This window comes from Pseudomonas sivasensis (genome assembly GCF_013778505.1).
Lineage (GTDB): Bacteria > Pseudomonadota > Gammaproteobacteria > Pseudomonadales > Pseudomonadaceae > Aquipseudomonas > Aquipseudomonas sivasensis.
The window spans coordinates 283,173-340,376 of sequence record NZ_JAAOWU010000001.1 but is presented as its reverse complement, the minus strand read 5'-3'; the positions used below and the strand labels follow the sequence as shown (position 1 = coordinate 340,376).

At 61.1% G+C, this 57,204-nt stretch carries 52 protein-coding genes (2 of these 52 running past the window's edge); 32 read left to right on the top strand and 20 right to left on the bottom strand.

Annotation, left to right across the window (positions count from 1 at the left end):
- Window positions 1-1,203 carry the 5' portion of a serine/threonine transporter gene (locus G9Q84_RS01520; protein WP_181642781.1) on the bottom strand. 87 nt of this gene lie to the left of the window's left edge, so only the first 1,203 of its 1,290 coding nucleotides appear in the window; it begins with the start codon at window positions 1,201-1,203; the stop codon falls past the left edge of the window.
- Window positions 1,204-1,263: 60 nt separating this feature from the next.
- Entirely contained in the window at window positions 1,264-2,640 is a 1,377-nt protein-coding gene (locus tag G9Q84_RS01515) for an L-serine ammonia-lyase (RefSeq protein WP_181642780.1), read from the bottom strand.
- A 137-nt stretch (window positions 2,641-2,777) separates the two neighbouring features.
- Between G9Q84_RS01515 and G9Q84_RS01510 the strand changes: the two genes are divergently transcribed.
- Together G9Q84_RS01510 and G9Q84_RS01505 are read left to right on the top strand one after the other, a co-directional pair.
- Window positions 2,778-3,725, top strand: coding sequence for a LysR substrate-binding domain-containing protein (locus tag G9Q84_RS01510; RefSeq protein WP_032886412.1), 948 nt, complete (start codon window positions 2,778-2,780; stop codon window positions 3,723-3,725).
- 213 nt (window positions 3,726-3,938) lie between these two features.
- Window positions 3,939-4,349 carry an HPF/RaiA family ribosome-associated protein gene (locus G9Q84_RS01505; RefSeq protein ID WP_027604683.1) on the top strand — a complete coding sequence of 137 codons (411 nt, stop codon included), beginning with the start codon at window positions 3,939-3,941 and terminating at the stop codon, window positions 4,347-4,349.
- A 50-nt stretch (window positions 4,350-4,399) separates the two neighbouring features.
- On the opposite strand, the gene G9Q84_RS01500 is transcribed toward G9Q84_RS01505, so the two are convergent.
- Window positions 4,400-5,911: an MFS transporter gene (locus G9Q84_RS01500; protein WP_181642779.1), complete on the bottom strand. Its 1,512-nt coding sequence runs from the start codon at window positions 5,909-5,911 to the stop codon at window positions 4,400-4,402.
- Window positions 5,912-6,015: 104 nt separating this feature from the next.
- Between G9Q84_RS01500 and G9Q84_RS01495 the strand changes: the two genes are divergently transcribed.
- Window positions 6,016-6,888 carry a LysR family transcriptional regulator gene (locus G9Q84_RS01495; RefSeq protein WP_122755636.1) on the top strand — a complete coding sequence of 291 codons (873 nt, stop codon included), beginning with the start codon at window positions 6,016-6,018 and terminating at the stop codon, window positions 6,886-6,888.
- Window positions 6,889-7,064: 176 nt separating this feature from the next.
- Here G9Q84_RS01495 and fecA read toward each other — a convergent pair whose 3' ends face one another.
- The 3 genes from fecA to G9Q84_RS01480 form a co-directional block, all read right to left on the bottom strand.
- Entirely contained in the window at window positions 7,065-9,404 is a 2,340-nt protein-coding gene (gene fecA, locus G9Q84_RS01490; RefSeq protein WP_122752516.1) for a TonB-dependent Fe(3+) dicitrate receptor FecA, read from the bottom strand.
- 91 nt (window positions 9,405-9,495) lie between these two features.
- The gene (locus tag G9Q84_RS01485) at window positions 9,496-10,437 is read right to left on the bottom strand and encodes a FecR domain-containing protein (RefSeq protein WP_032886417.1); all 942 of its coding nucleotides are present in this window, start codon (window positions 10,435-10,437) and stop codon (window positions 9,496-9,498) included.
- Window positions 10,434-10,922 (bottom strand): sigma-70 family RNA polymerase sigma factor, encoded by a 489-nt coding sequence (locus G9Q84_RS01480; RefSeq protein WP_181642778.1) that lies wholly within the window; start codon window positions 10,920-10,922, stop codon window positions 10,434-10,436. Before G9Q84_RS01480 ends, G9Q84_RS01485 begins: the two co-directional genes overlap by 4 nt.
- A gap of 170 nt (window positions 10,923-11,092) precedes the next feature.
- On the opposite strand from G9Q84_RS01480, the gene G9Q84_RS01475 reads away from it, so the two are divergent.
- From G9Q84_RS01475 to G9Q84_RS01455, 5 genes are read left to right on the top strand one after another with little or no spacing between them, the layout of a single operon-like run.
- Window positions 11,093-11,395, top strand: a complete 303-nt coding sequence (locus G9Q84_RS01475; protein ID WP_032886421.1) for a DUF3649 domain-containing protein — start codon at window positions 11,093-11,095, stop codon at window positions 11,393-11,395.
- Window positions 11,392-12,966 (top strand): PepSY-associated TM helix domain-containing protein, encoded by a 1,575-nt coding sequence (locus G9Q84_RS01470; RefSeq protein ID WP_181642777.1) that lies wholly within the window; start codon window positions 11,392-11,394, stop codon window positions 12,964-12,966. Before G9Q84_RS01475 ends, G9Q84_RS01470 begins: the two co-directional genes overlap by 4 nt.
- A complete protein-coding gene (locus G9Q84_RS01465) occupies window positions 12,967-13,293 on the top strand; it encodes a DUF3325 domain-containing protein (protein ID WP_099601184.1) in 327 nt (108 codons plus the stop codon).
- Between the two features lie 9 nt (window positions 13,294-13,302).
- Window positions 13,303-13,881, top strand: a complete 579-nt coding sequence (locus G9Q84_RS01460) for an RNA polymerase sigma factor (RefSeq protein WP_032886425.1) — start codon at window positions 13,303-13,305, stop codon at window positions 13,879-13,881.
- On the top strand, window positions 13,878-14,855 hold the full coding sequence (locus G9Q84_RS01455) for a FecR family protein (protein WP_122752518.1): 978 nt from the start codon (window positions 13,878-13,880) through the stop codon (window positions 14,853-14,855). The genes G9Q84_RS01460 and G9Q84_RS01455 overlap by 4 nt, the downstream gene beginning before the upstream one ends.
- On the opposite strand, the gene G9Q84_RS01450 is transcribed toward G9Q84_RS01455, so the two are convergent.
- Window positions 14,856-15,206: a glutaredoxin family protein gene (locus tag G9Q84_RS01450; protein ID WP_181642776.1), complete on the bottom strand. Its 351-nt coding sequence runs from the start codon at window positions 15,204-15,206 to the stop codon at window positions 14,856-14,858. It abuts the gene before it with no gap.
- Window positions 15,206-16,210, bottom strand: coding sequence for a nucleoid-associated protein YejK (yejK, locus tag G9Q84_RS01445; protein ID WP_032886429.1), 1,005 nt, complete (start codon window positions 16,208-16,210; stop codon window positions 15,206-15,208). Before yejK ends, G9Q84_RS01450 begins: the two co-directional genes overlap by 1 nt.
- A gap of 397 nt (window positions 16,211-16,607) precedes the next feature.
- Here yejK and G9Q84_RS01440 point away from each other — a divergent pair, with 397 nt between their 5' ends.
- Complete coding sequence (locus G9Q84_RS01440; RefSeq protein ID WP_003188840.1) at window positions 16,608-16,889, top strand: HU family DNA-binding protein; 282 nt, start codon at window positions 16,608-16,610, stop codon at window positions 16,887-16,889.
- Window positions 16,890-16,954: 65 nt separating this feature from the next.
- On the opposite strand, the gene rlmF is transcribed toward G9Q84_RS01440, so the two are convergent.
- The 5 genes from rlmF to G9Q84_RS01415 form a co-directional block, all read right to left on the bottom strand.
- Window positions 16,955-17,974 carry a 23S rRNA (adenine(1618)-N(6))-methyltransferase RlmF gene (gene rlmF, locus G9Q84_RS01435; RefSeq protein WP_122680318.1) on the bottom strand — a complete coding sequence of 340 codons (1,020 nt, stop codon included), beginning with the start codon at window positions 17,972-17,974 and terminating at the stop codon, window positions 16,955-16,957.
- Window positions 17,975-18,190: 216 nt separating this feature from the next.
- On the bottom strand, window positions 18,191-21,037 hold the full coding sequence (locus G9Q84_RS01430; protein WP_032886432.1) for a valine--tRNA ligase: 2,847 nt from the start codon (window positions 21,035-21,037) through the stop codon (window positions 18,191-18,193).
- A 211-nt stretch (window positions 21,038-21,248) separates the two neighbouring features.
- A complete protein-coding gene (locus G9Q84_RS01425; protein ID WP_032886434.1) occupies window positions 21,249-21,638 on the bottom strand; it encodes a hypothetical protein in 390 nt (129 codons plus the stop codon).
- A gap of 7 nt (window positions 21,639-21,645) precedes the next feature.
- Entirely contained in the window at window positions 21,646-22,074 is a 429-nt protein-coding gene (locus tag G9Q84_RS01420; protein WP_095183913.1) for a DNA polymerase III subunit chi, read from the bottom strand.
- Between the two features lie 51 nt (window positions 22,075-22,125).
- A complete protein-coding gene (locus tag G9Q84_RS01415) occupies window positions 22,126-23,616 on the bottom strand; it encodes a leucyl aminopeptidase (RefSeq protein ID WP_099601187.1) in 1,491 nt (496 codons plus the stop codon).
- Window positions 23,617-23,900: 284 nt separating this feature from the next.
- Here G9Q84_RS01415 and lptF point away from each other — a divergent pair, with 284 nt between their 5' ends.
- From lptF to tadA, 10 genes are all read left to right on the top strand, one after another.
- Window positions 23,901-25,019 (top strand): LPS export ABC transporter permease LptF, encoded by a 1,119-nt coding sequence (gene lptF / locus G9Q84_RS01410; protein ID WP_032886439.1) that lies wholly within the window; start codon window positions 23,901-23,903, stop codon window positions 25,017-25,019.
- The gene (lptG, locus tag G9Q84_RS01405) at window positions 25,012-26,091 is read left to right on the top strand and encodes an LPS export ABC transporter permease LptG (RefSeq protein WP_181642775.1); all 1,080 of its coding nucleotides are present in this window, start codon (window positions 25,012-25,014) and stop codon (window positions 26,089-26,091) included. The genes lptF and lptG overlap by 8 nt, the downstream gene beginning before the upstream one ends.
- Before the next feature lie 151 nt (window positions 26,092-26,242).
- Window positions 26,243-28,042, top strand: a complete 1,800-nt coding sequence (lepA, locus tag G9Q84_RS01400) for a translation elongation factor 4 (protein WP_003210439.1) — start codon at window positions 26,243-26,245, stop codon at window positions 28,040-28,042.
- A 5-nt stretch (window positions 28,043-28,047) separates the two neighbouring features.
- Window positions 28,048-28,902, top strand: a complete 855-nt coding sequence (gene lepB / locus G9Q84_RS01395) for a signal peptidase I (RefSeq protein WP_181642774.1) — start codon at window positions 28,048-28,050, stop codon at window positions 28,900-28,902.
- A 161-nt stretch (window positions 28,903-29,063) separates the two neighbouring features.
- Complete coding sequence (gene rnc / locus G9Q84_RS01390; RefSeq protein ID WP_032886446.1) at window positions 29,064-29,753, top strand: ribonuclease III; 690 nt, start codon at window positions 29,064-29,066, stop codon at window positions 29,751-29,753.
- Window positions 29,746-30,648: a GTPase Era gene (gene era / locus G9Q84_RS01385; RefSeq protein ID WP_032886448.1), complete on the top strand. Its 903-nt coding sequence runs from the start codon at window positions 29,746-29,748 to the stop codon at window positions 30,646-30,648. Before rnc ends, era begins: the two co-directional genes overlap by 8 nt.
- A gap of 156 nt (window positions 30,649-30,804) precedes the next feature.
- Entirely contained in the window at window positions 30,805-31,488 is a 684-nt protein-coding gene (gene recO / locus G9Q84_RS01380) for a DNA repair protein RecO (protein WP_095183914.1), read from the top strand.
- A 51-nt stretch (window positions 31,489-31,539) separates the two neighbouring features.
- Entirely contained in the window at window positions 31,540-32,283 is a 744-nt protein-coding gene (gene pdxJ / locus G9Q84_RS01375; RefSeq protein ID WP_122755642.1) for a pyridoxine 5'-phosphate synthase, read from the top strand.
- Window positions 32,284-32,476: 193 nt separating this feature from the next.
- Entirely contained in the window at window positions 32,477-33,859 is a 1,383-nt protein-coding gene (locus G9Q84_RS01370) for a multicopper oxidase family protein (RefSeq protein WP_181642773.1), read from the top strand.
- Complete coding sequence (gene tadA / locus G9Q84_RS01365) at window positions 33,859-34,356, top strand: tRNA adenosine(34) deaminase TadA (protein ID WP_181642772.1); 498 nt, start codon at window positions 33,859-33,861, stop codon at window positions 34,354-34,356. Before G9Q84_RS01370 ends, tadA begins: the two co-directional genes overlap by 1 nt.
- A 94-nt stretch (window positions 34,357-34,450) precedes the next feature.
- On the opposite strand, the gene cmoB is transcribed toward tadA, so the two are convergent.
- The 7 genes from cmoB to G9Q84_RS01330 all read right to left on the bottom strand — a co-directional run bounded on the left by cmoB (window position 34,451) and on the right by G9Q84_RS01330 (window position 41,562).
- Window positions 34,451-35,407 carry a tRNA 5-methoxyuridine(34)/uridine 5-oxyacetic acid(34) synthase CmoB gene (gene cmoB, locus G9Q84_RS01360; protein ID WP_032886458.1) on the bottom strand — a complete coding sequence of 319 codons (957 nt, stop codon included), beginning with the start codon at window positions 35,405-35,407 and terminating at the stop codon, window positions 34,451-34,453.
- Window positions 35,404-36,147 (bottom strand): carboxy-S-adenosyl-L-methionine synthase CmoA, encoded by a 744-nt coding sequence (gene cmoA, locus G9Q84_RS01355; RefSeq protein WP_032886460.1) that lies wholly within the window; start codon window positions 36,145-36,147, stop codon window positions 35,404-35,406. The genes cmoB and cmoA overlap by 4 nt, the downstream gene beginning before the upstream one ends.
- 36 nt (window positions 36,148-36,183) lie before the next feature.
- Window positions 36,184-36,840 (bottom strand): lysoplasmalogenase, encoded by a 657-nt coding sequence (locus tag G9Q84_RS01350; protein ID WP_181642771.1) that lies wholly within the window; start codon window positions 36,838-36,840, stop codon window positions 36,184-36,186.
- Between the two features lies 1 nt (window position 36,841).
- Window positions 36,842-37,231, bottom strand: coding sequence for a protease inhibitor I42 family protein (locus G9Q84_RS01345; RefSeq protein ID WP_032886463.1), 390 nt, complete (start codon window positions 37,229-37,231; stop codon window positions 36,842-36,844).
- An 87-nt stretch (window positions 37,232-37,318) separates the two neighbouring features.
- Window positions 37,319-37,774, bottom strand: coding sequence for a hypothetical protein (locus G9Q84_RS01340; protein ID WP_032886464.1), 456 nt, complete (start codon window positions 37,772-37,774; stop codon window positions 37,319-37,321).
- Between the two features lie 206 nt (window positions 37,775-37,980).
- Window positions 37,981-40,401 carry an endopeptidase La gene (gene lon / locus G9Q84_RS01335; protein ID WP_032886465.1) on the bottom strand — a complete coding sequence of 807 codons (2,421 nt, stop codon included), beginning with the start codon at window positions 40,399-40,401 and terminating at the stop codon, window positions 37,981-37,983.
- 171 nt (window positions 40,402-40,572) lie between these two features.
- On the bottom strand, window positions 40,573-41,562 hold the full coding sequence (locus tag G9Q84_RS01330; RefSeq protein WP_095183918.1) for a GntR family transcriptional regulator: 990 nt from the start codon (window positions 41,560-41,562) through the stop codon (window positions 40,573-40,575).
- 336 nt (window positions 41,563-41,898) lie between these two features.
- Here G9Q84_RS01330 and G9Q84_RS01325 point away from each other — a divergent pair, with 336 nt between their 5' ends.
- From G9Q84_RS01325 to G9Q84_RS01265, 13 genes are all read left to right on the top strand, one after another.
- The gene (locus tag G9Q84_RS01325) at window positions 41,899-43,221 is read left to right on the top strand and encodes an amidase (protein ID WP_181642770.1); all 1,323 of its coding nucleotides are present in this window, start codon (window positions 41,899-41,901) and stop codon (window positions 43,219-43,221) included.
- A gap of 11 nt (window positions 43,222-43,232) precedes the next feature.
- Window positions 43,233-44,111, top strand: coding sequence for a polysaccharide deacetylase family protein (locus G9Q84_RS01320; protein WP_003210406.1), 879 nt, complete (start codon window positions 43,233-43,235; stop codon window positions 44,109-44,111).
- 39 nt (window positions 44,112-44,150) lie between these two features.
- Entirely contained in the window at window positions 44,151-45,491 is a 1,341-nt protein-coding gene (locus tag G9Q84_RS01315) for an MFS transporter (protein WP_032886468.1), read from the top strand.
- A gap of 10 nt (window positions 45,492-45,501) precedes the next feature.
- Complete coding sequence (locus G9Q84_RS01310; RefSeq protein WP_095183921.1) at window positions 45,502-46,263, top strand: SDR family NAD(P)-dependent oxidoreductase; 762 nt, start codon at window positions 45,502-45,504, stop codon at window positions 46,261-46,263.
- A 153-nt stretch (window positions 46,264-46,416) separates the two neighbouring features.
- Window positions 46,417-47,166: an SDR family NAD(P)-dependent oxidoreductase gene (locus tag G9Q84_RS01305; protein ID WP_032886471.1), complete on the top strand. Its 750-nt coding sequence runs from the start codon at window positions 46,417-46,419 to the stop codon at window positions 47,164-47,166.
- A 13-nt stretch (window positions 47,167-47,179) separates the two neighbouring features.
- Entirely contained in the window at window positions 47,180-47,479 is a 300-nt protein-coding gene (locus G9Q84_RS01300; protein ID WP_032886473.1) for a hypothetical protein, read from the top strand.
- Window positions 47,476-48,450, top strand: a complete 975-nt coding sequence (locus G9Q84_RS01295; protein WP_032886474.1) for a CobW family GTP-binding protein — start codon at window positions 47,476-47,478, stop codon at window positions 48,448-48,450. Before G9Q84_RS01300 ends, G9Q84_RS01295 begins: the two co-directional genes overlap by 4 nt.
- Complete coding sequence (locus G9Q84_RS01290) at window positions 48,447-49,622, top strand: ABC transporter substrate-binding protein (RefSeq protein ID WP_032886475.1); 1,176 nt, start codon at window positions 48,447-48,449, stop codon at window positions 49,620-49,622. Before G9Q84_RS01295 ends, G9Q84_RS01290 begins: the two co-directional genes overlap by 4 nt.
- 963 nt (window positions 49,623-50,585) lie before the next feature.
- The gene (locus G9Q84_RS01285; RefSeq protein WP_181642769.1) at window positions 50,586-52,922 is read left to right on the top strand and encodes a putative bifunctional diguanylate cyclase/phosphodiesterase; all 2,337 of its coding nucleotides are present in this window, start codon (window positions 50,586-50,588) and stop codon (window positions 52,920-52,922) included.
- 194 nt (window positions 52,923-53,116) lie between these two features.
- Complete coding sequence (locus G9Q84_RS01280; protein WP_122755653.1) at window positions 53,117-53,791, top strand: methylamine utilization protein; 675 nt, start codon at window positions 53,117-53,119, stop codon at window positions 53,789-53,791.
- The gene (locus tag G9Q84_RS01275; protein WP_032891872.1) at window positions 53,775-56,123 is read left to right on the top strand and encodes a bifunctional diguanylate cyclase/phosphodiesterase; all 2,349 of its coding nucleotides are present in this window, start codon (window positions 53,775-53,777) and stop codon (window positions 56,121-56,123) included. The genes G9Q84_RS01280 and G9Q84_RS01275 overlap by 17 nt, the downstream gene beginning before the upstream one ends.
- Window positions 56,124-56,132: 9 nt before the next feature.
- A complete protein-coding gene (locus G9Q84_RS01270) occupies window positions 56,133-56,990 on the top strand; it encodes a DUF3034 family protein (RefSeq protein WP_181642768.1) in 858 nt (285 codons plus the stop codon).
- Window positions 56,990-57,204 carry the 5' portion of a group I truncated hemoglobin gene (locus tag G9Q84_RS01265; RefSeq protein ID WP_032891871.1) on the top strand. The gene runs 205 nt beyond the window's last position, so the window shows 215 of its 420 coding nt (coding positions 1-215); it begins with the start codon at window positions 56,990-56,992; its stop codon lies off the right edge, out of view. Before G9Q84_RS01270 ends, G9Q84_RS01265 begins: the two co-directional genes overlap by 1 nt.

The window sequence follows — 57,204 nt, the reverse complement described above, 5'->3', positions numbered from 1 at the left end:
GCGCAAGGCTGGCACGCGCTGGATCGCGTACATCGGCATCAGGAACAACAGGCACGCGATAATCGGCCCGCCCAGGGTTTCGATCATGCCCAGGATGCTTGGGTTGAAGGTCGCCACGGCCCAGCAGGTCAGCACCATGAACAGGGCGGTGCTACGTTCCAGCCACTTGGACGACAGGGAGCGGTTACGCCCGCGCAGAGATTTGACGATCAAGCCCTGGAAGCCTTCGCTGGCGCCGATGTAGTGGCCAAGGAAGGATTTGGTAATGGCCACCAGCGCGATCAACGGCGCGGCGTAAGCGATCACAGGGGTTTGGAAGTGGTTGGCCAGGTACGACAGGATCGAAATGTTCTGCGCCTTGGCTGCCGCCAGGTCCGCCGGGGACAGAGCCAGCACGCAGCTGAAGCAGAAGAACATCACCGTCAGCACCATCATGCCGTGGGCTGTGGCGAGGATGCCGCTGCTTTTGCGCTCGGCCAGCGGGCCGTACACGCGTTTCTGGTCGACGGCGAACGCGGAGATGATAGGTGAATGGTTGAACGAGAACACCATCACGGGGATCGCCAGCCACAGGGTCTTGAAGAACATGGGCAGCGGCATGCCCTCACTGGCAGAAGCGAAAAACGCGCCGTTCCAGTTGGGAATCAGACTGAGCGCAAGCAACAGCAAGGCGGCGACGAACGGGTACACCAGCACGCTCATGGCCTTGACGATCACGCCCTGGCCGCAGCGCACAATCGCCATCAAACCCAGGATCAGCACCAGCGACAGGATCGCCCGGGGCGGCGGTGTCATGTGCAGTTGGTGTTCCATAAAGCTGCCCAGGGTGTTGGTCAACGCGACGCTGTACACCAGCAAAATCGGGAAGATTGCAAAGAAGTACAGCAAAGTGATCAGCTTGCCTGCACCGACGCCGAAATGTTCTTCGACCACTTCGGTGATGTCGCCGGATGTGCCTGACAGTACAAAGCGCGTCAGCCCACGGTGGGCGAAGAAGGTCATCGGGAAGGCCAGCAACGCCAGCACGATCAGTGGCCAGAAGCCGCCGACGCCGGCGTTGATCGGCAGGAACAAAGTGCCTGCGCCGATGGCGGTGCCATAGAGGCCGAGCATCCAAGTGGTGTCGTGCTTGGTCCAGCCGGTTGTTACGGTGTTTTCTACCTCAACAGGATTTTCGGCAGCAGGTGTACGTACATCGGTCATCGTTATTGCCTCGTTATTATTTTTGCGCGGGCTCACGTTGGGGCAGTCAGGGAATGCTCCTCAGCACTCCACCCAGCTCACGGCCAGGCCGCCCCGTGAAGTTTCTTTGTATTTGTCATGCATGTCGGCGCCGGTATCGCGCATGGTGCGGATCACCCGGTCCAGGGAGATGAAGTGTTTGCCGTCGCCGCGCAGGGCCATTTGCGTGGCGTTGATGGCCTTGACCGCCGCGATGGCGTTGCGCTCGATGCACGGCACTTGCACCAGGCCGCCGACCGGGTCGCAGGTCAGGCCGAGGTTATGTTCCAGGCCGATTTCGGCGGCGTTTTCCAGTTGTTCGGGGGTGGCGCCGAGGATGTCGGCAAGGCCGGCGGCGGCCATGGCGCAGGCCGAGCCGACTTCGCCCTGGCAGCCGACTTCGGCACCGGAGATCGACGCATTTTTCTTACACAGGATGCCGACGGCGGCGGCGGCCAGGAAGAAATTGACCACGTCGTCGTCGGACGCGTCGGCGTTGAACTTCATGTAGTAATGCAGCACCGCCGGGATGATCCCCGCCGCGCCGTTGGTGGGTGCGGTGACCATGCGTCCGCCGGCGGCGTTTTCTTCGTTGACGGCAAGGGCGAACAGGTTGACCCATTCCATGGCCGACAAGGTCGAGGTGATGACATTGGGTTTGCCGATTTCCAACAAACTGCGGTGCAATTTCGCCGCGCGCCGTGGCACATCTAGACCGCCGGGCAAGATGCCTTCATCGCGCAGGCCTTGCTCCACGCATTCGCGCATCACCGACCAGATATGCAGCAGGCCGCTGCGGATCTGTTCGTCACTGCGCCACGCGCGCTCGTTGGCCATCATTAACTCTGAAACGCGCAGCCCGTGCTTGTTGCACAAGGCCAGCAGTTCGACGGCGCTGGAAAAGTCGTAGGGCAATTCAACATCGCTGGTCGGCGCAATGCCTGACGCTGCTTCGGCAGCTTCGATGATGAAACCACCGCCCACCGAGTAATACGTCTGCTCGCTAAGCAGTCCGCTGTCGCCATAGGCGTGTAGGGACATGGCGTTGGGGTGGTAGGGCAGGCTTTCTTCCAGCAGCAGGAGATCGGTGTGCCAGTTGAAAGCAATGTCCTGGGTGCCTGCCAGCAGTAAGCGGCCGGTCTCGCGCAGTTGCTGGATACGGCTGTTGATCGAGGTGGGGTCAATACGGTCCGGCCATTCACCCATCAGGCCCATTACGCAGGCGCGGTCGGTGGCATGGCCGACGCCGGTGGCGGACAGCGAGCCGTACAAACGCACTTCAATCCGTCGGGTTTCGGTAAGCAATCGCTGGTCGATCAGGGCTTGGGCGAAGGTCGCCGCTGCCCGCATGGGGCCGACGGTGTGGGAGCTGGACGGGCCGATGCCCACCTTGAATAGATCAAAAACACTGATAGCCATGCTAAACCCTTACAAGCAATGGAGTAGGAATCGCTGCCATGTTTTGTAGGACGAGCGCAATTGGCGCGATACTGAGCCTCTGGATCGGCACTGACCAACGAATTATCCTAAGACACCCTTTAGCAGGACTAAACCCTATGGCTCGCCCTCTCCATGGCCAGACTTATGTCTGGTTGCACGTGTTTTCCTGCGCTGCGCGGCATCTGTCGTTCACCCGCTGCGCCGAAGAACTGCACATCACACCGGGGGCGGTGAGCCAACAAATCCGCCAGTTGGAGGAGCGTCTTGGGTTTCGGCTGTTCCATCGACGGGCGCGGGGTGTGGAGTTGAGTGCGGAGGGGCAGCGGTTGGCGGCTACGGTGGGGGAGGCTTACGGCAGCATTGATGCCGAATTGCAGCGGCTCGATGCGGGGATGATCAGCGGCACCTTGCGCCTACGCTCGATCCCGTCGTTTCTCGGCAAGTGGCTCACCCCACGTTTGCCACGCTTGCAGCAACGCTTTCCGGACATCCAACTGCGCATGGTTGCCGAGGACAGCAGCATTGCGCTGCATGAGGGGGACTTTGACCTGGCTATCGACTTGAACGACGGCAGCTACCCTGGGCTGTTATCCACAGCCTTGCTGGATGAGCAGATATTTCCGGTGTGTGCGCCAAGCCTATTGCGCGGTCGTCCGCCCTTGCATGGCCCGGCCGACCTTGTGCATTTCCCGCTGCTGCACGACATCACCGCCTGGCGTGGGAGTTATGAGTATGCCGAGTGGGAGTTTTACCTGAATGCAATTGGCTACCACGACGCCGATGTTCGCCGCGGCCACACCTTCAACCGCAACCACTTGACCATAGAAGCCGCCATCGCCGGTATGGGCGTGGCGATTGCGCGGCGTACCTTGCTCAACGATGAGCTGGAGCGCGGCACCTTGATCGTGCCGTTTGGCCTCGCGGTGCCCAACCACAAGCGCTATGTGCTGCTGTATGCGCCGGGCGCACTGAGCCATCCGGGCGTGCGCGCGGTGCATGACTGGCTGGTAGAGGAAGCAGGGATTTTTCGCACATTGCACCCGCTCGGAGAGGGGCAATTGTGAGGATCGCAGGGCGTAAGAAGATGTAACTAACTCCCCACCCTAACAGCGTTTTTGCTTGTCGTCAGGGTTAATTTGTAATGTAGGATTTATCTTTGCAAAGGGGTTGAAATGTTTCTCTGGCTGCTCAATTGTGTAATCAAGAGGTCATGGTTTCACCACCCCGGTGTTGCAGTTTGTGACCTCTCGCGAGCTAGCTGAAATAAGGGAAGAACTATGCAAATCCAAGTCAATAGCGATAACCATATTGAAAGCAGCATCCGACTGGAGGAGTGGGTACGTACTACCATTGAGAGCACGCTCGAACGTTATGAAGAAGACCTGACCCGAGTGGAGGTCTATCTGCGGGATGAGAACGGCGACAAGCCCGGTCCCCACGATTTAAGTTGCCGCCTGGAAGCGCGGCCAAAAGGCCATCAACCACTGTCGGTATCCGCCAAGGGCGATACCCTGGAACAAGCGATCGACAGTGCGGCCACCAAGCTGGACCACGCGTTGGAACATCTGTTTGGCAGACTGCAAGGCAAGCCCCGCGCTGCCGCGAAAAACCAGCCAATCAACAAAGTGAATGAAGACGCGCTGGAACAGGAATTCCTGGAAAACGAAAACGCTGTCATCAACGGCTAACTTTCTTTTGACCCCCTCAAACGGGCCTGCATCTGCAGGCCCGTTTTCGTTTAGCGCCTGCGTCGGAAAAAATACCGGCTCAGCATCGCCAGCCCGCCAGCACCCAACCCGGCAAACAGCATCGCCCAACCGGCGCCGTGGCGCAGTGCTGCCTGAGCGTCGTTGACTGTCAGCCCCATCGACTCGAGTTTTCCTGCGGCAATGTTTTGACTGATAACCGGCCAATCCATTGCCGTGGCAGCGGGCAGCACCTCGGCCAGGTGATGGCTGATCCCCAGCAACAGCACCAACCCCATGAGGGCAATGTTGAGCGCCAGGGTGATCAGCCGCGCACTGAGGTCGATGCCTGAGGCCATGCCCGCGCGGTCCGCCGACACCGAACCGGTGGTGGTGTTGGTGGTGGGCGAGTTGGTCAGCGCCAGGCCTACGCCGGCGATCACGCAACTGAGCAGCACCAGCTCAATACGTGGGTGCTCGGCGCCGTTGACGGCGGCCATGGCCAGAAAGCCCGCGCCCATCAGGCCCAGGCCCAGGGGGATGATGCGTTCGGCTCCATAGCGCAGAGCCAGGCGCTCGGCCAGCGGCGGCACCAGCAAGGTCGGCAAGGTGTAGGCGAGTAGGGCTGCGCCGGTGGTCAGGGTGTCGTAACCCAGGCCCGCCTGGAAGTACAACGGCAGGTAGATCATGAACGGCCAGAAGCTGAAGTTCATGCCGATCGAGCCCATCAACGCGCCGTTGAAACGCTGGATGCGGAACACCGAGAAGTCGAACATTGGGTGTGCACTGCGAAGCTCGACCGCGATGAACAGCAGCAAGCCGAGCACCGACAACGCCGCCCAACCGAGCATGGCCGGTGCGCCGAAGCCGTGCTCGCTGCCTTGGGTGATGAAGTACACCAGGGCAAACACCGACACGGTCAAGGTGAGCATACCGGCGATGTCCAGGCGACGGGCGGCCGGGTCGCGGGACTCCTGCACGCTGATGTGCAGCAGCACCAGGGTGAACAGGGTGAGGGGCACGTGCACGAGGAACACCCAACGCCAATCCGCCACCGCCAGGATCAATGCGCCGATCATCGGTCCGAAGCCCAGGCCCACGCCAGCAATCACGCCCCATATTGCAAAGGCCCGTGCCCGTGCTACCGGTTCGCTGAACAGGTGCGACAGGATGGCGAATTGGCAAATCATCATCGCTCCGGCACCGATGCCCTGAACAAACCGCGCCGTGATCAGCAGCGAAGCCTCCTCGGCCAGCCCACAGGCCAGTGAGGCCAGGCCAAACACCCACAGGCACAACACCAGCATGCGGCGACGGCCAAAGCGATCCGCCAATGTGCCCGCCGCCATCAGCACGCTGGTACAGGCCAAGGTGTAGGCGTTCATGATCCATTGGGCGGCCTGGAAGCCCGTGCCCAACTCTCGCTCGAGCGTCGGCAGGATCACCGGGACGCTGGAAATCTCCAGGCCGAACATCAGCGCGACGAGGCACACGGCAGTGAGGGCCAGCCCATTCCTGGCGGTGCGCGGGCGGCTGGTGGCGGTTAACGTGGCGACGGGTGGCATGGGATTCTCCTGTGGATGGGTATCGGGATATTTTCAGGGGAATAGGGTTCGTTATTCGTGATAAGTTTTCTGCTAATAGGGGAATCAAGGGCGACAATAGAGCCATGGCCACACCGCGTTTTGATGGCGTTGAGCTGTTTCTGCAAATCGTCGAAAGCGGCAACCTGACCGAGGCCGCCGAACGCCTGAATCTCACACGCTCGGCGGTTGGCAAGGGCCTGGCGCGATTGGAGGCACGCTTGGGCACGTGCTTGCTGCAGCGCTCCACCCGCCGCCAGCGTTTGACCGAGGACGGCCAGGCGTACTACGAACATTGCCTGCGGGCATTGGCGGAGCTCGAGGCTGCCGAATCGGTGCTGGAAAGCGGCCGGCAACAGCCACGCGGCCGCTTGCGGGCCAGCTTGCCGCTGGCCTTCGGGCACCACTACGCGGCCCCGGCATTGTGGGGATTGATGGCGCGTTATCCGGAACTGGAAATCGAGATCAGCTTCGCCGATCGGCTGGTGGACCTGGCACAGGAAGGCTTCGACGTCGCCGTGCGGATCGGCCCGCTCCCCGACACCGACCGCCTCAGTGCGCGTCGGCTGGGCGAGCAGGCCGTGGGACTGGCGGCGTCACCGGCGTACTTGCAGCGCGTTGGGCCGATTGAATGCATCGAAGACCTTGCCGGCCATCGCGGCATCGCCTACCGCAGCAGCACCCCGCACCGCAATCGCGTGGCCTCGCCGTTAATGATGGACGACCTCCAGGCTGTTGCCGATGCCGCCATCGCGGGCGTCGGCCTGGCCTGGTTGCCGAGTTGGTTGATTGCGCACTATGTGCTGCGTGGGAAGTTGGTCGCAGTATTGCCCGACTATCGCGAGCAACCTGCGCCCATCCATGTGATCTGGCCCACGGCCACGCATATGCCGGCCAAGACACGGTGTGCAATCGATGCATTGGTCGAAGCCACCCCCAGTTGCCTGGCGGGCAGTTAGAACCGGCGGGTCAGGGCGAGCATGCTATTAAGGCAAACGGGTTTGTTGTGGCGAGTGGGCTTGCCCCGCGTTAGGTTGCGAAGCGACCCCAGCTCTTTGTTTGAAAAGGCCGGGCCTGCTACGCAGTCCAACGCGGGGCAAGCCCGCTCGCCACAGGTCGTGTGTTGCTTGGGCAGTTAGAACGCGATGGAGGTCTGCACGTACACCGTGCGTGGCTCACCGACGTATTTGCCCTTGTTGTTATCGTCAAACGAGCGCGTGAAGTATTGCTTGTTGAAGATGTTCTTCACGCCGACCGCCACGTTCAAATCCGACAGTTGCGGGCCGAAATCATAGGCCGCGCGGCTGCTGAACAGCATGTAGCCGGGGATGCGTCCGTTGGCACCGTCGGCGGTCTCGGCCTCGGTGTTGGCGTTATCGGCGAACTGGCTGCTCTGGTAGCTGCTGTCCACATTGAGTTTCCAGCGCCCTTCGGTGTAACCCACGCCGAGGGTGCCTTTGTGCTTGGACGAGAAGGGCACGCGGTTGCCTTTGTTCGGGCCGTCTTCGCGGATGGTGGCGTCGACGTAGGCGTAGGTGGCGTACACATCGAAACCGGCCAACGCCGGGCTCAAACCATCGAGGGCGTAGTTGACGCTGGTTTCGATACCCTGATGGCGTGTCTCACCCCGGGCGATTACCGAGTCGTTGGTCTGGTTGCTTTCATACTGGTTATCGAAGTTGATCAGGAACGCACCGATCTCCGCGCGCAAGGTGCCGTTGTCATAGCGGGTACCCAGTTCCCAGGTGCGGGCTTTTTCCGGTTTGACTTCACCGCTGGTGACGCGGTTGGGCATCTGGCTGTACTGCACGCTGCCGAATGAACCTTCGGTGTTGGCATACAGGTTCCAGTCGTCGGTCAGGTGATAGAGCACGTTCAACGCCGGCAGCGCGGTGTTGTAGTCGCCTTTGTATTTGACGTTGGTCAGATTATTGCTCTGCTGGGACTCGATCATCTCGTAGCGAATGCCCGGGGTGATGGTCCACTTGCCGATATCAATCCGGTCATCGACGAAGAACGCATTGGCTTCTGTGCCGCCACGGGTGTCGCGGTCGTTGCGGCTGTCAGTCGTGGGGATTTGCTGGTTGTTGGCCGAGATCGGCGTGCGGTAGCGCAACTCGTGACCCGCTTCGTTGATGTAGCGGTAGCCGACGCCCACTTCATGGCTGGTCGGGCCGAGGTCAAAGCCCTGGGCGAAGCGGGTTTCCACGCCGCGCACCCAATACTCACGCGGGGACAGCGACAGGAACGTGCCCTGGTCCAGATAACCGCTGCGCAGGGTCTTGGTGAAGAAACTGTTGACGGTGAATTCGCGACGATCCTGTTCGTAGCGGTAGCCGACGTTGAACATCGTGCGGCGGCCCCAGAATTTGTCGTAGGGGCGGGTGGACTGATACGGATCGGCCTTGTAGTTCGCCACGTTCAAGCCGCCGGGCATATCGGCCTGGCCTTCGTAGTACTGCGCCATGGCGTTGAAGCTATTGGCGTCGTCGAGCTGGTATTTGCCCTTGAGGATCAAATCGTCGATGCGCGTGTTGCTGTTTTCGCGCCAGTCGCCACCCCGGGTGCCGGAATACAGAATCGCGCCGCCAAGGCCATTGTCGGCCGTGCCGCCGGCCAGCAGGTTGCCGGTGGTCTTGAAACCGTCATGGCTGGATGACGGGCTGGTTTCAGTCTGCAAGCCGCCTTTGACCGTGGGCGCATCCGGGATCGCGCGGGTCACAAAGTTGACCACGCCTCCGACGTTCTGCGGGCCGTAACGCACGGCGCCGCCGCCACGTACCACGTCCACAGCGTCCATGTTGCCCATGCTGATCGGTGCGAAGGACAGTTGCGGCTGGCCATACGGCGCGAAGGGCACCGGGATGCCATCCATCAATACGGTGGAGCGCGACGCCAGGCGCGGGTTGAGTCCGCGAATGCCAAAGTTCAGCGCCATGTCGTGGCTGCCGGTGCCGTTGTTGTCCGGAGCGTTGACGCCGGGGATGCGGTTGAGCACGTCCTTGGCTTGGGTGGCGCCTTGGCGTTCGAACTCTTCGCGGCGGATCACATCGCGGGCGCCGGGGTGTTCGAACACATTGGTTTGTGCCGCATCGCCGAGCCAGTCGCCGACCACGCTGGAAGTCGCCAGCTCTACCGCAGCCGGTGCGTTTACCGGTTGCAGGCTGAAGGCGTTGTCACCTTCAGGGCGGGCCTCCAGGCCTGTGCCTTCCAGCAGTTTTTGCAGGCCTTCGGTGGTGCTGTAGCTGCCGGACAAACCACGGCTCTGCATGCCCGCCGTGATTTCGGAACCGAAGGAAATCAATACGCCGGCTTCGCGACCAAACTGATTGAGGGCCGCTTCCAGCGAGGTCGGGGCAATGTGATAAGGCTTGGGGTCGGCGGCCATCACCGGGGGCAATACTGCGAAACTGAGGCTGGCGCCCAGTAACAGTTGGCGCAAGGTGCGGGCGATTAGGGTCGGCTGCTGGGGCATGAAGAGCGGTCCTGAGAAGGAAGGATCAAGGTGGCTTTCCTTCTCTGTCACGCGAGGTGTGGAAAACGGCTCACAGGTACAGAAAATAATTTCAGGCGCGCGCCTGCACTGTCACCCAATAGCGGGTAAAGCGCCGCACTTTCACCGGCAGGCTGACTTCCAACAGGTTGAGAATGCGTTCGCTGTCGTCCAGCGGGTAGCTGCCGGAGATCAATAAATTGGCAACCTGCGGATCGCAATTGACCTGGCCGCGACGATAGCGGCCCAGTTCGCCGAGGAAATCTTCCAGGCGCATGTGTGCAGCCACCAGCATGCCGTCGGCCCAGGCGCCGCTGTTGGCGTCGGTGGGGCGCGGGGTGTCCCAGCCTTTGCGGGTGAAATTGACTTGGCGCGCCGCTTCGACTGTCAGCGGCAGGCCGCTGTAGGTGTTGGGCATCACCTCGACTTGGCCGTCGAGCACCGCCAGCTGGGTGTGGTCGTTGAACTGACGTACGTTCAGGCGCGCCGCTTGGCTGCTGAGCAGGCCCTGGCCGGTAAGGACGCGCAATGGCGTGTTGCCGGCGATGCCGTTCAGCATGATCTCGCCTTCGAGCAGTCGGATCAGCCGTTGCTGGCCATCAAAATGTACATCTACGGCACTGCCGGTATTGAGCTGCAACTGGCTGCCGTCGGCCAATTGCACCTTGCGGCGTTGGCCCACCGGGCTGCGGTAGTCGGCGGTCAGGGGCGGCAGAATATGCTGCTGGCGCAGGCTCCAGGCGGCTGCCGAGCCAGCGCCGAGGATCAACAGCAACTTCAGCGCCTGCCGCCGGCTGGTAGACGTCGGCGCATTCAACGCGGCGTGAGCCAGGGGCGAGGGCATGCCGCGCAGGCGCTGGTTAACGCGCTGGATATGGTCCCAGGCGCGCTGGTGCTCGCTGTGGGCATTCAGCCAGTGTTGCCAGGCGGCCTGTTGGCGTGGGTTGAGCGCGCCTTGCTGCATTTCCATCAGCCAGCGCACGGCCTGTTCGGCGACTTGGGTCGAGACGTTCATAGGGCAAAGTAGCAGCGCATGGCGGCTTTATTCAGGTGGCGTTTGACGGTGGCAATGGAAATGCCCAGTTCAGCGCTGATCTGCGCGTAGGTCAGGCCATCGAGCTGGGCCAGCAGGAACGCGCGCTTGACCTGTGTGGGCAAGCCGGCGAGCAGTTGATCCAGCTCGACCAGGGTTTGCAGGATGATTGCGCGTTCTTCTTCCGACGGCGCCACGTGTTCGGGCATTTGTGCGAGGGCGTCAAGATAGGCGCGTTCGAGGTCCTGGCGGCGATAGAAGTTGAAGAGCACGCGCTTGGCCACGGTGGTGAGAAACGCGCGCGGCTCGACCAGCGTGGGCGTTTCCCTTGCAGTGAGTACGCGGACGAAGGTGTCCTGCGCCAGGTCGGCAGCACTTTCCGGGCAGCCGAGCTTGCGTCGCAACCAGCCGGTGAGCCAGTGGTGATGGTCGTTGTACAGAACTTCGACGGTGTTGGACGGGCTCAACGCAAACACTCCGCAAGCATCGGCATGCTTTAGAGAACAAGAATTGTTCGCATTGTATGGCCCGAGACCCGGTTCGGCAATCCGGCAAAGCAGGTGTTTCATCCGTTCTCTTTTGCTTATGAGAATATTTATCATTAATATTGCGCGCTGATGAACCTGGCGCCTCCCGCATGAAAAGCAAAACTTCGCTTCCCGCGCTCTACCGCTTGGCCGTCACCTCCCGCGTGCTGGCGGCCGTGGTCGGTGGCTACCTCATGGCCTCCCTCGCCGCCATCTGCCTGGCATTGTGGATGCCAACTTCTCGCGCCGACGCCGTGATCACCGGGATGATGAGTTCATTTGTGTTCTATTTGCTGGCCGTACTCTGGTGCTTCGCCTGCCGTACGGCTTGGCGCGCCTGGTTTGGCGTGATGCTGCCGAGCGCAGTCTTTGCCGCTTTGGCGGGTGTTGGCTTGTGGATGGTGCGCACATGAAAGAGGGATTTCGCCAGGCCATGGCCTGGCTGCATACCTGGGCGGGCTTGATCTTCGGCTGGCTGCTGTTTGCGATTTTCCTGACGGGCACGCTGTCTTACTTCAAGGATGAGATCAGCCACTGGATGCAGCCCGAGGTCCAGGCTCATCCTTTGGACAATGCGCGCAGCCTCAGCGTCGCGCAAACCTACCTGCAGCAGGTGGCACCCACAGCGGCACGCTGGTTTATCGCCCTGCCGGATAGCCGCGACCCCGGCCTGTCGGTCATGTGGCAAGACAAGCTCGACCCCGGCCGCCGCGGCAATTTCATGCGCAAAACCCTCGACCCCGTCAGCGGCCAAGCCGTAGAGGCCCGCGAAAGCATGGGCGGGGATTTCTTCTACCGTTTCCACTTCCAACTGCAAATGCCGCACCCCTGGGGCCGCTGGCTGTCCACCCTCGCTGCGATGGTGATGTTCGTGGCGCTGATCACCGGCATCATCACCCACAAGAAAATATTCAAGGACTTCTTCACCTTCCGCCCCCGTAAAGGCCAGCGCTCCTGGCTCGACGGGCATAACGCGGTGGGTGTGCTCGTGCTGCCGTTTCACCTGATGATCACGTACAGCAGCCTGGTGATCTTTATGAGCATGGTGATGCCGGCGCCGATCATGGCCTCCTATGGCAACGACACCCGCGCATTTTTCAACGAGATATTCCCCGCGACCAACAACGCGCCGGCGTCGGGGCAGCCGGGCGAATTGGCGCCGCTGCTGCCGATGTACGAGCAAGCGCGGGCGCAATGGGAGGGTGGCCACGTAGGGCGGATCGGGGTGAATAACCCCGGTGATGTCAACGCGTCGGTCAATGTGTTCCGCGCAAGTTCCGACAGCGTGGTGCATGAATTCGACAGCATTGTGTCGTTTAACGGGCACACCGGCGAACTGTTGCGGGCCAGCGACGGGCAATCGTTGACCGCCATGGTCGGCGGCAGTTTCTACGGCCTGCACATGGGGCATTTCGCTGGGCCGGTGCTGCGCTGGTTGTACTTCATCTGCGGCCTGGCAGGCACTGCGATGATCGGCACCGGGCTGGTGATCTGGCTTGGCAAGCGCCAACTCAAACATGCCAAAACCGGTGTGATGCCGTTTGAGCTGCGACTGGTGGAAGTGCTGAATATCGCCAGCATGTCCGGTTTGCTGATCGCCATTGCAGCGTTCTTCTGGGCCAACCGCCTGCTGCCGGTGAGCCTCGCCGAACGCTCCGATTGGGAAGTGCAGACCTTCTTTATCGCCTGGGGCCTGAGCCTGTTGCACGCCATTGTGCGTCGTGGGCGCCAGGGTTGGGTCGAGCAATTGAGCGTCGGTGCGTTGTTGTTTGCCGCGGTGCCACTGCTCAACGCAATCACCACCGACCACGCTTTGGGCGTGTCCCTGGCCCGTGGTGACTGGGCGATGGCCGGCTTTGATCTGACCTGTCTGGGCAGCGGCGTGTTTCTCGCCTGGGCGGCGTGGAAGATGCACCACCGCACGGCACCGCAGCCCAAGGCTGAACGGGCGCGTCCGCTCAACCTCAAGCAAGAGGCCAATTGAATGCTCCTCGCGCTGCTGATGTGCTATGCCGGGTTTACCGCTCTGTGCTTGTCCACCGATCGCCATCACGGCGAACTGCTGCACAGCAAGCCATCGCCTCGTCGACGCCTGGGTTTGCGTGTGGCTGGCGGGTTGCTGCTTGCCGTCGCGATCTGGCCCGCCGTGAGCGTGGCTGGCTGGGGCCTGGGATTGGTGGAGTGGTGCGCTGTATTGATGCTCAGCGCGCTGCTGCTGGTGTTGCTGTTGCCGTATCGGCCAAGGCTGGCCTTGATCCTCGCGGGCGCCGGCCTGCTGGCGAGCCCCGTTGCGGCCTTCGCCACCCTCTGAGCCCAAGCCATGATGATCAGCACCCCACCCGAATCCCAGGACAGCTCGCAAGCTGATGCGGCGGGTGGGCGTGCGCATTTTCTGCAGGTGTTTCTGTCCCAGCGTTCGCAGATGGAAGCCTTGGTGAGTCGACGTGTAGGCTGCCGCGCCACGGCGGCCGACCTGGTGCAGGATCTGTTTCTACGCTTCTGGCGCCGGCCGCTGGTGCAGGTCGAAGAGCTCAGCACCTACCTGCTGCGCTGCGCCGGCAATATCGCCATCGACCACCTGCGCAGCGAAGGCGCGCGGGTGCGCAGCAGCGAAGGTTGGTTGCCCGAGCAGCAGGACAACCAGGGCTCTGAACCCCAGGCCGCACTGGAAGCGGGTAACGACCTGCGCCATGTCGAAGCCGCCTTGCGCAGCCTGCCCGAGCGCACTCGGCAGATTTTCCTGCTCAACCGCATCCATGGCCGCAAATATGCGGAAATCGCCAAGGCCATGGGCCTGTCCCAAAGTGCCGTGGAAAAACATATGATGCGTGCCCTCGAAGCTTGCAAGGCCAGCCTTCGCGACCCATCGCCTCCACGCACGCCAGGGAAAGCACCGTGAACGTCACCCCCACGCCCGAGCAGGAACACGCCGCACTGGCCTGGCTGAGTCTGTTGCACGACCAACCCAGCAGCGGCGACCAGGCGACGTTCAGCCACTGGCTGCGCGCCAACCCGGCACACGTCGAGGCCTACGCCCAGGCCCAGGTGCTCTGGGAGCTAAGCGAAGTACCTGCACGCGCCCTGGCGGAAGAAGAAGCCCTGGCATTGCAGGGCTACCTCAATACGATGAACACCGCGAAACGTTCACGTGTCGTGCGCTGGTCCGGCGCCCTGGCCATGGCTGCCTGCCTGCTGTTGATGGTGTCCATGGGCGCAGGTTGGCAGCCGTCGCGTTGGGTCGATGATTTCGGCGCCGATTACGTGACGGCGCCAGGAGAAATAAAAACCGTCACCCTGGCGGATCAATCTCAAGTCACCCTGGATGCCGACAGCGCAATTGCCGTGGATTTCAGCCACGGCGAGCGGCATATCCAGCTGCGTCGCGGCGCCGGTTTTTTCAGCGTGACCCACACCGGCGAGTCCTTTGTGGTGGGGGCGGGCAGCGGTGAAGCGCGGGTGCTCGGCACACAATTCGAAGTACGCCTGCAACCAGCGGGCGCTCAAGTGACGGTGTTGTCGGGGCGGGTCGGCGTGACGCCGTCGGAGCAGGGCCAGCAGCAAATTCTGACGGCAGGTCAGCAAGTGGCTTACGCCGATGGCATTGCCGATCCCCTGCACGCGGTCGACAGCGAATCGCGCCTGGCCTGGCGCGACGGCTGGCTCAACTACTACAAGGCACCGCTCGCCGATGTGGTGAAGGATTTGGGGCGTTACTACCCTGGCCGCATCCTGCTGCTCAACGAAGATATGGGCGCCAAGCGGGTCAGTGGCAGCTTCCCGAGCAAAGACCCGCAGGCCGTGCTGAACGCGTTGCAGGCAGTGCTGGGGTTTGAACAGCACAGCCTGCTGGGACGGGTGATCGTGGTGCGCTGATTATTTCAGCGCCGCCATGATCGCCTCAGGGTTGTAATCGCGAATCAGCGTCCCATTCACATCCACAAACGGAATCCCGCCACCGCCCAACGCCTCATACGCCTTGCGCGCAGGGGCGTCCTTCTCGATGTCGAAGGTCTGGTACGGAATGCCTTTCTGATCCAGGAAGCGCCGGATCTGCTTGCAGTAGCCACACCACTCGGTGGCATAGAGCACCACCCGCGCCGAAGTGCGGACCTGCTCTGAAACCACCTGCGAGGGGTTGAATAGCCGTTCGATCTTGCCCCAGTTCTGGATAACCACCACCACCAGCAACACCAACAGGACTTTCTTGAGAACCCCGCTGAGCATCAGTTACGGCGCTTGAGCTGGTCAGTCAGTTGGGTCGGCAGGCCCTTGATGATCAGGGTGCCAGCGGCTTCGTCGTACTCAATCTTGTCGCCCAGCAGGTGCGCTTCAAAACTGATCGACAGCCCTTCGGCGCGCCCGGTGAAGCGGCGGAACTGGTTAAGGGTGCGCTTATCGGCGGGGATTTCCGGCGACAGGCCGTAGTCCTTGTTGCGGATATGGTCGTAGAACGCCTTTGGTCGATCTTCATCGATCAAGCCCGACAGTTCTTCCAGGCCCATGGGCTCGCCTAGCTTGGCCTGGCTGCTGGCGTAGTCCACCAAGGTTTTGGTTTTCTCGCGGGCGGACTCGTCCGGCAGGTCTTCGCTTTCCACGAAGTCGCTGAAGGCCTTGAGCAGGGTGCGTGTCTCGCCCGGACCGTCGACGCCTTCCTGGCAGCCGATAAAGTCGCGGAAGTACTCCGAGACTTTCTTGCCATTCTTGCCTTTGATAAACGAGATGTACTGCTTGGACTGCTTGTTGTTCTGCCACTCCGACACGTTGATCCGTGCGGCCAGGTGCAGTTGGCCCAAGTCCAAGTGGCGCGACGGAGTCACGTCCAGCTCGTCGGTTACCGCTACGCCTTCGCTGTGGTGCAGCAGGGCGATGGCCAGGTAATCGGTCATGCCTTGCTGGTAGTGGGCGAACAGTACGTGGCCGCCGGTGGAGAGGTTGGATTCCTCCATCAGCTTCTGCAGATGCTCAACGGCGGTGCGGCTGAAGGTGGTGAAATCCTGGCCACCCTCGAAATATTCCTTCAACCAGCCACTGAACGGGTGCGCGCCGGACTCGGCATGGAAGAAACCCCAGGCCTTGCCTTGTTTGGCGTTGTAGCTCTCGTTGAGGTCGGCAAGCATATTCTCGATGGCGGCGGATTCGGAGAGCTCCGAGTCGCGTGCGTGGAGAACTGCGGGCGTGCCGTCGGGTTTTTTGTCGATCAGGTGGACGATGCAATGACGGATCGGCATGGGCTTCTCGGCTGGTTGAAGGGGAGCGGTTGGCCTCCCCGAAAAGTCGCTCAGTGTACCGCACCCATTGGTCAAGACGCGCTTCGAAGGGCGTTTTGGGTGGTGTCCGACCGGGTATATTCCTTTTTTTGACGGTTTAGAGCGATAAAGCTGACCAAATGGGTAGGTAGAGGCGGATATTTCCCCGTCTCTGTGCTAGTTTTGCCCCGTCTTACGCCAAGTCTCGGCGTTAAGCGTGCATTCAGCATCTGTCAGGTCGAACCAATCCCCGTTTCAAGCATCTATAACCCCGTTCTCCGAGGTTATAAGCCTGGGGTGCCAGGCCTAGACGGTCGGGCTCGACGGCTGACACTGCACTCTGCAATCCATATGAATTTGATAGGGAAGGAACACCACAATGGCTATTACTAAAGACCAACTGATCGCTGACCTGGCTGAAGCAGTAGACGCACCGAAAACTACCGTGCGCGCTCTGCTGGACCAACTGAGCCAAGTTGTTGCTGATCAGCTGGAAAACGGCGGCGAAATCACTCTGCCAGGCGTTGGCAAACTGAAAGTGACCGAGCGTCCAGCCCGTACTGGCCGTAACCCTTCGACTGGCGCTGCCATCGAAATCGCTGCCAAGAAAGTTATCAAGCTGGTTGTGGCCAAAGGCCTGACCGACGCTGTTAACAAGTAAGACGCAGCAAAAAAAAACCGTGCTCCGGAGCAATCCGGGCACGGTTTTTTGTTGCCTGCGATTTATTAATCGCGAACCCAGCGTTGGCGCCAGATCTGCTGCTCGTTCTTGGTCTGGAAAGTCCATGCCACGAAACGGCTTTGCTTCTGACCCTGGGACATCTCCACCACCTGGCTTTCCAGCACGCCGGCTTTTTTCAGGGCTGTTTCAATGGCGGGCAAGTTCGACGCTTTTGATACCAGGGTGCTGAACCACAGCACCTTATGGGCAAAATTCGCGCTTTCAGCGATCAACTGCGTCACGAACCGCGCTTCACCGCCTTCACACCACAACTCGGCCGACTGGCCACCGAAGTTCAGCACCGGCAATTTGCGCTTCGGATCAGCCTTGCCCAACGCGCGCCACTTGCGTTCGCTGCCCTTGGTGGCTTCGTCCATGGACGCATGGAAGGGCGGGTTGCACATGGTCAGGTCAAAGCGCTCGCCAGGTTCCAGCAGGCCCAACAGGATGTGCTTGGGGTTGTTTTGCTGGCGCAGTTGGATGACCTTGCTCAGGTCGTTGGACTGCACGATGGCCTTGGCAGCGGCTACGGCGATAGGGTCGACTTCCGAGCCAAGGAAGTTCCAGCGGTACTCCATGTAGCCAATCAGCGGATAGACGCAGTTAGCGCCCATGCCGATGTCCAACACCTTGACGATGGAACCACGGGGAATCTTGCCTTCGTTGACGCTGGCCAGCAGGTCGGCGAGGAAGTGCACATAGTCCGCACGTCCCGGCACCGGCGGGCACAGGTAATCCTGCGGGATATCCCAATGCTGGATGCCATAGAACGACTTGAGCAACGCCCGGTTGAATACCCGCACGGCGTCAGGGCTGGCGAAGTCGATGCTTTCCTTACCGTAGGGGTTGAGGATTACGAATTTCGCCAGTTCCGGCGTGGTCTTGATCAGCGCCGGGAAGTCGTAACGGCCTGTGTGGCGGTTGCGCGGGTGCAGGGTGGCCTCTTTGCGCGGCGCGACGGGTTTGGCTGTGGCAGCGGTTTTAGGCTTCTTGCGCGGAGGTTTGGGCGTAGTGGGGGCGGTCATGTTGATTCTGGTGTTGGCTCAAAGTGGTGGGCATTGTCACACATCTTGAGCCTGACCCGGGCAAATGTGGGAGGGGGCTTGCCCCTGATGGCGGTGTGACAGTCAAAGATATTCAGGCTGATGCACTGCAATCGGGGGCAAGCCCCCTCCCACATTGACCGGGTTCGCAAATAAAAAAAGAGACCCGAAGGTCTCTTTTTTCACGCTGATTCCACCTTAAAGGCTGGAGATCCGCGCATGTTGCTCCGCCAACTTGCCCAGGGCCTGTTCGGCCTCGGCGAGCTTGGCGCGCTCTTTCTCGATCACTTCAGCTGGCGCCTTGTCGACGAATGCCGCGTTGGACAGCTTGCCGCCCACCCGCTGCACTTCGCCTTGCAGGCGCGCAATTTCTTTGTCGAGACGGGCCAGCTCTGCGCCCTTGTCGATCAAACCGGCCATTGGCACCAGCACTTCCATGTCGCCAACCAGCGCGGTAGCGGACAGCGGTGCTTCGGCGCCATCAGCCAATACGGTGATCGACTCAAGCTTCGCCAGTTTCTTGAGCAGTGCATCGTTTTCGGTAAGGCGACGCTGGTCCTCGGCACTGGCGTTCTTCACGAACACCGCCAACGGCTTGCCCGGCCCGATGTTCATTTCGGCGCGGATGTTGCGCGTGCCGAGCATCAGGGTCTTGAGCCATTCGATATCGCTTTCAGCGGCTTCATCGATGCGTGCTTCATTGGCCACCGGCCAAGGCTGCAGCATGATGGTCTTGCCTTCGATACCGGCCAGCGGCGCGAGGCGCTGCCAGATTTCTTCGGTGATGAACGGCATGAACGGATGCGCCAGGCGCAACGCCACTTCCAGCACGCGTACCAGGGTACGACGGGTGCCGCGCTGGCGTTCGACCGGTGCGTTTTCGTCCCACAGCACGGGCTTGGACAGCTCCAGGTACCAGTCGCAATACTGGTTCCAAATGAACTCGTACAAGGCTTGCGCGGCCAGGTCGAAACGGAACTGGTCGAGTTGGCGGGTCACTTCGGCTTCGGTGCGTTGCAGCTGCGAGATGATCCAGCGGTCGGCCAGGCTCAGCTCATAGGCTTCGCCGTTCTGGCCGCAGTCTTCACCTTTATCCAGCACGTAGCGCGCGGCATTCCAGATCTTGTTGCAGAAGTTGCGATAGCCTTCGACGCGGCCCATGTCGAACTTGATGTCGCGACCGGTAGACGCCAACGAGCAGAAGGTGAAACGCAGGGCGTCGGTGCCGTAGCTGGCGATGCCGTCAGCGAACTCGTCGCGTGTCTGCTTTTCGATCTTCTTTGCCAGTTTCGGCTGCATCAAGCCCGAAGTGCGCTTCTGCACCAGGGTTTCCAGGTCGATGCCGTCGATGATGTCCAGCGGGTCCAGAACGTTGCCCTTGGACTTGGACATTTTCTGGCCCTGGCCATCACGCACGAGGCCGTGCACATACACGGTCTTGAACGGAACCTGCGGCGTGCCGTCCTCGTTCTTCACCAAGTGCATGGTCAGCATGATCATCCGGGCAACCCAGAAGAAAATGATGTCGAAGCCGGTCACCAGCACGTCGGTGGAGTGGAATTTCTTGAGGAATTCGGTCTGCTGCGGCCAGCCCAGGGTGGAGAACGTCCACAGGCCAGAGCTGAACCAGGTATCCAGTACGTCGTTGTCCTGTTGCAGCGCCACGTCCGGGCCGAGGTTGTGCTTGGCACGCACTTCGGCTTCATCGCGGCCGACATAGACCTTGCCCGACTCGTCGTACCAGGCCGGGATGCGGTGGCCCCACCACAGTTGACGGCTGATGCACCAATCCTGGATGTCGCGCATCCACGAGAAGTACATGTTTTCGTACTGTTTAGGCACGAACTGGATACGGCCATCTTCTACGGCAGCAATCGCAGGCTCAGCCAGCGGCTTGGTGGACACGTACCACTGGTCGGTCAGCCACGGCTCGATCACGGTGCCGGAGCGGTCGCCCTTCGGCACTTTCAGGCCGTGGTCGTCAACGCTGACCAGCAGGCCGGCGGCATCGAAAGCGGCCACGATCTGCTTGCGTGCTTCGAAACGGTCGAGGCCGGCGTATTCGGCCGGGATCTTGCCGTCGATGCTTTCGTTCAGAGTGCCGTCCAGGTTGAACACCTGGCAGGCCGGCAGTACGGCGGCATTTTTATCGAAGATGTTCAGCAGCGGCAGGTTGTGGCGCTTGCCGACTTCGTAGTCGTTGAAGTCGTGGGCCGGGGTGATCTTCACGCAGCCGGTGCCGAATTCGGGATCGCAGTAGTCGTCCGCGATGATCGGGATGCGACGGCCAACCAATGGCAGGTCGACGAACTTGCCGATCAGTGCCTGGTAGCGTTCGTCGTTCGGGTTAACCGCGACGGCGGCATCGCCGAGCATGGTTTCCGGACGGGTGGTGGCGACGATCAGGTAGTCGTTGCCTTCAGCGGTTTTGGCGCCGTCGGCCAGCGGGTACTTGAGGTTCCACAGGAAGCCTTTCTCGTCGTGGTTTTCCACTTCGAGGTCGGAAATCGCCGTGTGCAACTTGGTGTCCCAGTTGACCAGGCGCTTGCCGCGGTAGATCAGGCCGTCTTCATGCAGGCGCACGAAGGCTTCTTTCACGGATTCGGACAGGCCGTCGTCCATGGTGAAACGCTCGCGGCTCCAGTCGACGGACGAGCCCAGGCGACGGATCTGACGGCTGATGTTGCCGCCGGATTGGTCTTTCCATTCCCAGATCTTTTCCAGGAATTTCTCACGGCCCAAGTCGTGACGGCTCTGGCCGGTGGCTTCGAGTTGGCGCTCCACCAGCATCTGGGTGGCGATACCGGCGTGGTCGGTGCCCGGTTGCCACAGGGTGTTACGACCCTGCATGCGGCGGAAACGGATCAACGCATCCATGATCGCATTGTTGAAGCCATGGCCCATGTGCAGGCTGCCAGTGACGTTCGGTGGCGGAATCATGATGGTGTAGGACTCGCCCGCACCTTGCGGAGCGAAATAGTTCTCGGACTCCCAGGTGTTGTACCAGGAAGTTTCAATAGCGTGCGGCTGGTAGGTCTTATCCATGCGCGGCGGGACCCTAGTTGGCATATATTCAGGAAAGCCGGCAAGTATAACGGGGGATAGGGCGCAGGGCGAGGCGAAGACGGGCTAAAGACGTGCGCCGGTCAATGTGGGAGGGGGCTTGCCCCCGATGGCAATGTGTCAACCATACATGGGCTGACTGATACACCGCGATCGGGGGCAAGCCCCCTCCCACAGGGGATCTATGCACGGTTTAAGACTGGTACTGGCTGAGCAACCGTTCCATTCGCGCATCCATTCGGCGCTTGATCTCGGTTTCGATATGCGGGGCAAAGTCGTCGATCACGTCTTGCATGATCAATTGCGCGGCGGCGCGCAGTTCGTTGTCTAGATGCAGCAGCAGGGCGTCGGGGGTTTTCTCGGCGGCGGCGGCAACGGGGGCTGGTTCTACGACGGGCAGTTCGACCGGTGCCGGCGCAGGTTTGCCGCCCACCATGTCAAACAGCAACGGAATCTGTACCTCGCCGTCGACCGGTTCGGTCAGCAGCGGCGGTTGCAAGCCATCATCACCCAGCAACTGACGGATCGACTCCAGGTCGTCCAGCAGGTGGTCATCTTTTTTTACAGGGTTGGAAGTGTCCATCGTGTGCTCAAAGTCGTTGTAGCCGGTGATCTTGCAAAGGATAGCCCTGTTCGCGGTAGAAACGGAAACTCTCCCGCGCGGCCTGACGAATAGCCGGATCTTCCACCACCACTTCCGCCACACGGGCGAAGGCCTTGGCGAACGGCGGTACTTTCAGGTCCAGGTTGACCAGCAGGTCATGGTGATCGCCGCAGCTGTCACCCAGCCCCAGCACTATCAGACCTTCAGGTTCTGATTCGGCAGGGCCGTGTGGCACGAAGCTTTCACCCTTGAAGCGCCACAGGCGGGCGTCGAGCTCGTCGCGTTGAGCGGCATCGCTGCAGTGCAGGTAGATGCGATGGCCCATGCGCCAGGCTTTTTCGGTGAGTTTGCAGGCAAAGTCCAGGCGCGCGAGCGGGTCGGCGCTGGGCAATATATAGAAGTCGACTTGGGTCATTGCGGTTCCTGAGACCGGAGCGGCGTGATGGCCGCCCCGGCATCTTCAGTTTCAGGCCTTTGCGCGATCCAGCAGGTACTGGGTCAGCAGCGGAACCGGGCGGCCAGTGGCGCCCTTGTCCTTGCCGCCGCTGGTCCAGGCCGTGCCGGCGATGTCCAAGTGCGCCCAGTTGAAGTTCTTGGCGAAGCGCGACAGGAAGCAGGCAGCGGTGATGGTGCCGGCTTTCGGGCCGCCGATGTTGGCGATGTCGGCGAACGGGCTGTCCAGCTGTTCCTGGTATTCATCGAACAGCGGCAGTTGCCAGGCGCGATCGTCGGCAGCCTTGCCCGCGCTGAGCAGTTGCTCGATCAGCTCGTCGTTGTTACCCAGCAGGCCCGACGTGTGGGAGCCCAGGGCAACGATGCACGCACCGGTCAGGGTGGCGATGTCGATTACGGCTTGCGGCTTGAAGCGCTCGGCGTAGGTCAGGGCATCGCACAGCACCAGGCGGCCTTCGGCGTCGGTGTTGAGGATTTCGACGGTCTGGCCGCTCATGGTAGTGACGATATCCCCTGGGCGGGCAGCGCCGCCGCTCGGCATATTCTCGGCGCAGGCCAGGATGCACACCAGGTTGATCGGCAGCTTGAGCTCCAGTACGGCACGCAGGGTGCCGAACACGCTGGCGGCGCCGCCCATGTCGTACTTCATCTCATCCATGCCCGCGCCCGGCTTGAGGCTGATGCCGCCGGTGTCGAAGGTGATCCCTTTGCCGACCAGTGCGTAAGGCTTCTCGGACTTCTTGCCGCCGTTGTATTGCATCACGATCAGGCGTGGTGGCTGGTCGCTGCCCTGGCCCACGGCGTAGAACGAGCCCATGCCCAGTTCCTTGATCTTTTTCTCGTCCAGCACTTCAACTTTCAGGCCCTTGAACTCTTTGCCCAGCGCCTTGGCTTGCTCGCCCAGGTAGGTCGGGTGGCAGATGTTCGGCGGCAGGTTACCCAAGTCGCGGGTAAACGACATGCCGTTGGCAATCGCGGTAGCGTGGGTTACGGCGCGCTGAACTTCAGCCTGCGCGGCCTTGATGGTCAGCAGGGTGATTTTCTTCAGGGCGCGGGGTTCGGCTTTCTGGCTCTTGAACTGGTCGAAGATATAGCCGCCGTCCACCAGGGTCTCTGCCAGCAGGCGCGTCTTGCCGTAGCTGTCGCGGCCTTTGACCACGATTTCGTCGAGAGCCAGTGTCGCATCGCCACCGCCCAGGCCCTTCAGGGTGCTGAGGATGCCGCTGATGATCTTGCGGAACGGGCGGTCGCCCAGCTCAGCGTCTTTGCCCACGCCGACCAGCAAAACGCGGTCGGCCTTGAGGTTAGGCAGGCTCTGCAACAGCAGGCTCTGACCGACTTTGCCGGCCAGGTCGCCGCGCTTGAGCACGGCGCTGATGGCGCCGCCGCTGAGTTCGTCGAGTTGCTTGGCGGCCACGCCGAGCTTGCGGCCTTCGCCGATGGCGACCACGAGGGTGGCGGTTTTCAACGTTTCGGGGCTAACGCTTTTTACAACCAATTCCATTTTCGGGTCCCTTATAAAGGTCTGAGAGCCTGGTATTTGTATCCAGGCTTTAAAGCGTGGCAGCTGTGTAAACCGCCAGCGACAAAGGCCGCAGTTTGAACCTCGCCGGCGGAGCCTGACAACCCTTCGTACGCGCTTTGTACCCGCGTATGAGGTTGCGCAGTGACAGGCGCGGTCAATCACAGGATAATGCGCCATCTTTTTAATCGGCCCTGCGTAAAGGGGCTGACTCGGTATGCTTGCTTGTTTGGCCGCCTTAGCCTGACAACCCTGGAGTGTCTGGTTTGATTGTCTTCCGTTATCTATCCCGCGAAGTCCTGTTGACCCTGAGTGCCGTGAGTGCGGTCCTGTTGGTCATCATCATGAGTGGTCGTTTCGTCAAATACCTGGCCCAAGCCGCTTCGGGCGCCCTGGATCCAGGCTCGTTGTTCCTGATCATGGGCTTTCGCCTGCCGGGGTTCCTGCAACTGATCCTGCCGCTGGGCCTGTTCCTCGGGATCCTGTTGGCCTACGGTCGTTTGTACCTCGAAAGCGAAATGACTGTGCTCTCGGCCACCGGCATGAGCCAGCAGCGTCTGCTCGGCATGACCATGATCCCGGCAGCCGGCATCGCGCTTATCGTTGCCTGGCTGAGCCTGAGCCTGGCCCCCCAGGGCGCCATGCAGTTCCAGCTGGTGCTGAACAAGCAGGACGCGATGACCGAGTTCGACACCCTTGAGCCGGGCCGCTTCCAGGCACTCAATGACGGCACGCGGGTCACCTATACCGAAACCCTGACCGAAGACCGTGCCAACCTGGGCGGGGTGTTCATCTCCGAGAAGCGCCTGGGCCAGGACAAGAAAGACCGTGGCATCTCCGTGCTGGTGGCCGAGTCCGGTCGCCAGGACGTGCGTCCCGATGGCAGTCGCTACCTGATCCTGGAGAACGGCTATCGCTATGACGGCAGTCCCGGCCAGGCCGACTACCGCGCCATCAAGTACGACACTTACGGCGTGTTGCTCGCCCGTCCGGATGTCAGCGACGAGGTGACTGACCGCGACGCCATCCCCACGAAGGATTTGTTCGGCAGCAAGGAACTGCGCTCCATTGCCGAGCTGCAATGGCGTATTTCTCTGCCACTGCTGGTGTTTATCGTGACCTTGATGGCCGTGCCGTTGTCGCGCGTCAACCCACGTCAGGGCCGCTTCCTCAAGCTGTTGCCAGCGATCCTGCTGTACATGGCTTACCTCACCATTCTGATTTCCGCTCGCGGCTCCCTGGAGAAGGGCAAGCTTTCGCCGACCCTGGGGTTGTGGTGGGTGCACGGGATCTTCCTGGTGATCGGCCTGGGCCTGCTCTACTGGGAACCTATCCGTTTGAAAATGTTGAGCCGTCGCGGCCAGAAGGAGTTGGCTCGTGGCTAAGCTCGATCGCTACATTGGTAGCAGCGTCCTGATCGCCATTCTGGCGGTTCTGGGCATCATCCTGGGCCTTGCCTCGTTGTTCGCCTTCATCGATGAAGTGGGCAACGTCAGCGACACCTACACCGTGTGGGATGTACTGAGCTACGTGGCACTCACCGCGCCGCGTCGGCTCTACGACATGATGCCGATGGCTGCGCTGATCGGCTGCTTGATCGGCCTGGGCAGCCTGGCCAGCAACAGCGAATTGACCATCATGCGTGCCGCCGGGGTGTCCATCGGCCGTATCGTCTGGGCGGTGATGAAGCCCATGTTGCTGCTGATGCTGTGCAGCGTGCTGATCGGTGAATACGTCGCGCCGCCGGCCGAAACCACCGCCCAAGCCAACCGCGCCCTGGCGCAGGGTTCGGGCGATGCGCAAAGCGCCAAGCATGGCCTGTGGCATCGCCAGGGTGATGAGTTCATCCACATCAACGCCGTGCAACCGGGCGGCCTGTTGATCGGTGTGACGCGTTACACTTTTGATAAAGAACGTCACATGCTGTCGTCCAGCTTCGCCAAACGTGCGCAGTACAGCGGCGAAAAATGGCAACTGACGGACATCACTACCACTCACTTCCGCAATGTCGGCCAAGGCACCAAGGCCAGCACCGAAGTGATCAATGAGCCAAGCGAAGAGTGGGACATCTCTCTCAAGCCGGAATTGCTCAACACCGTGGTGATGATCCCGGAAAGCCTGCCTATCTCCGGGTTGTGGAGTTACATCCACTACCTCAAGGAGCAAGGGCTGAACAACGGTCGTTACTGGCTGGCGTTTTGGGTCAAGGTGTTGCAGCCAGTGGTAACCGCCGCGCTGGTGTTGATGGCGATCTCGTTCATCTTCGGCCCATTGCGTTCCGTGACCCTGGGTCAGCGTGTGTTTACTGGCGTGTTGGTGGGCTTCACATTCCGCATCGCCCAGGACCTGCTAGGCCCGTCGAGCCTGGTATTCGGTTTCTCCCCTCTGTTTGCGGTGCTGGTGCCGACCGCCATCTGCGCTCTGGCCGGGTTCTGGCTGCTGCGCCGAGCTGGCTGATACCGCTCTTATGCACAAAAAATGCCCCGCTCGAATGAGTGGGGCATTTTTGTTCTGGTCAGCAAAGATGACGTCTGGCCGATGCTTCAGGTACAATTCCCGGCTATTTTTCAGCGGGCAATCTGCCTGCAGCCTTTTTGAGTGTTGATCCGTGAGTGATTTGAGTCATATCCGCAATTTCTCCATCATCGCCCACATTGACCATGGTAAGTCGACGCTGGCCGATCGATTCATCCAGATGTGCGGCGGCCTTGCCGAGCGTGAAATGGAAGCCCAGGTACTGGATTCCATGGACCTCGAACGCGAGCGCGGGATCACCATCAAGGCCCACAGCGTTACTCTGTACTACACCGCCAAAGACGGTATCAAGTACCAGCTGAACTTCATTGACACCCCGGGCCACGTCGACTTCACCTATGAAGTCAGCCGTTCCCTGGCGGCCTGCGAAGGTGCGCTGCTGGTGGTGGACGCGGGTCAGGGCGTTGAAGCCCAGTCCGTGGCCAACTGCTACACCGCCATCGAGCAAGGCCTGGAAGTGATGCCGGTGCTGAACAAGATCGACCTGCCACAGGCCGATCCGGACCGCGTCAAAGAAGAAATCGAAAAAATCATCGGCATTGACGCCACCGACGCCGTCGAGTGCAGCGCCAAGACCGGCCTGGGCGTTGACGAAGTGCTCGAGCGCCTGGTCAAGACCATTCCTGCCCCCACCGGCAACTACGAAGATCCGCTGCAAGCGTTGATCATCGACTCCTGGTTCGACAACTACCTGGGGGTTGTCTCCCTGGTACGTGTACGCCACGGCCGTGTGAAGAAGGGCGACAAGATCCTGGTCAAGTCCACCGGCAAGATCCACCTGGTGGACAGCGTCGGTGTATTCAACCCGAAACACACTGCAACCACTGATCTGAAAGCCGGTGAAGTAGGTTTCATCATCGCCGGTATCAAGGACATCCACGGTGCGCCGGTGGGTGACACCCTGACCTTGAGCTCCACCCCTGACGTCGACGTGCTGCCTGGCTTCAAACGCATCCAGCCGCAGGTTTACGCCGGTCTGTTCCCGGTCAGCTCCGATGACTTCGAAGACTTCCGCGAAGCGTTGCAGAAGCTGACCCTCAACGACTCGTCGTTGCAGTACACCCCGGAAAGCTCCGACGCCCTGGGCTTCGGTTTCCGTTGCGGCTTCCTCGGCATGCTGCACATGGAGATCATTCAGGAGCGCCTTGAGCGCGAATACGACCTGGACCTGATCACCACCGCGCCAACGGTTATTTTTGAGCTGGCGCTGAAAACCGGTGAAACGATTTATGTAGATAACCCGTCCAAGCTCCCAGACCTGTCTTCTATCGAAGACATGCGTGAGCCGATCGTGCGCGCCAATATTCTGGTGCCGCAGGAACACCTGGGCAACGTCATTACCCTGTGTATCGAAAAACGTGGCGTGCAGCACGACATGCTGTTCCTCGGTACCCAGGTGCAAGTGACCTACGATTTGCCGATGAACGAAGTGGTCCTGGACTTCTTTGACCGTCTCAAATCCACCAGTCGCGGCTATGCTTCGCTGGATTACCATTTCGATCGTTATCAATCGGCTAATCTGGTGAAACTGGATGTGTTGATCAACGGCGACAAGGTTGATGCCCTTGCACTGATCGTGCACAAGGACAACGCGCACTACAAAGGTCGCCAGTTGACCGAGAAGATGAAAGAACTGATTCCGCGCCAGATGTTCGACGTCGCGATCCAGGCCGCTATTGGCGGGCAGATCATTGCACGGACCTCCGTCAAGGCTCTCAGAAAGAACGTACTGGCCAAATGCTACGGCGGTGACGTAAGCCGTAAGCGCAAGCTGCTTGAGAAGCAAAAGGCCGGTAAAAAACGCATGAAGCAAGTGGGCAACGTGGAAATTCCACAAGAAGCCTTCCTTGCGGTGCTCAGGTTGGATAGTTAGGTCCTATGTCGCTAAATTTCCCGCTGTTGCTGGTCATCGCCGTTGCCGTTTGTGGTCTCCTGGCGTTGCTCGATCTGGTGTTCTTCGCCCCGCGTCGGCGGGCGGCTATCGCGTCCTATCAGGGCAGCGTCAGCCAGCCCGATGTCGTGGTGATCGAGAAGCTGAACAAAGAGCCTTTGCTGGTTGAGTACGGCAAGTCGTTCTTCCCGGTGTTGTTCATCGTGCTGGTGCTGCGTTCGTTTCTGGTGGAGCCGTTTCAGATCCCTTCGGGTTCGATGAAACCTACCCTGGACGTGGGCGACTTCATCCTGGTGAACAAGTTTTCCTACGGGATTCGCATGCCGGTGATCGATAAGAAGGTCATCGAAGTCGGTGATCCGCAGCGCGGTGATGTGATGGTGTTCCGCTATCCAAGCGACCCGAACGTCAATTACATCAAGCGTGTGGTGGGGCTGCCGGGCGACGTGATTCGCTACACCAGCGACAAGCGCCTGTTGATCAATGGCGAGTCGGTGGCCGAGAAACTGCTCGGTTCCGAACCGAACAGCCTGGGCAGCGCCGAGCTGTACCAGGAAAAACTCGGTGCGGTAGAGCACGAAATCCGCAAGGAAATGAGCCGCTACCGCGCCATGCCTGATGGAGAGTGGAAAGTGCCAGCCGGGCACTATTTCATGATGGGCGACAACCGTGACAACTCCAACGACAGCCGCTACTGGGATGACCCGAGCATTCCCAAGGAGCTGCTTGGCATGGTTCCCGACCAGAATATCGTCGGCAAGGCCTTCGCGGTCTGGATGAGCTGGCCGGAACCCAAGCTCAGCCACCTGCCGAACTTCTCGCGGGTCGGGCTGATCAAGTAATACAAGCGGCGCTGTGAACACAGCGCCGACTGCTTTTCTGGGGCTTGGACAATTCCGGCTCCAGGCTGTAACCATCAGGATTTGAATTTGAACACTGCGTCAATCGTCGATGGCCGCCGGTGCCACCCACTAGATATGCAGCAACTAGGTATGGATAAACCGTGACCGTTTCGCTAAGTCGTTTAGAGCGCCAGCTCGGCTACACCTTCAAGGATCAGGAATTGATGATCCTTGCCCTCACACACCGCAGCTTTGCAGGGCGTAATAACGAGCGCCTGGAATTCCTCGGTGACGCCATTCTCAATTTCGCCGCCGGTGAGGCGCTGTTCGAACGCTTCCCGCAAGCGCGCGAAGGCCAGCTGTCGCGATTGCGTGCACGTCTGGTAAAGGGTGAGACCCTGGCCGTACTGGCCCGTGGTTTCGGCCTGGGTGAGTACCTGCGCCTGGGGTCGGGCGAATTGAAAAGCGGTGGCTTCCGTCGCGAGTCGATCCTGGCCGATGCCCTCGAAGCCTTGATCGGCGCGATTTACCTCGATGCAGGTATGGAAACGGCCAAGGAGCGCGTGGTCGCCTGGCTGGCTTCGGAGATTGAAAGCCTTACGCTGGTCGACACCAACAAAGATCCCAAGACCCGCCTGCAGGAATACCTGCAGTCCCGTGGTTGCGAACTGCCACGCTACGAAGTGGTGGATATCCAGGGTGAGCCCCATTGCCGCGTGTTCTTCGTGGAATGTGAAATCACCTTACTGAATGAAAAAAGCCGAGGTCAGGGTGTGAGCCGTCGTATTGCCGAACAGGTAGCGGCCGCTGCAGCACTGATTGCCCTGGGCGTGGAGAATGGCCATGACTGATTCAACCGCAACACGCTGTGGCTATGTTGCCATCGTTGGCCGCCCGAACGTGGGCAAGTCCACGCTGCTGAACCACATCCTCGGTCAGAAGCTCGCGATCACCTCGCGCAAGCCTCAGACCACTCGCCACAACATGCTGGGCATCAAGACCGAAGGCGCCGTGCAAGCGGTCTACGTCGACACCCCGGGTATGCACAAAGGTGGCGAGAAAGCCCTGAACCGCTACATGAACAAGACCGCTTCGGCGGCGTTGAAAGACGTCGACGTGGTGATCTTCGTGGTCGACCGCACCAAGTGGACTGACGAAGACCAGATGGTCCTTGAGCGTGTGCAGTACGTCACCGGCCCATTGATCGTCGCGCTGAACAAGACCGACCGCATCGAAGACAAAGCCGAACTGATGCCGCACCTGACCTGGTTGCAGGAGCAACTGCCGAACGCCCAGATCATGCCGATCTCGGCCCAGCACGGTCATAACCTCGAAGCCCTGGAGCGCGTGATCGCTGGCTACCTGCCGGAGAACGAGCACTTCTTCCCGGAAGACCAGATCACCGACCGCAGCAGCCGCTTTCTCGCCGCTGAACTGGTCCGCGAGAAAATCATGCGCCAGATGGGTGCTGAGCTGCCGTACCAGATCACCGTCGAAATCGAAGAGTTCAAGCAACAGGGCAAGACCCTGCATATCCATGCGCTGATCCTCGTCGAGCGTGACGGCCAGAAGAAAATCATCATTGGCGACAAGGGCGAGCGCATCAAGCGCATCGGCACCGAGGCGCGCAAGGACATGGAATTGCTCTTCGATTCCAAGATCATGCTCAACCTGTGGGTGAAGGTGAAAGGCGGCTGGTCCGATGACGAGCGCGCTCTGCGTTCCCTCGGTTACGGCGACCTGTAAGAACACCGCAGGGCAAAAAATGTGGGAGGGGGCTTGCTCCCGATGGCGGTGAGTCAGTTAATAAATAAGTGACTGACACACTGCCATCGGGGGCAAGCCCCCTCCCACATTAGGTTTGTGTAGTTTTCAAAAAATGCATTCCAGCAGTGAGCACCCATGTCCCAACCCCCCAGCCAACTCGCCTACGTCCTGCACAGCCGCGCCTACCGCGAGACCAGCGCGCTAGTGGATTTCCTCACGCCCCAAGGCCGCCTGCGCGCGGTGTTGCGTAGCGCGCGGGGCAAGGCGGGGACATTGGCGCGGCCCTTCGTGGCGTTGGACGTGGAGTTTCGCGGCAAGGGCGAGCTGAAAAACGTCGGCCGCCTGGAAAGCGTCGGCACTTCCGCCTGGCTCAATGGCGATGCGTTGTTCAGTGGGCTCTACCTCAATGAGCTGCTGATCCGTCTGTTGCCCGCCGAAGACCCGCACCCGGCTGTCTTCGATCACTATGCTGCCACTTTGCTGGCCCTGGCCGAAGGTCGCCCTCTGGAGCCGCTGCTGCGTGCCTTCGAATGGCGTCTGCTCGATGACCTGGGCTACGGCTTCGAGCTGAGCAACGACCTGCACGGCGACCCCGTCGCCGCCGACGGCATGTACCGCCTGCAAGTCGACGCGGGTCTTGAGCGCGTCTACCTGCTGCAACCCGGCCTGTTCCAGGGCACCGAACTGCTGGCCATGAGCGAGGCCGACTGGAGCGCACCCGGTGCGTTATCCGCCGCCAAGCGCTTGATGCGTCAGGCCTTGGCCGTGCATCTGGGCGGACGGCCGTTGGTCAGCCGCGAGTTGTTTCGAAAGCCCTGACCTCCCCGTGTATGCTGTGCACCGTTTCTTTCCCTTTTCAGGAGCGCTTCCGTGACCACCAGCAATCGCATTCTTCTTGGCGTCAACATCGACCACGTCGCCACCCTGCGCCAGGCCCGGGGCACCCGTTACCCTGACCCGGTCAAGGCCGCGCTGGACGCCGAAGAAGCAGGCGCCGACGGCATCACCGTGCACCTGCGAGAAGACCGCCGCCACATCCAGGAACGCGATGTGTTGCTGCTCAAGGACGTGCTGCAAACCCGCATGAACTTCGAAATGGGCGTCACCGAAGAAATGATGCTCTTCGCCGAGCGCATTCGCCCAGCGCACATCTGCCTGGTACCGGAAACCCGCCAGGAGCTGACCACCGAAGGCGGCCTTGACGTGGCCGGCCAGGAAGCGCGGATCAAGGCCGCGGTGGAGCGCCTGTCGAAAATCGGTAGCGAAGTGTCGCTGTTCATCGATGCCGACGAGCGCCAGATCGAAGCGTCGCGTCGTGTCGGCGCGCCGGCCATCGAACTGCACACCGGCCGTTACGCCGATGCCACCACGCCGACCGAAGTGGCGGATGAACTGCAGCGCATCATTGACGGTGTGAACTGCGGCCTCAATGAAGGCCTGATCGTCAACGCCGGCCATGGTCTGCATTACCACAACGTCGAAGCCGTGGCTGCGATCAAAGGCATCAACGAGCTGAACATCGGCCACGCGTTGGTAGCCCACGCGCTGTTCGTCGGTTTCAAGGGCGCTGTGGCCGAGATGAAAGCCCTGATCCTGGCGGCCGCCAAGCCCTAAAAAACAATGAAGAACCAATGTGGGAGGGGGCTTGCTCCCGATAGCGGTGTATCAGCCATAAATGTGGTGGCTGACACACTGCTATCGGGAGCAAGCCCCCTCCCACATGAGAAGCCTTACTGTTTAGCCGATGCAGGTGTATCGTATCTGCCCTTTGCAGGCCTTGGGCCTGCGGCAGATACGTGAGGTTGTTGTGTCCCGATCCTTTTCCCGTCGACAAATCCTGGGTGGTCTTGCAGGCCTGGCCGTAGTGGGCGTCGGTGCCGGTGGCGCCTACCGTTACTGGCTGGGGAAAGTCGCCGAATCCGAAGCGGGTCACGACTACGAGCTGATCGCTGCACCGTTGGACGTGGAGCTGGTGCCGAGGCACAAGACCCAAGCCTGGGCGTTCGGCCCCTCGGCACCCGGCACCGAGTTGCGTGTGCGTCAGGGCGAATGGTTGCGGGTGCGCTTTATCAACCACCTGCCGGTCGCGACCACCATCCACTGGCACGGCATCCGCCTGCCGCTGGAAATGGACGGCGTGCCCTATGTCTCGCAACTGCCGGTGCTGCCGGGCGAATACTTCGACTACAAATTCCGCGTGCCCGACGCCGGCAGCTACTGGTATCACCCGCATGTGAACAGTAGCGAAGAACTCGGCCGAGGCCTGGTCGGCCCGCTGATCATCGAAGAGCGTGAACCCGCCGGTTTCAAACACGAACGGACCCTCAGCCTGAAGAGCTGGCATGTGGACGAAGAGGGTGCATTCGTTGCCTTCAGCGTTCCCCGTGAAGCGGCGCGTGGCGGTACGGCCGGGCGGCTGTCGACGATCAATGGCGTATCCCAGGCGGTGATCGACTTACCCGCTGGGCAGATCACCCGCGTGCGCCTGCTCAACCTCGATAACACCCTGACCTATCGCATCAACATCCCCGACGTCGAAGCGCAGATCTATGCGCTGGACGGCAATCCCATCGAACCGCGTCCATTGGGCAAGGAGTACTGGTTGGGTCCGGGTATGCGCATCTGCCTGGCGATCAAGGCACCGCCGGCGGGCGAAGAGCTCTCGATTCGCAACGGCCCGGTGCGCCTGGGCACTTTCCGCTCAGTCGCCAACACCGATGCACCGACCGAATGGCCCCCGGCGCTGCCCGCCAATCCGATTGCCGAACCGGACCTGGCCAATGCCGAGAAACTCAACTTCAATTTCGAGTGGGTCGGCTCGGTCTCGGTCAACGTCGACAATGGCAAGCCGCCGAGCCTGTGGCAGATCAACGGCCAGGCCTGGGACATCACCGACAAGACCTGCGCCGACCGACCGATTGCCAAGCTGGAAAAGGGCAAGAGCTACATTTTCGAATTGAAGAACATGACCCAGTACCAGCATCCGATCCACCTGCACGGCATGAGCTTCAAGGTGATCGCCTCGAACCGCCACAAGGTGATCCCGTACTTTACCGACACCTATTTGTTGGGCAAGAACGAGCGCGCCCGCGTGGCCTTGGTGGCGGATAACCCTGGAGTGTGGATGTTCCACTGCCACGTCATCGACCACATGGAAACCGGCCTGATGGCCGCCATCGAGGTGGCGTGATGCGCCAGATTCGCCCCGCGGCAATCATCGACCGCAGCCGCGACCAAGACTTCATGCGTGAAGCCCTGGCACTTGCCGCCCAAGGCGCCGCACTGGGCGAAGTGCCCGTGGGTGCGGTGTTGGTACAGGACGGTGAAATCATTGGTCGAGGTTTCAACCGCCCCATCAGCGGCAACGATCCCAGCGCCCATGCCGAGATGGTCGCCATACGCGACGCCGCCCAGGCCATCAGTAACTACCGGCTGGTGGGCAGCACGCTGTATGTGACGTTGGAGCCTTGCAGCATGTGCGCGGGGTTGATCGTGCATTCGCGAGTCGCGCGGGTGGTCTATGGCGCGTTGGAGCCGAAGGCGGGGATTGTGCAAAGCCAGGGGCAGTTTTTTACCCAGGGCTTTCTGAATCATCGAGTGATGTTTGAAGGCGGTGTGCTGGCCGAGGAGTGCGGCATGGTATTGAGCGAATTCTTCAAGGCTCGCCGGGCCAAGCCTCAGATCTAACCAACACCGAATATCAAATGCGGGAGGGGCGGTGCGACGATTCGACTTGCCCCTCCCACATTTTTGATCTTCATTTTTTCAGGGAGATTAGCGGTTACTTCTTGGCGATGATGACCGCCCGCATCGGTGCCGGCAGCCCTTCAATCGTCTTGCTGTGATCCTCGGGATCGAGGAAGTCACTCAGGGACTGATACTTCATCCATTCCGTCCCGCGCTGTTCCTCCACCGTGGTCACGCTCACATCCACGCAACGCACATCGCTGAAACCTGCGCGGCGCAGCCACAGCATCAGCGCCGGCACCGACGGCAGGAACCACACGTTACGCATCTGCGCATAACGGTCTTCCGGCACCAGCACCTGTTGCTGGTCGCCTTCCACCACCAGGGTCTCCAGGACCAATTCGCCGCCCTTGACCAAGGTGTCCTTCAGCGCCAGCAAATGCTCGATGGGCGAGCGACGGTGGTAGAACACGCCCATGGAAAACACCGTGTCGAAGCCTTCGAGGTTGGCCGGCAAGTCTTCAAACGGAAATGGCAGGTGCCAGGCTTTCGGTTCGGACAGATACCGCTGCACCGCCTGGAACTGGCAGAAGAACAGCCAGTTAGGGTCGACACCTATTACGCTGTCGGCACCGGCGCCGAGCATGCGCCACATGTAGTAACCGTTGCCGCAGCCGACATCGAGGATGCGCTTGCCTTTCAAGTCCAGGTGCGGTGCGACGCGTGACCACTTCCAGTCCGAGCGCCATTCGGTGTCGACGTGCACGCCGAACAGGTGGAACGGCCCCTTGCGCCATGGGCTCAGGCCCATCAATGCGGTGCGCATCTGTGCGCGGGTTTCGTCGTCGCAGTCGGTGTCCAGCACCAGGTCATTCAGTAAGTCGACGTCGCTGGGCATGATCTTCGGCAGTGCATCCAATGCACTCTGCCAGCGCTCCAGGTCGCCATGTCCTTTTTCCATTTTGCTGTCGAGCTGCGCTTGCAGGCCTTGGGCCCATACGGCCAGAGGAGTGCCGACCAAATGGCGGGCGAGGGGAGACAGATCAATCATGGCAGGGCAATCAACGAGGCAAAGTTAAGACACTGGAACCACGGCACGACTTTCGAGAACCCGGCTGCCAGCAGGCGTTCGCGGTGTTCTTCGAGGCTGTCGGGCTTCATGACATTTTCGATGGCGCTGCGCTTCTGGGCAATTTCCAGTTCGCTGTAGCCGTTGGCGCGTTTGAACGCGATATGCAGGTCGGTGAGCAGCGCGTGTTCTTCAAGGTCATTGAAGCGCAGCTTTTCCGAAAGGATCAGCGCACCGCCCGGTAACAGCGCCTGACGAATTCGCGACAGCAAGCTCAGGCGCTCGTCGGGCGCGATGAATTGCAGGGTGAAATTCAACGCCACCACCGAGGCCGGCTGGAATTGCAGCGCGAGGATATCGCCCTCGATCACCTCGACCGGCAGCAACTCCTGGAACATCGAGTCCTGGCCGTTGAGGTATTCGCGGCAGCGCTCGACCATGGCGGCGGAGTTATCCACCGCGATCACTCGGCAGCCGTCGGTACGCACGTGTCGGCGCAGGGCTTGGGTGACAGCGCCAAGGGATGAACCCAGGTCGTAGAGCACGCTGTTGGGTTGGGCAAACTGCGCCGCGAGCACACCGAGGTTTTCGACGATAGTCGGGTAGCCTGGCACCGAGCGCTTGATCATGTCCGGGAATACCCGCACCACGTCCTCGTTAAAGGCGAAGTCCGGCACCTGGGGCAGGGGCTGGGCGAAAAGGCGATCGGGTTCTTTGCTCACGGTTGTTCCGGCGACGAGGGGGGAAAGGCCGGCATTTTAGCCAAGTTGGCCCTCGCGTGCGCGGGTTGTCTGATGGAAAGCAGAGGCGGTGATGCCCCACTGGCCAAGCCAATACGTGGTGATCAGCAAATACGGCGCGGCGTCGAACGCCACCACGAACCGATTGATGCCGATCAGGGCGTCTGAAAACACAAACGACACCGCGCCCGCCGCAGCCAGTAAGGCCGAGCGTTTTGGCACGTCACTGCCCAGCCGCGCGAGCGCGCGCCAGAGCATTGTGCTGATCACCAAGGCGTAAACCACGACGGGAATCAACAAGTCGCCAAGGCCATGGGAAATCAGGATGCTCAGCAGGACGACGCCTACACCAAGCGCCAATACCAACGGTAATACCGCCAAACGACGGCAATCGCTGAAATAGGCCTTGAGGTATGCCAGGTGCGCAAACAGAAACGCGCCAAGGCCGAAGATAAACAAGTCGCCAGGCCAAGCGAGCAACACGTCGCCCACCAGTGAGAAAATCAGCCCGAGGCTGATCCAGCGTCGATAGTCGGTGGGCGGTGCGTCATGCAGCCAGCCCAACAACGCCAGTACCGGCAGCGGTTTGACCAGCAGGCAGAGCAACATCGCGTGAGTGCTCACACCGTAGATAAAAGTGGCGGCGCCCATCAACGCGAGTATCAGCCATGGCATATCAGTTCACCGTAAGGGTGCAGTCGAAGGTCTCCACGGGTTCGGCTTCCGGCTCCCACGGCTGCTGGGACGTCAGGCGTAAACGACCCTGGCCGGCGGCAAACGCCTGGAAGCGCCAGGTGGATTGACCACCGCCCCCGATCACGCCGGACTCAGTGCTGCTGTAGACCTCAGGGCTCAGCGCGCGCAGCACACCGCCGGCGGAATCCTGGATGGCCCAGCGGTAGCCGGTGGTGGGGTTGCTCGGCAGGGTGAGGATCAGGTTTTGCCCGGTTTTAAGCTGGAGCGGGCAGGCGCTCTGGTTTTCCACGGTGACGTTTTGCTTCGGCGCACTGGCGCACGCGGTCAGCAGGCAAAGGCTCAGGGGGAGAAGCAGGCGGGCAGCAGTCATGGAGACTCCGTTTATACACGACGAAGGGCGAGCATAACCGAAGATGAGACAAGGTGTGACGGCGGCACCGTCTGTGCCGCCTAAGTTTCAAATAAGGGTCGTAGTCAGCCATACGTCATATTTGATGCTTAGCTTGAGTTCATTTCCGTTCCGGAGCTTGACGGTGAAGTCTAGCTTTGCCGTATGGTGTTGGTTGTCTGTCGAGATATCTAAAACCAGCGTTCCTTTTTGGGTTGTGGCCTCACCCAGATAGTGGTAGAAGCCGATGCGGTACATTTCAAAGTAGCGCACTCTCACCACGGGTGGTGAGGGGGTGCCTTCAAAATGGTACGTGCCGGGCTTAATATCACGATGGAGTACCAGCTCGATTCTTCGCTCGCTTTGGCGGCTTTGTCGCTCAGCAATGGCGGTTATGCCAAGCCATTTGTCATCGGCTGTATATTCCAGCTGTTGGGTTTGGAAATTCCCACGTTTGGACACGGATCCTTTGAACTCACCCGTAATGTTTTCGATCTCGGCTGGTGCTTCGCGAGTTGCTGTCATTGGTTTCTCCTTGATTGGACCTGCGCATGATTGGACGCGCAGTCGCTTCAATGTAGAGGGCGCCGGAACAACTGGGACCTGTGAGAAATGACAGTTTTTTAGACGGGTTGGCGATAACTCAGGAAGGGATTGATTACCGCAAATCTGAAATGAAAATGACCAGGCTTGAACCTGGTCATTATGAGTACACGGTTGCTCTCTATCGCTTAGAAAAGCACTTTAGCCACATCCGCAAACCGCTTGGCAAAGTGCACCGTCATGCCCTCTTTAAGATACTCCGGCAACTCTTCAAAACTGCCGCGATTGGGCTCCGGCAATATCAGCTCGTGAATCTTCTGACGTCGCGCAGCAATCACCTTCTCGCGAACGCCGCCGATCGGCAATACATGCCCGGTCAGCGTCAGTTCGCCGGTCATGGCCACGCCTTTTTTCGGCGCTTGGTTACGGGCCAGGGACAACAACGCACTGGCCATGGTCACGCCAGCGCTCGGGCCGTCCTTCGGCGTGGCACCTTCCGGCACGTGCAAGTGCACGAAGGCTTCGTCGAAGAACTTCGGATCGCCGCCAAACGACTTCAGGTTGGAGCTGATGTAGCTGTAGGCAATTTCGGCAGACTCTTTCATCACCTCGCCTAATTGCCCGGTGAGTTTGAAGCCGCGGTTCAGTGTGTGGATGCGCGTCGCCTCGATTGGCAGGGTCGCGCCGCCCATGCTGGTCCAGGCCAGTCCGGTGATCACACCGGTACCGGACAGCACTTGCTCATTGCGGAACACCGGCATGCCGAGGGAGCTTTCCAGGTCCTTGTTGCCGATTTTGATCACCGAGTTCGGCGCATCCAGCAACTTGACCACGGCTTTGCGTACCAGTTTGCCCAGTTGTTTCTCCAACTGGCGCACCCCTGCCTCACGGGCATAACCGTCGATCAATGCGCGCAGGGCGCCGTCGCTGATGGTCAGGGTGTTTTTCGATACGCCGGCTTTTTCCAACTGTTTTGGCCACAGGTGACGCTTGGCGATGGCGACTTTTTCTTCGGTGATATAGCCCGACAGGCGAATCACTTCCATCCGGTCTAACAGCGGGCCGGGAATTGAGTCAAGGGTGTTGGCGGTGCACACGAACAGCACTTTGGACAGGTCCAGGCGCAGGTCGAGATAGTGGTCGAGGAATTCGACGTTCTGTTCCGGGTCGAGGGTTTCGAGCAGGGCCGAGGCCGGGTCGCCCTGGAAGCTTTGGCCCATCTTGTCGATCTCGTCGAGCATGATCACCGGGTTCATCACTTCAACATCTTTGAGCGCCTGCACCAGCTTGCCCGGCATAGCGCCGATGTAGGTACGGCGATGGCCCTTGATCTCGGCCTCGTCGCGCATGCCGCCGACGCTGAATCGGTAGAACGGCCGGCCCAGGGACTCGGCGATGGATTTACCCACGCTGGTCTTGCCCACGCCCGGCGGGCCGACGAGCAGCACGATGGAGCCGGCGACTTCGCCTTTGTAAGCGCCCACCGCCAGGAATTCGAGGATGCGGCTCTTGATGTCGTCCAGGCCGGCATGGTGCTTATCCAGCACCTTGCGCGCGTGTTTCAGGTCGAGCTTGTCCTCGCCGTACACGCCCCACGGCACCGAGGTTGCCCAATCCAGATAGTTGCGGGTGACCGCATATTCCGGCGAGCCGGTTTCCAGGATTGACAGTTTGTTCAGTTCTTCATCGATGCGTTTTTTCGCCTGGGCTGGCAGCACTTTGTCTTCCAGGCGTTGCTCGAATTGCTCCACGTCCGCGCTGCGGTCATCCTTGGTCAGGCCCAGCTCCTGCTGGATCACCTTGAGCTGTTCTTTAAGGAAGAACTCGCGTTGGTGTTCGCCGATCTTGCGGTTCACCTCGGCGGAGAGCTCCTTTTGCAGGCGCGCGACTTCGACTTCCTTGCGCAGCATCGGCAGGACTTTTTCCATGCGTTTGAGCATGGGGACGCAGTCCAGCACTTCCTGCAGCTCGTTACCGGTGGCCGAGGTCAGCGCGGCGGCGAAATCGGTGAGGGGCGACGGGTCGTTGGGGCTGAAGCGGTTGAGGTAGTTCTTCAGCTCTTCGCTGTACAGCGGGTTAAGCGGCAGCAGCTCTTTGATCGCATTGATCAGCGCCATGCCGTACGCCTTGACCTCGTCGGTCGGCTCGGTGGGCTGGTGTGGGTATTCGACTTCCACCAGATACGGTGGGCGATGGTGCTTGAGCCAGGTCTTGATGCGCACGCGGGTCAGGCCCTGGGCCACGAATTGCAGCTTGCCGTTCTCGCGGCTGGCGTGATGCACCTTCACCAGGGTGCCGTACAGCGGCAGGGCGGAGGTGTCGAAGTGGCGTGGATCTTCCGGCGGCGTGTCCATGAAGAACAGAGCGAGTGAGTGGTGGTCGGATTTGCTCACCAGCTCAAGGGTCTCAGCCCACGGTTCTTCGTTGACAATCACCGGCAGCACTTGCGCCGGGAAGAAAGGCCGGTTGTGGATCGGGATGATGTAGACCTTGTCCGGCAGGTTTTGCCCTGGAAGAGCCAGGCCGGTATTGGACGAGGAGGTTTTAGCGTTTTCGGGGTCTGCGTAGTCGTTGAGGTCGTAATCAGGGAATTCTTGCTGGTCGCTCATGGGGCACCTGCATAAGGAAGTATGGAGGTTAGATGGGGCGAGGCAGCAGTGGTTTCAATGGGGGGCGTGAGATAGCAACATATTGCATGAAATTCCTGCGGCGACTTGGTCAATGTGGGAGAGGGCAAGTCAATCGTCGCAACGCCCTGCCAACATTGGCTCCGTGTTGCGTCAGCTGATTTTGTGGAGGTAGGCGGGGAGTGGCTGTTCTGGCAGCACCGATAGCACTTTCAAACGCTGCAACATCCGCTGCCGTGCCCGTTGCAAATGCTCGCGCAGATTCAACGCCGCCGCGTCAAACGCGCCATGCAGCAGCAACTCCAGAATCAAGCGATGTTCGGCGAGCATGGCTGGATCCGCGCCGATCCCCAGCAATCGGTAAAAAATCCGGCTGATGATCATCGGGCTTTGGCCCTGGCGAATCAGCGCGGCAATCTTGCGGTTCTGCATCCCGGCCAGGCAGCGCTGGTGCAAGTCTTCTTCGATCTGCTCGATGGCTTCCAGGCTGCACTCGGCGCTGTTCTGGGCATCCAGTACCCGCTGCAGCATGGCTTCAAGGACCTCGCGGTCCAGGTTCGGTGCGCTCTGGCGCAGCGCCTCGGGCTCCAGGCAGGCACGTAGTTCGTAATCCTCGGTGACTTCCCGCGCGGTCAACGGCCCGGCCAACCATTGGGAGTAGGGCTCTTTTTCCACTAGGCCACGGTCACGCAGGCGCATCAGCGCTTCACGCACCACCGCTCGGCTGACGCCGTAGTGGTCGGCGGCGGCTTGTTCATCCAAGCGGTAATGGCCGAAGGCAATGCAGGTGGACAGTGCCGCGCCGATCTCCTCGACGATCCGCTCGCCCAGCGGCCGGGTGTCCACCAGCTCAGCCTCGCCGTTGAGACCCAGGTGCGCATGGCTCAGGGGCAGGCGCAGCGGCTCCATGACCAGGCCTTCGGGGTTGATCAGATAACCCCGGCCGTTGAAGCGGCAGATCAAGCCTTCGGCATGCAGCAGGTCCAGCGCTTTGCGCACCGGCACGCGGCTGGTGCCGAACAGTTCGGCCAAGGGCGCTTCCAGTAAAACCAAGCCATGACGGGCGGTGCCATTGACGATCGCGTCGCGCAACACCTGGTGAATCATCGCGTAACGGGAGGCCGAGGCGGACACTGCTTTCATCACTTTCTCTGGGGCTTGTAGGACGGTGGCCGGGGATTCTCTCATAAGTTGCGCCTGTCACTCTGTGCTACGTCGGTGGCACTTTTTTGGGGCCTGAAAGGTGTGACTGTTACTTTTCTGCACCAAAATGTACTTATTAATAAAAGATACATTATTTCATTGGAGGTGGATCCCAGGTGTGATGCAAGACATTTTTCCATCGATCAAAACCATCTATCCCGCTGCTATGGGCGAAAAACCGTAACCGCGTAAACAGCGCTACGCAGAGACTGGCACGAAAGCTGCCTTTGTAAAATGTACATTTTATGAATATGTACGTTTTATGAGGTTCTCCTGATGTCAGACGCCACATCAATGGCCGAGGATTTCGCCAGCGGTCGCAGCGACCCGGTGCAAGCCCTCGAACAGGCACTCGATCAAGCGAGCCGCTCGGCCAGCGTTTTCATTTCCCTGACCGCCGAGCGCGCCCGCCGTGAAGCCGAAGCGTCCGCGGCCCGTTGGCGAGCTGGCCAGCCCTTGAGCGGGTTCGATGGTGTGCCCGTGGCCTGGAAAGACCTGTTCGACGTGGCTGGCAGCGTCACCACAGCCGGCGCTGCTTACCGGCGCAACGCGCCTGCGGCCTTGCTCGACGCACCGAGCGTGGGCCTGCTTTGCCGCGCCGGGATGGTCAGCATCGGCAAAACCAACCTCAGCGAACTCGCTTATTCAGGGTTGGGCCTCAACCCGCATTTCGGCACGCCGCACAACCCCCATGGCACGGACCAGCCGCGCATTTCCGGCGGCTCGTCCTCGGGTTCGGGCGTGGCCGTGGCCGCCGGCATTGTGCCGATTGCCATGGGCACCGACACCGCTGGCTCCATTCGCATCCCGGCGGCGCTCAATGGTGTGGTGGGTTACCGCAGCAGCAGCCGACGTTACAGCCGTGACGGCGTATTTCCCCTGGCTCGTTCCCTCGACAGCCTCGGCCCGCTGACCCGCAGCGTGCGTGATGCGCTGGCCATCGATGACCTGCTCCATGGCCGCACACAGACCCACAGCGCCCGCAGCCTCAAAGGCCAGCGCTTTGTACTGGCGCAGCAGGACGTCGAGCCCGCTGTGCGCAACAATCTGCTGAGCGCCGTGGCGCAACTCAAGGCCCAAGGCGCGCTGATCGAAGAACGTGAATGCCCGACCTTCCAGGCCACTCTGGACCTGATCAAACACCACGGCTGGCTCGGTGCCTTCGAAGCGTTCGCCCTGCACCAAACCCTGCTTGACAGCGCCGATGCTGAGCAACTCGACCCCCGCGTGCGCCGCCGCCTCGAAGCCGCCCGCGCGCTGCCGGCCAGCCAACTTATCCACCTGACCGATGCGCGCCGTCGTCTGCAACAGCAACTGCTCGACGACCTTGACGGCGCGATCCTGATCACCCCCACCGTCGCCCACGTCGCGCCCGCTTTGGCGCCCCTGGAAAACGACGACGACCTCTTCGTGAACACCAACCTCGCCACCCTGCGCCTGACCATGCCCGGCAGTTTGCTGGACATGCCAGGCGTGACCTTGCCCAGCGGCCGCGATGCCCAGGGCCTGCCCACCGGGCTGCTGCTCAGCGCCCCGACAGGAGAAGACGCACGCCTGCTGCGCGCAGCGTTGTCCGTCGAAACCGTAATTAACGTTTAAGGAGACACACCATGGCTAAAGACATCCTCTGTGCATTTGGCGTTGACGTGGACGCCGTCGCCGGCTGGCTCGGTTCCTACGGCGGCGAAGACTCGCCCGACGATATTTCCCGTGGCCTGTTCGCCGGTGAAATCGGCGCGCCGCGCCTGCTCAAATTGTTTGAACGTTACGGCCTGCGCACCACCTGGTTTATCCCTGGCCACTCGATGGAAACCTTCCCTGAGCAGATGAAGGCCGTGGCCGACGCCGGTCACGAAATCGGCGTGCATGGCTACAGCCACGAAAACCCGATTGCGATGACCGCCGAGCAGGAAGAAATCGTCCTCGATAAATCTATCGAGTTGATCACTCAGGTGACTGGCAAACGTCCCACCGGCTACGTCGCGCCTTGGTGGGAATTCAGCAAGGTCACCAACGAACTGCTGCTGAAAAAGGGCATCAAGTACGACCACAGTCTGATGCACAACGACTTCCATCCGTACTACGTCCGCAAGGGCGACACCTGGACCAAGATCGACTACAGCCAGCACCCCGACACCTGGATGAAACCCTTGGTGCGCGGCGAAGAAACCGACCTGGTGGAGATCCCGGCCAACTGGTACCTGGACGACCTGCCGCCGATGATGTTCATCAAGAAAGCCCCCAACAGCCACGGTTTCGTCAACCCGCGTCACCTCGAAGAAATGTGGCGCGACCAGTTCGACTGGGTCTATCGCGAACACGAACACGCGGTGTTCACCATGACCATCCACCCCGACGTGTCCGGCCGCCCGCAAGTGCTGTTGATGCTTGAGCGCCTGATCGAACACATCCAGAGCCATGCCGGCGTGCGCTTCGTCACCTTCGACGAAATCGCCGATGACTTTATCCGCCGCCAACCCCGTACCTGACCCTTAGAAAAACAGCCCCCCACCTCCGAGGCGCGACTCATGTCCATCTACAACAAGCTTGACCTGACTGGCTGGAAACCCCGGCAACTCACCTCCAAGGAAGTGCGGTTTGCGACCTGGATTGCGTTTTTCGCCTGGGTGTTTGCGGTGTATGACTTCATCCTGTTCGGCACCTTGCTGCCGGAGATCGGCCGGCATTTTGGCTGGGGTGAAGTGGAGCAAGCTGAAATCGCGACGTGGGTGGCGGTGGGCACGGCAGTGGTCGCCTTTGCCATCGGCCCTGTGGTCGATAAGTTGGGCCGTCGCAAGGGCATTATCTTCACCGTGGCCGGTTCCGCGCTGTGCTCGGCGCTGACCGCGATTGGTGGGGCGTGGGGTAAGTCACCGCTGATTCTGATCCGTTCGTTGGGCGGCCTGGGCTATGCCGAGGAAACCGTCAACGCCACGTACCTGAGTGAGCTGTACGGCGCCTCGGAAGACCCGCGACTGACCAAACGTCGCGGTTTCATCTACAGCCTGGTGCAGGGCGGCTGGCCGGTCGGTGCATTGATCGCCGCTGGCTTGACTGCACTGTTGCTACCGATCATCGGCTGGCAGGGCTGCTTTATCTTCGCCGCGATCCCGGCGGTGGTGATTGCGATCATGGCGCGCAAGCTCAAGGAGAGCCCGCAGTTCCAGATCCATGAACGCATCAGCCAACTGCGCAAAAACGGCGCGGTGACAGAAGCACAGAACGTGGCCGCAACCTACGGCGTGGATTACGACGAACACAGCAAGGCCGGCCTGAAAGCTGCGTTCCGTGGCCCGGCCCGCCGCGCCACCCTGGTGATCGGCGCTGCGTTGTTGCTCAACTGGGCGGCGATCCAGGTGTTCAGCGTGTTGGGCACTTCCGTGATCGTCAGCGTGCACCACATCTCGTTCGAGAACTCGCTGATCATCCTGGTGCTGTCGAACCTGGTGGGTTACTGCGGTTACCTCAGCCACGGCTGGATGGGTGACAAGATCGGCCGTCGCAACGTGATCGGCCTGGGCTGGATGCTGGGCGGCCTGTCGTTCGCCGGTATGCTGTTTGGCCCAAGCAACATGGCCATGGTGGTCGGGCTTTACAGCCTGGGCCTGTTCTTCCTGATCGGGCCGTACTCGGCGGCTCTGTTCTTCATCAGCGAAAGTTTCCCCACCAGCATCCGCGCCACCGGTGGCGCGATCATCCACGCCATGGGACCGATTGGCGCAGTAGTCGCCGGTTTCGGTGCAACCCAGGTGTTGTCCGCCGGCAGCGACTGGCAGACCGCCGCGCTGTGGTTCGGCGCCTTGCCGTGCTTTTTGTCCGGTGTCCTGATGTTTGCCGCGCGCCATGTGCGTCCGGAAACCGTTCAGTAAGGAGTGATTGATGAGTCGTAAAGTTGCCTTGATTACCGGTGCCGCCAGTGGCATCGGCCAAGCCCTCGCCGTGGCGTATGCGCGCAACGGCGTGGCGGTGGTGGGCGGGTACTACCCGGCCGATCCCCATGATCCACAGACCACCGTTTCCCTGGTGGAAGAGGCCGGTGGCGAATGCCTGATGTTGCCGCTGGATGTCGGTGATACTGCCTCGGTCGACGCCCTGGCCGCACAGGCCGTGCAGCACTTCGGCCGATTGGATTACGCGGTAGCCAACGCCGGCTTGCTGCGTCGCGCGCCACTGCTGGAAATGACCGATGCACTCTGGGACGAGATGCTCAACGTCGACCTGACGGGGGTGATGCGCACCTTCCGTGCGGCGACGCGGCACATGAAGGAAGGCGGCGCGCTGGTGGCGATTTCCTCGATTGCCGGCGGCGTGTATGGCTGGCAGGAGCACTCGCACTATGCCGCCGCCAAGGCCGGTGTGCCGGGCTTGTGCCGGTCGCTGGCGGTGGAATTGGCCGGTTTGGGGATTCGCTGCAATGCGGTGATCCCAGGCTTGATCGAGACGCCGCAGTCCTTGGATGCGAAGAATTCGCTGGGGCCAGAAGGTTTGGCGAAAGCCGCGCGGGCGATTCCGCTGGGGCGGGTAGGGCGCGCGGATGAAGTGGCGTCGCTGGTGCAGTTCTTGACCAGTGATGCGTCGAGTTATTTAACCGGGCAGAGCATCGTCATTGACGGCGGCCTGACCGTGCGCTGGCCTGACTGACTGATGTACTTGATCCAAATGTGGGAGGGGCGGTGCGACGATTCGACTTGCCCCCGATGGCGGTGTTTCAGTTAGCCCATCTTTGACTGACCCACTGCCATCGGGGGCAAGCCCCCTCCCACATTGAAAGTGGAATTTTTCAGGAGTTTTTGCATGAACCAACTGACCAACCGCCGGGCCGTGATCACCGGTGCCGGCAGCGGCATCGGTGCCGCCATCGCCCGCGCCTACGCCGTTGAAGGCGCGCGTCTGCTATTGGCCGACCGCCACGCCGCCAGCCTCGCTGAAACCGCAATCACCTGCCGCAACCTCGGCGCCGAAGTGGTCGAGTGCGTGGCCGATGTGGGCACCGTCGAAGGCGCCCAAGCCAGTGTCGACCGCTGCGTCGAACATTTCGGCGGCATCGATATTCTGGTCAACAACGCTGGCATGCTTACCCAGGCGCGGTGCGTCGACCTGTCCATCGAGATGTGGAACGACATGCTGCGCGTCGACCTCACCAGCGTGTTCGTCGCCAGCCAGCGCGCTTTGCCCCACATGGTCGCGCAGCGCTGGGGGCGGATCATTAATGTGGCCTCGCAACTGGGCATCAAGGGCGGCGCCGAACTGACTCACTACGCGGCGGCCAAAGCGGGTGTGATTGGGTTTACCAAGTCCCTGGCGCTGGAAGTGGCCAAGGACAACGTGCTGGTCAACGCCATCGCCCCTGGCCCGATCGAAACCCCTTTGGTCGGTGGCATCAGCGACGACTGGAAACGCGCCAAGGCCGCCGAACTGCCCTTGGGTCGCTTTGGCCTGGCGGACGAAGTCGCGCCTACCGCCGTGCTGCTCGCCAGCGAGCCGGGCGGCAATCTGTTCGTCGGCCAGACCCTGGGCCCGAACTCAGGCGATGTCATGCCATGAGTGAGGTGTAGCCATGTGCGGACTCTGCGGATTGCTCGGCGAAGACCTGCACTGGAGTGATCCCCTGGGCGACGAATTGCCCCGGCGCCGCGAGCGCCTGCGCCGTATCGCTGCGATCAACCAGGTGTTGGCGGTGTTCCGGCTCAAGGTCGAAGATTTCCAGGGCGCCTCCTATCTGCTGTTGGGCGCCACCGGTAAACAGGAACTGGCGAGCGGCCTGGATCAACTCTGGCAGGCGGCCGAAACCATGCTCGGCCGCCCGCTGGATCCTCTCGATCCACGGCTGTTGGATCACTTGGAGTCAACCCCATGAGCATCGCGCTGAATGTCATTACCGGCTTCCTCGGCAGCGGCAAGACCACCTTGCTCAAACGCCTGCTGCAAGGCGAAAGCCTCGGCGATACTGCGTTGCTGATCAACGAATTCGGCGACGTCGGCATTGATCATCTGTTGGTGGAAGAAGTCGCGCCAGACACCGTGCTGCTGCCCAGCGGCTGCATCTGCTGCTCGATCCGTGGCGAACTCAAGGACGCGTTGCTCGGCCTGTTGCAGCGCCGCGAGCGTGGCGAAATACCCGCGTTCAAACGCGTGATCCTGGAAACCACCGGCCTGGCCGACCCGGCACCGATCCTCGCCACCCTGAACAACGATGTGCAATTGCGTGGACGTTTTCATATCGGCCTGGTGATCACGCTGGTCGATGCCAGCCACGCCGCCCTGCAAGAGCGCCTGCACCCGGAATGGCTGGCCCAGGTGGCGGCTGCGGACCGTTTGCTGCTGAGCAAAACGGACTTGGCGGGCGAGTGCGAGCCCCTGCGCGCGCATCTACGGGCACTCAATACCGGCACGCCGATCCTCAATACCCATGACATTCACAGCGGCGATCAATTGCTGCTGGGCGAAGGCTTGCGCAGCGCCGAGCCGGCGATGGAAGTCAGCCGTTGGCAACTGCATCAAACCACCACCGCCACCCACGGTGCGGCGCAAGTGTGCAGCCTGACCTTCGACCAGCCGCTGGACTGGGTCGGCTTCGGGGTGTGGTTGTCGATGCTGTTAAGATGCCACGGCGAACGAATCCTTCGCGTCAAAGGACTGCTCAACGTGAACGCAAGCAACGCCCCCATCGTCATTCATGGCGTGCAGCACTGCCTGCATGCCCCGGTCCATCTGCCTGCGTGGCCGGGCACAGACCGGCAATCGCGCCTGGTGTTTATCCTGCGCGGCCTTGACCCTGCGCTGTTGCGGCGTTCTTTTGATGTGTTCTCGCGGCGGTTCGCCGGATGATCACTTTACGCGTCCTCGGCACCTCCGTGACCTTGCTTGAAACCCTGCGCGTACGTGCCGAACAGGAGCTGGGCATTCGCCTGGTGTACCAGGTGCACGACGTTGAACAGGCCCAACGCATTGCGGTGATGCAGCCCGACAGCTACGACCTGTACGACCAGTGGTTTCATAACGTCGACTTCGTGTGGCCGGCCCGGGCGATCCAGCCCATCGACACACGGCGCATCGCGCTGTGGCATGAGATCAACGACCTGCCCAAACGCGGGCGCCTGTCGCCCAGCGACCGCCTGGGCAGCGGCAGCGTGCCCAGCGAGCGCTTATTTGTGCAGCACGACGGCAGCCTCGGCAGCACCGTCACCGACCGCATCAGCATGCTGCCCCTGACCCACAACGCCGACAGTTTCGCCTACCGCCCCGAGCGCCTGCCCGAAGGTTTTTGCCACGGCAACGAAAGCTGGGGCTGGCTGCTGGACCCGGCCTGGCGCGCGCGCACAGCGCTGCAAAGTGACGCCGCCATCGGCGCCCTGGACGCCGCATTGGCGGTGCAGGGTGCGGGGCTTGCCCGCTTTAACGACATCGGCAACATGAGCATCGAAGAGATCGACGTGCTTGCTGACATTCTGGTGCGCAAACAGAAAGAAGGGCATTTCGCTGCGTTTTGGTCCGACGATGAAGAGGCTGCGCAACTGATGCTCAGCCCCAGCATCGATATCCAGAGCCTGTGGTCGCCGACGCTGATGCGCCTGCACCGCGCCGGAGTGAAATACCGCCTGGCCGTGCCCCGGGAAGGTTATCGCGCCTGGTTTGGCGGTTTGTCACTGTCGCGCCATGCCCAAGGCCCGGTGCTGGATGCGGCCTATGCCTACCTCAATTGGTGGTTGTCCGGCTGGCCCGGCGCGGTCATGGCCCGGCAGGGTTACTACATCGGCAACCCGGCGCGCAGCCGCGATCACCTGAGCAGCGCCGAGTGGGATTACTGGTACGCCGGCAAGCCTGCGCGGGAGGAATTGTTGGGGAGTGACGGGCTACCGCTGATTGATATTGGCGAAGTGCGTGATGGTGGTTCGTATGAGCAGCGGATGGGGCATATTGCGGTGTGGAACTCGGTGATGGATGAGCACAACTACCTGGTGCGCAGGTGGGGGGATTTCATGCGGGCGCGTGGTGTTTGATTGAGTGCGTGGGTTGGGGGGCATATCCGTTGCTGCGGTAACGGCCGCCTATGGTTTCGCTCTTACAACGGGTCACTTTTGGAAAGGCCGGAATGCTGGCCCAGCGTGGTTGACGGGGCGATTTCAGATCAAAAGCAAGAGCGCGGCGGCCTTAGAGCCGACCGGGTTCTTAAGCCGAACTCATTCCAAATGTGGGAGGGGGCTTGCTCCCGATGGCAGTGGGTCAGTCACAGCTGCATCAACTGACACACCCTCATCGGGAGCAAGCCCCCTCCCACATTTTGATCTCCACATATCAGATAAGTCCCAGCCTGCTTTAGATCTGCTTTAGATCTGCTTTAGATCTGCTTTAGATCTGCTTTAGATCTGCTTTAGATCTGCTTTAGATCTGCTTTAGATCTGCTTTTGCTTTTGCTTTGGCTTTTGCCTTTGCTCTTACATCCTTTTCGCTGACGAAGTCAGCGGTCTTTTGATCTGCGCTTTTGATCGTGATCTTAGGCGCCCCGTTAAACACGCTGGCCGCACGCAGGCTTGAATCCGTGGGTAACCCGGCAGGACGCCGGGTTAGCCGCACTGGGCCATGGATGGCCCAGTGCGGCGGCCCACGGATTCAAGCCGGAGTGCGGGCACACCGAGCCTAGGCGAGGTGCCGAGTGTTGGGGCAAGAGCCCTTTGGTTACTTTGGGGCTTTTCCAAAGTGACCCGCCGTAAGGGCGGAACCAATACCCGCCGTTACCCAGATAACGGATATGCCCCCCAAGCCAACCCTCTGTCGCCAATAAACCGCCACCTAAATCCCCACGTTTATTGAATGCACACCCCCCAACTCCCAGCTAATCTCCTCACACCCAATATCCAACGAAAATGGATATTTTTTTGACGCCAGGTCAGCTGTCGCAAGGAATGCACATGACAAAAGGACGTAGTGGCAGAGAGAGGCGAACACTGCCAGAGGGCACCGCCATGACGTGGCGCCATACGTTCCAAACTCGCATCGCCGGGGTGCTGGCACTGCTGCTGCTGGTGGTCGTCGCTGCCACCTATTTTGCCGTCAAGGCCGCCACCACCCGCGCGGTGGAGAACCAGGCGCAAGTCCAGTTGAAAACCGGAACCCAGGTATTCGAGCGCCTGCTGGACCTGCGCGGGCGCCGCCTGCAATACGGCCTCGATTGGCTCACCGTCGACGGCCCGTTCAAGCAAGCCGTGGCCGAAGGCAACACGGTGTCGATTCTGGCTGCACTGCGTCGGCATGGCTCCGGCGTCCGTTCCAGCGAGGTGTTTGTGCTGGGGCTGGATGGCAAGGTCGTGGTCAGCACGTTGCCCATCCTCACGCGCGGGCAGCTTTTTCCCTATGACACTGCCTTGCGCCATGCGCGGCGTGACGGCTTGCAAATGGTGATTGTCGCCTTGGACGGGCGGCCTTACTTGCTGGTGCAGGATGAAGTCCTCGACCCCCTGCCTATCGCCCGCGTCGTCATGGGCTTTGCCATGGACCAACTGTTCGCCAACGAACTGCGTTCCATGAGCAACCTGGAGGTGTCGTTTCTCAGCGTGCAGGACGGCAGGCCCGGTCCGTTGTTCAGTACCCAGCCTGTCGATTATCAGGCCGGCACCCTCAGCCTGCTCCACGATGCGCCTTTGAACCCAGAGGCGCAGATCCATCCGTTTTACGGTGAGCGTGTGCTCAGCCAAGTGTTGCCGCTGGCCAACACCGGTGACGGCAACGAGGTGCGCGTATTGCTGCAAAGCCCGCTGGACCACGCGCTGGAATCTTTTGCGCCGCTGGACCGGCAGTTCCTCGGGATCGCCCTGGCCGTGCTGGTGGTCTCGTTGGCCGGTGCGTTGTTCCTGGCGCGGCGGGTGTCGCGCCCGCTCAATGCGTTGGTGGAGGCGGCCGGGCGCATTGGCGCGGGGGATTACCGCACGCCGGTGCGGGTGCGCAGCCACGATGAATTCGGCCTGTTGGCCCGTGCGTTCAATGCCATGCAAAGCCGCATCGCCGTGCGCGAACGGCAACTGGCCCATAACGCCCTGCATGACGCTCTCACCGGGTTGCCCAATCGCGCGCTGGCGATGGAGCGCCTGGGCAGCGCGATCAGTGCGCGTCGGCCAGTAGTGTTGCTGTACCTGGGCATCGAAAACTACCGGGTCATCAACGAGGGCTTCGGTCCCGAGGGCGTCGAAGAGATGATGCGCGAGGCCAGCCGGTGTCTGTCCATGAGCCTATTGGCCAGCGATACCGCCGCGCGCATCACCAGCAGCGAATTCCTGTTGTTGCTGGAAAATACCGAGGTTGACCGCGCCGTAGCCCGCGCAGACCGCCTCTACGCGCTGCTTACCGAACCCCAGCGCATCGGCAATGACGAAGTGCGCCACGAGGTGAGTATCGGCATCGCGGCGTACCCCGCCGACGGCCAGTATGTGGAAGAGTTGATCAGCCGTGCGGCCATCGCGCGTCACGATGCAACGACGCTGCCCGGTTATCTACAGATCTACCAGCAGGACCGCGATCTTGCGCACCAGCGCCAGATCAGCCTGATCCGCGACCTGCGCCGTGCGGTCGTCGAAGGTGAGTTGCACCTGTGTTATCAGCCCAAGCTCGACCTCCTGCACGGGCATGTTCGCCAGGCCGAGGCCTTGCTGCGCTGGCAGCATCCGACGCTGGGGCTGGTATCGCCCGCCGAGTTCATTCCCCTGGCTGAACGCACTGGCAGCATGGGTGGCCTGACCCAATGGGTGATCGAAGAGGCTATTCGTCAGATCGGCGAGTGGGCGCAGCGCGGATTACATATCCAGTTGTCGGTGAATATTTCGGTGGACGACCTGGCCGATGATGACCTGGCGATTCGTGTGACCACCTTGCTGGAACACTACGACGTGCAGGCCCAGCAACTGATTTTCGAGATCACCGAAAGCGCGATCATGCACAACCCGAAGCAGGCCCTCAGCGTGCTGGAACAATTGCGTGGGTGTGGCATCAGCCTGTCGGTGGATGACTTCGGCACGGGCTATTCGTCGCTGGCGCAATTGCAGCGCTTACCGGTACAGGAATTGAAGATCGACCAGTCGTTTGTGCGCAACCTCGACAGCGCCACGGGCGACGGCGTGATCGTGCGTTCCACCATCGAAATGAGCCACAACCTGGGGCTCAAGGTAGTGGCCGAAGGGGTGGAGTTCGAGCCCAGTCTCAAACTCCTCAAACAGTGGAACTGCGATACGGCCCAGGGCTACCTCATCAGTCGGCCGCTCAATGCCATGGCGTTCGAGATGTGGATGCGCCGCGAGCGCGCGCCGGTCTGAAGCCCGCGTCTATAGTTTTTAGGCCCCAGGCCGATACGCTCTACAAGGCTTGACCGTTTGCACAGTTATTTACCGACCAACGGTCAAGTATCCAGCGCTATTGCATGATGGCATTGTGCCTTGTTTGCGGCATCATGACCGTAACCCACTGTGCCAGGGCTGGCCGCTCATTTTCCATTTTTTGCGGATCGACCATGGCCCGAACTCCTCCCTTGCTCTCCCTGACGCTGATGCTGATGTTGGCCGGCTCTGCGTCGGCGGCCACGCTGGACCTGGTGTTCAAGCGGGCCGATGGCAGCCCGGTGGCGGATGCGGTCGTGACCCTGCAAGGCCCGCCCGGCTCATCGTCGGCCGTGCTCAAGGCGAATATGGACCAACGCGGCCAGCGCTTTGCGCCCCATGTGCTGGCGGTACACACCGGCACTCAGGTGCGCTTCCCCAACAGCGACAACATCCGGCATCAGGTCTATTCGTTCAGCGCCGCCAAACGTTTCGAACTGCGCCTGTACGAAGGCACGCCCGCCGAGCCGCTGCTGTTCGACAAACCCGGCGTGGTGGTGCTGGGCTGCAATATCCATGATTGGATGCTCGGTTACATCTACGTCACCGATGACCCGCTCTTCGCTGTCAGCGATGCCCAGGGCCAAGTGCACCTGGAGCAGCTGGCGCCCGGTGATTACCACGCCACCCTATGGCACCCGCAGTTGGCGGATATGCAGCCCTTGGACGGCGGTACCCTGCACGTGCCTGCCGCTGGCCTGAGACACAACGTAGTGCTGGCCCTGGAGCCGGCGTCCGAGGATCTTCCGCCGACGCCAAGTGCCTTTGGCGATGCCTTCAATCGAGCCGCCCGTGAAACTGCGCAGTAGTTTCCAGGCGCGGGTCGCCAGCGTCCTGATCCTGCTGTTGCTGGTGGTGATCGGCGCACTGTATTTCAGCGTCAAGGCTGCCACCAATTCAGCGGTGCGCAGCCAGGCGCTGGCCCAGTTGGATGTGGGCGCGCGGGTATTCGAGCGCTTGCTGGACGTACGCGGGCGGCGCCTCGCTGACGGTGTGCAACTGTTGGCGGCCGACTTCGGTTTTCGTGATGCGGTGGCCAGTGGCGATTCGGCGACGATGCGCTCGGTGCTGCTCAACCACGGCAAGCGCATCAACGCCAGTGACATGATCCTGCTGGGCATGGACGGCAAAGTCCTGGCCAGTACCCTCAGCGAAGTGCCCGAAGGCTCGACCTTCAAGTATGACCAGTCGCTGCGCGAGGCCCGGCGCAATCGCCAGGTCATGTTGATTGTGCCGCTGCAAGGCAAGCCGCACCTGTTGGTGGAAGCCTCGGTGCTGGCGCCGCTGCCGATTGCGCGGGTGGTGATGGGCTTCAGCATGGACGGTGCGTTCGCCGATGAGTTGCGCTCGTTGAGCAACCTGGAAGTGTCGTTCCTGGCGATTGAAAAAGACCAGCCAGGCGAGTTGGTCACCACCCAACCTCAAGAGCTGCGCAGGAGCATCCTTGCATTGATGCAGGGCGATTCCACGCGCCGTGGCGTGTCCACCACCGATCACCTGGAGCAGCGTTTCCTCAATCAGTCGTTGGTATTGGCCAGCGATGAAAACGGCAAAGTCCTGGCGTTGCTGCAAAGCCCGCTGGATGCGGCGATGCAAGCCTTTGTGCCGTTGGATGAGAAGATCCTCGCCATCGCACTGGTCGCGTTGCTGGCTTCGTTGATCGGTGCCTTGCTGCTGGCGCGCACCGTGTCGCGCCCAGTGCAGGCGCTGGCCCTGGCGGCCGAGCGCATTGGCCAGGGCGACTATCAAACACCCGTGACCCTGGCCCGCAGTGACGAACTGGGGTTACTGGCCCATGCGGTCAATTCCATGCAAAGCGGCATCGCCGAGCGCGAACAGCAGCTTGCCCACAATGCTTTGCATGATCGCCTCACCGGCCTGCCGAATCGGGCACTGGCCATGGAGCGTCTGGGCAGCGCCATTGCGTTGAATCGGCCGGTCGCGTTGATCTACCTGGGCATCGACAACTTGCGCGTCGCCAGCGAAACCGCCGGGACTGACGCGGTGGACCAATTGCTGCTTGCCGTCAGCCGTCGCCTGGAAGCCGTGCTGCGTCCCGGCGATACCCTGGCGCATCTGATCGCCGACGAGTTCCTGCTATTGCTCGAAGGCGCAGGCAGCGACGAGGCGGTGGGCATGGCCGACAAACTCCAACAACTGTTGCTGCGGCCCCAGCGCATCAACGGCCATGACTTGGCGCTGGACTGCCGTTTGGGCATCGCCGCATTCCCAGCCGATGGCGAAAGCCCGCACACCTTGCTTGAACGCGCGGCCATCGCCATGAAAGACGCCGCGCAAATGCCCGGTCGCCTGCAGGTCTATGAACATGGCCGTGACCTCGCGCACCGCCGCCAGATCACGCTGATCCGCGACCTTCGCCACGCGCCCAACCAAGGCCAATTGCTGCTGCATTACCAGCCCAAGCTGGACATTCGTGAGGGCCACGTACGTCAGGCCGAAGCCTTGCTGCGCTGGCAGCATCCGCAGTTCGGCATGGTCTCGCCGGCGGAGTTCATTCCCTTGGCCGAGCGCTCCGGCAGTATTCAGTTGCTGACCCACTGGGTGATCGAAGAGGGCATTCGTCAGCTGTGTGAGTGGAACCGCCGTGGCCTGTACCTGCAGTTGTCGTTGAACATCTCGGCGGATGATTTGCTCGGCGATGAACTGGCCCACCGCGTCTCGGCGTTGCTGCGTCGCTATGGTTTGCCGGCTGAGCAACTGGTGTTCGAAATCACCGAAAGCGCAGTGATGCGCGAGCCGGAAAAAGCCCTCAAAGTCCTGCACTTGCTGCGTGATTGCGGCATCAGTCTGTCGGTGGATGACTTCGGCACCGGCTATTCGTCCCTCGCGCACCTCAAGCGTCTACCGGTGCAAGAGTTGAAGATTGACCAATCCTTTGTGCGCAACCTCGATGAAACCAGTGAGGACGCGGTGATCGTGCGTTCCACCATCGAAATGAGCCACAACCTGGGCCTCAAAGTGGTTGCCGAGGGCGTTGAATATGCCCATAGCCTGCGCCTGCTGGAGCGCTGGCAGTGCGACACGGCCCAGGGTTATCTGATCAGTCGGCCTTTGAGCGCCGACGCTTTCGAAGCCTGGGTGGCGTTGCCACTCAGTGCGCAAACTTCCCTGGTTCATTGAGTGGCTGACGTGCGTCTTTCTCTACTGATCGGCTGCCTGGCCGCCCTGACTGTGCAAACCACCCTGGCCGACAACGGCCGCCTGATCGCCACCGGCGGTGCCAGCAGCATCGAGGGCACGGCGGGCGGCGGCATCACGCCGTGGGCGGTGCTGGCCGGCTATGGCGAACAGCACGAGTGGGGCGCCACGGCGTTCGCCACCACCGTCAACCTGCCGGACTATCGGCTGGACGTGGCGGGGCTGGCGTTGGCCTATGACAACCGCGTCGAAGTCTCTTTCGCCCGCCAGCGCTTTGACCTCGGCAGCCTGGTGCACAAGCTGAATCTGCCGGAAGACAACCTTGGCCAGGATGTGCTCGGTGTGAAGCTTCGCCTGTTCGGTGACGTGATTTACGACCGCTTGCCGCAGGTTTCGCTGGGCCTGGAATACAAACACCAGACCAACTTCGACATCCCCAGCCTGGTCGGCGCCAAGCGTGACAGCGACGTGGAGGGCTACCTCGCCGCCAGCCGTTTGTTCATGGGCGCGGCGTTTGGCTACAACGTGCTGGTCAACGGTAGCCTGCGCTACAGCCGCGCCAATGAAACCGGCCTGCTAGGCTTCGGCGGCGACCGCCGCGACCGTCGCAGCCTGCTCAAGGAAGGGTCGGTGGCCCTGCTGTTCAACCCGCGCTGGGCGGTGGGCGTGGAGTACCGCGAGAAGCCCGATAACTTGTCGTTCGCTGGCGAAAGCGACTGGGCGGACGTGTTTGTCGGCTACTTTCCCAACAAGCATGTGTCGTTTGTGCTGGCCTACGCGCGCCTCGGCGAAATCGCTACGTTGGATAACCAGAACGGCACCTACCTGTCCGTGCAGGGGAGTTTCTAATGCGCCTTTTACCGATTGCGCTGGTGCTGCTGCTCAGCGCCTGCGCCCAGCAACCGCCCAAGGACGACAGCCTGTACCGCGACCTTGGCGCCATGCCCGGCATCACGCGGATTGTCGAAGGCATGCTGCTCAACATTGCCCGGGATCAGCGCATCGTCGAACGCTTTCGGCGCGTCGATATCCAGCGCCTGCGCAACAAATTGATCGAACAGTT

What these genes read in the sequence shown, in the direction of transcription:
- G9Q84_RS01515 (WP_181642780.1), bottom strand. Translation starts at nt 2,640, where the DNA reads ATGGCTATCAGTGTTTTTGATCTATTCAAGGTGGGCATCGGCCCGTCC.
- G9Q84_RS01510 (WP_032886412.1), top strand. Translation starts at nt 2,778, where the DNA reads ATGGCTCGCCCTCTCCATGGCCAGACTTATGTCTGGTTGCACGTGTTT.
- G9Q84_RS01505 (WP_027604683.1), top strand. Translation starts at nt 3,939, where the DNA reads ATGCAAATCCAAGTCAATAGCGATAACCATATTGAAAGCAGCATCCGA.
- G9Q84_RS01500 (WP_181642779.1), bottom strand. Translation starts at nt 5,911, where the DNA reads ATGCCACCCGTCGCCACGTTAACCGCCACCAGCCGCCCGCGCACCGCC.
- G9Q84_RS01495 (WP_122755636.1), top strand. Translation starts at nt 6,016, where the DNA reads ATGGCCACACCGCGTTTTGATGGCGTTGAGCTGTTTCTGCAAATCGTC.
- fecA (WP_122752516.1), bottom strand. Translation starts at nt 9,404, where the DNA reads ATGCCCCAGCAGCCGACCCTAATCGCCCGCACCTTGCGCCAACTGTTA.
- G9Q84_RS01485 (WP_032886417.1), bottom strand. Translation starts at nt 10,437, where the DNA reads ATGAACGTCTCGACCCAAGTCGCCGAACAGGCCGTGCGCTGGCTGATG.
- G9Q84_RS01475 (WP_032886421.1), top strand. Translation starts at nt 11,093, where the DNA reads ATGAAAAGCAAAACTTCGCTTCCCGCGCTCTACCGCTTGGCCGTCACC.
- G9Q84_RS01470 (WP_181642777.1), top strand. Translation starts at nt 11,392, where the DNA reads ATGAAAGAGGGATTTCGCCAGGCCATGGCCTGGCTGCATACCTGGGCG.
- G9Q84_RS01465 (WP_099601184.1), top strand. Translation starts at nt 12,967, where the DNA reads ATGCTCCTCGCGCTGCTGATGTGCTATGCCGGGTTTACCGCTCTGTGC.
- G9Q84_RS01460 (WP_032886425.1), top strand. Translation starts at nt 13,303, where the DNA reads ATGATGATCAGCACCCCACCCGAATCCCAGGACAGCTCGCAAGCTGAT.
- G9Q84_RS01450 (WP_181642776.1), bottom strand. Translation starts at nt 15,206, where the DNA reads ATGCTCAGCGGGGTTCTCAAGAAAGTCCTGTTGGTGTTGCTGGTGGTG.
- yejK (WP_032886429.1), bottom strand. Translation starts at nt 16,210, where the DNA reads ATGCCGATCCGTCATTGCATCGTCCACCTGATCGACAAAAAACCCGAC.
- G9Q84_RS01440 (WP_003188840.1), top strand. Translation starts at nt 16,608, where the DNA reads ATGGCTATTACTAAAGACCAACTGATCGCTGACCTGGCTGAAGCAGTA.
- rlmF (WP_122680318.1), bottom strand. Translation starts at nt 17,974, where the DNA reads ATGACCGCCCCCACTACGCCCAAACCTCCGCGCAAGAAGCCTAAAACC.
- G9Q84_RS01430 (WP_032886432.1), bottom strand. Translation starts at nt 21,037, where the DNA reads ATGGATAAGACCTACCAGCCGCACGCTATTGAAACTTCCTGGTACAAC.
- G9Q84_RS01425 (WP_032886434.1), bottom strand. Translation starts at nt 21,638, where the DNA reads ATGGACACTTCCAACCCTGTAAAAAAAGATGACCACCTGCTGGACGAC.
- G9Q84_RS01420 (WP_095183913.1), bottom strand. Translation starts at nt 22,074, where the DNA reads ATGACCCAAGTCGACTTCTATATATTGCCCAGCGCCGACCCGCTCGCG.
- G9Q84_RS01415 (WP_099601187.1), bottom strand. Translation starts at nt 23,616, where the DNA reads ATGGAATTGGTTGTAAAAAGCGTTAGCCCCGAAACGTTGAAAACCGCC.
- lepB (WP_181642774.1), top strand. Translation starts at nt 28,048, where the DNA reads ATGTCGCTAAATTTCCCGCTGTTGCTGGTCATCGCCGTTGCCGTTTGT.
- era (WP_032886448.1), top strand. Translation starts at nt 29,746, where the DNA reads ATGACTGATTCAACCGCAACACGCTGTGGCTATGTTGCCATCGTTGGC.
- recO (WP_095183914.1), top strand. Translation starts at nt 30,805, where the DNA reads ATGTCCCAACCCCCCAGCCAACTCGCCTACGTCCTGCACAGCCGCGCC.
- tadA (WP_181642772.1), top strand. Translation starts at nt 33,859, where the DNA reads ATGCGCCAGATTCGCCCCGCGGCAATCATCGACCGCAGCCGCGACCAA.
- cmoB (WP_032886458.1), bottom strand. Translation starts at nt 35,407, where the DNA reads ATGATTGATCTGTCTCCCCTCGCCCGCCATTTGGTCGGCACTCCTCTG.
- G9Q84_RS01350 (WP_181642771.1), bottom strand. Translation starts at nt 36,840, where the DNA reads ATGCCATGGCTGATACTCGCGTTGATGGGCGCCGCCACTTTTATCTAC.
- G9Q84_RS01345 (WP_032886463.1), bottom strand. Translation starts at nt 37,231, where the DNA reads ATGACTGCTGCCCGCCTGCTTCTCCCCCTGAGCCTTTGCCTGCTGACC.
- G9Q84_RS01340 (WP_032886464.1), bottom strand. Translation starts at nt 37,774, where the DNA reads ATGACAGCAACTCGCGAAGCACCAGCCGAGATCGAAAACATTACGGGT.
- lon (WP_032886465.1), bottom strand. Translation starts at nt 40,401, where the DNA reads ATGAGCGACCAGCAAGAATTCCCTGATTACGACCTCAACGACTACGCA.
- G9Q84_RS01330 (WP_095183918.1), bottom strand. Translation starts at nt 41,562, where the DNA reads ATGAAAGCAGTGTCCGCCTCGGCCTCCCGTTACGCGATGATTCACCAG.
- G9Q84_RS01325 (WP_181642770.1), top strand. Translation starts at nt 41,899, where the DNA reads ATGTCAGACGCCACATCAATGGCCGAGGATTTCGCCAGCGGTCGCAGC.
- G9Q84_RS01320 (WP_003210406.1), top strand. Translation starts at nt 43,233, where the DNA reads ATGGCTAAAGACATCCTCTGTGCATTTGGCGTTGACGTGGACGCCGTC.
- G9Q84_RS01315 (WP_032886468.1), top strand. Translation starts at nt 44,151, where the DNA reads ATGTCCATCTACAACAAGCTTGACCTGACTGGCTGGAAACCCCGGCAA.
- G9Q84_RS01310 (WP_095183921.1), top strand. Translation starts at nt 45,502, where the DNA reads ATGAGTCGTAAAGTTGCCTTGATTACCGGTGCCGCCAGTGGCATCGGC.
- G9Q84_RS01305 (WP_032886471.1), top strand. Translation starts at nt 46,417, where the DNA reads ATGAACCAACTGACCAACCGCCGGGCCGTGATCACCGGTGCCGGCAGC.
- G9Q84_RS01300 (WP_032886473.1), top strand. Translation starts at nt 47,180, where the DNA reads ATGTGCGGACTCTGCGGATTGCTCGGCGAAGACCTGCACTGGAGTGAT.
- G9Q84_RS01295 (WP_032886474.1), top strand. Translation starts at nt 47,476, where the DNA reads ATGAGCATCGCGCTGAATGTCATTACCGGCTTCCTCGGCAGCGGCAAG.
- G9Q84_RS01290 (WP_032886475.1), top strand. Translation starts at nt 48,447, where the DNA reads ATGATCACTTTACGCGTCCTCGGCACCTCCGTGACCTTGCTTGAAACC.
- G9Q84_RS01285 (WP_181642769.1), top strand. Translation starts at nt 50,586, where the DNA reads ATGACGTGGCGCCATACGTTCCAAACTCGCATCGCCGGGGTGCTGGCA.
- G9Q84_RS01280 (WP_122755653.1), top strand. Translation starts at nt 53,117, where the DNA reads ATGGCCCGAACTCCTCCCTTGCTCTCCCTGACGCTGATGCTGATGTTG.